45 protein-coding genes and 1 pseudogene (1 of these 46 running past the window's edge) are annotated in these 57,671 nt (G+C 44.4%); 21 read left to right on the top strand and 25 right to left on the bottom strand.

The window, feature by feature from the left end; all coding sequences use genetic code 11:
• Nucleotides 1–78 carry the final stretch of a 3'-5' exonuclease gene (locus tag BCT49_RS25135; protein ID WP_017108213.1) on the top strand. Its footprint begins 639 nt before the window's first position, so the window shows 78 of its 717 coding nt (coding positions 640–717); the start codon falls outside the window, past its left edge; its stop codon occupies nt 76–78.
• Nucleotides 79–169: 91 nt separating this feature from the next.
• On the opposite strand, the gene BCT49_RS25130 is transcribed toward BCT49_RS25135, so the two are convergent.
• Nucleotides 170–862 (bottom strand): MOSC domain-containing protein, encoded by a 693-nt coding sequence (locus tag BCT49_RS25130; RefSeq protein ID WP_102439068.1) that lies wholly within the window; start codon nt 860–862, stop codon nt 170–172.
• A gap of 55 nt (nt 863–917) precedes the next feature.
• Nucleotides 918–1,160: a hypothetical protein gene (locus tag BCT49_RS25125; protein WP_102439066.1), complete on the bottom strand. Its 243-nt coding sequence runs from the start codon at nt 1,158–1,160 to the stop codon at nt 918–920.
• 87 nt (nt 1,161–1,247) lie between these two features.
• On the opposite strand from BCT49_RS25125, the gene BCT49_RS25120 reads away from it, so the two are divergent.
• Nucleotides 1,248–2,060 carry an AraC family transcriptional regulator gene (locus BCT49_RS25120; RefSeq protein ID WP_102439064.1) on the top strand — a complete coding sequence of 271 codons (813 nt, stop codon included), beginning with the start codon at nt 1,248–1,250 and terminating at the stop codon, nt 2,058–2,060.
• 48 nt (nt 2,061–2,108) lie between these two features.
• Here the strand turns inward: BCT49_RS25120 and BCT49_RS25115 are convergent, their stop codons facing one another.
• The 4 genes from BCT49_RS25115 to BCT49_RS25095 all read right to left on the bottom strand — a co-directional run bounded on the left by BCT49_RS25115 (nt 2,109) and on the right by BCT49_RS25095 (nt 8,156).
• Nucleotides 2,109–4,100, bottom strand: a complete 1,992-nt coding sequence (locus BCT49_RS25115; protein WP_102439062.1) for a diguanylate cyclase — start codon at nt 4,098–4,100, stop codon at nt 2,109–2,111.
• 20 nt (nt 4,101–4,120) lie between these two features.
• Nucleotides 4,121–5,269 carry a sugar ABC transporter substrate-binding protein gene (locus BCT49_RS25110; RefSeq protein WP_102439060.1) on the bottom strand — a complete coding sequence of 383 codons (1,149 nt, stop codon included), beginning with the start codon at nt 5,267–5,269 and terminating at the stop codon, nt 4,121–4,123.
• 367 nt (nt 5,270–5,636) lie between these two features.
• On the bottom strand, nt 5,637–6,731 hold the full coding sequence (serC, locus tag BCT49_RS25100; RefSeq protein ID WP_102439058.1) for a 3-phosphoserine/phosphohydroxythreonine transaminase: 1,095 nt from the start codon (nt 6,729–6,731) through the stop codon (nt 5,637–5,639).
• 162 nt (nt 6,732–6,893) lie between these two features.
• On the bottom strand, nt 6,894–8,156 hold the full coding sequence (locus BCT49_RS25095) for a DUF945 family protein (protein WP_102439056.1): 1,263 nt from the start codon (nt 8,154–8,156) through the stop codon (nt 6,894–6,896).
• Between the two features lie 183 nt (nt 8,157–8,339).
• Here BCT49_RS25095 and BCT49_RS25090 point away from each other — a divergent pair, with 183 nt between their 5' ends.
• The 3 genes from BCT49_RS25090 to BCT49_RS25080 all read left to right on the top strand — a co-directional run bounded on the left by BCT49_RS25090 (nt 8,340) and on the right by BCT49_RS25080 (nt 11,524).
• Nucleotides 8,340–10,283 (top strand): ATP-binding protein, encoded by a 1,944-nt coding sequence (locus BCT49_RS25090; RefSeq protein WP_102439054.1) that lies wholly within the window; start codon nt 8,340–8,342, stop codon nt 10,281–10,283.
• Nucleotides 10,276–10,773, top strand: coding sequence for a response regulator (locus tag BCT49_RS25085; RefSeq protein ID WP_102439052.1), 498 nt, complete (start codon nt 10,276–10,278; stop codon nt 10,771–10,773). Before BCT49_RS25090 ends, BCT49_RS25085 begins: the two co-directional genes overlap by 8 nt.
• A gap of 208 nt (nt 10,774–10,981) precedes the next feature.
• Nucleotides 10,982–11,524, top strand: coding sequence for a hypothetical protein (locus BCT49_RS25080; RefSeq protein WP_017108221.1), 543 nt, complete (start codon nt 10,982–10,984; stop codon nt 11,522–11,524).
• A gap of 161 nt (nt 11,525–11,685) precedes the next feature.
• On the opposite strand, the gene BCT49_RS25075 is transcribed toward BCT49_RS25080, so the two are convergent.
• Nucleotides 11,686–12,267 (bottom strand): TfoX/Sxy family DNA transformation protein, encoded by a 582-nt coding sequence (locus tag BCT49_RS25075; RefSeq protein WP_017060401.1) that lies wholly within the window; start codon nt 12,265–12,267, stop codon nt 11,686–11,688.
• A gap of 357 nt (nt 12,268–12,624) precedes the next feature.
• On the opposite strand from BCT49_RS25075, the gene BCT49_RS25070 reads away from it, so the two are divergent.
• From BCT49_RS25070 to BCT49_RS25050, 5 genes are all read left to right on the top strand, one after another.
• Complete coding sequence (locus BCT49_RS25070; RefSeq protein WP_102439050.1) at nt 12,625–13,545, top strand: HDOD domain-containing protein; 921 nt, start codon at nt 12,625–12,627, stop codon at nt 13,543–13,545.
• Between the two features lie 55 nt (nt 13,546–13,600).
• Nucleotides 13,601–14,506 (top strand): lysine exporter LysO family protein, encoded by a 906-nt coding sequence (locus BCT49_RS25065; RefSeq protein ID WP_017111641.1) that lies wholly within the window; start codon nt 13,601–13,603, stop codon nt 14,504–14,506.
• A gap of 175 nt (nt 14,507–14,681) precedes the next feature.
• Nucleotides 14,682–15,209, top strand: a complete 528-nt coding sequence (locus tag BCT49_RS25060) for a hypothetical protein (RefSeq protein WP_102439048.1) — start codon at nt 14,682–14,684, stop codon at nt 15,207–15,209.
• Nucleotides 15,210–15,327: 118 nt separating this feature from the next.
• Nucleotides 15,328–16,971 carry a pyridoxal-dependent aspartate 1-decarboxylase PanP gene (gene panP, locus BCT49_RS25055; RefSeq protein ID WP_102439046.1) on the top strand — a complete coding sequence of 548 codons (1,644 nt, stop codon included), beginning with the start codon at nt 15,328–15,330 and terminating at the stop codon, nt 16,969–16,971.
• Nucleotides 16,972–17,329: 358 nt separating this feature from the next.
• Entirely contained in the window at nt 17,330–18,184 is an 855-nt protein-coding gene (locus BCT49_RS25050) for a MurR/RpiR family transcriptional regulator (protein ID WP_004734686.1), read from the top strand.
• Between the two features lie 129 nt (nt 18,185–18,313).
• On the opposite strand, the gene BCT49_RS25045 is transcribed toward BCT49_RS25050, so the two are convergent.
• Nucleotides 18,314–19,615, bottom strand: a complete 1,302-nt coding sequence (locus BCT49_RS25045; protein WP_102439044.1) for an iron-containing alcohol dehydrogenase — start codon at nt 19,613–19,615, stop codon at nt 18,314–18,316.
• Nucleotides 19,616–20,021: 406 nt separating this feature from the next.
• Here BCT49_RS25045 and BCT49_RS25040 point away from each other — a divergent pair, with 406 nt between their 5' ends.
• Both BCT49_RS25040 and BCT49_RS25035 read left to right on the top strand, forming a co-directional pair.
• The gene (locus BCT49_RS25040; RefSeq protein ID WP_009847069.1) at nt 20,022–20,285 is read left to right on the top strand and encodes a GrxA family glutaredoxin; all 264 of its coding nucleotides are present in this window, start codon (nt 20,022–20,024) and stop codon (nt 20,283–20,285) included.
• A gap of 249 nt (nt 20,286–20,534) precedes the next feature.
• Nucleotides 20,535–22,217, top strand: coding sequence for an aspartate:alanine antiporter (locus tag BCT49_RS25035; protein WP_017077841.1), 1,683 nt, complete (start codon nt 20,535–20,537; stop codon nt 22,215–22,217).
• Nucleotides 22,218–22,525: 308 nt separating this feature from the next.
• On the opposite strand, the gene fabV is transcribed toward BCT49_RS25035, so the two are convergent.
• From fabV to BCT49_RS25015, 4 genes are all read right to left on the bottom strand, one after another.
• Nucleotides 22,526–23,728 (bottom strand): enoyl-ACP reductase FabV, encoded by a 1,203-nt coding sequence (gene fabV, locus BCT49_RS25030; RefSeq protein WP_029223635.1) that lies wholly within the window; start codon nt 23,726–23,728, stop codon nt 22,526–22,528.
• A gap of 209 nt (nt 23,729–23,937) precedes the next feature.
• The gene (locus BCT49_RS25025; RefSeq protein WP_004734682.1) at nt 23,938–26,220 is read right to left on the bottom strand and encodes an acyl-CoA dehydrogenase; all 2,283 of its coding nucleotides are present in this window, start codon (nt 26,218–26,220) and stop codon (nt 23,938–23,940) included.
• A 55-nt stretch (nt 26,221–26,275) separates the two neighbouring features.
• Nucleotides 26,276–26,905 (bottom strand): TetR/AcrR family transcriptional regulator, encoded by a 630-nt coding sequence (locus BCT49_RS25020; protein ID WP_054546579.1) that lies wholly within the window; start codon nt 26,903–26,905, stop codon nt 26,276–26,278.
• A 443-nt stretch (nt 26,906–27,348) separates the two neighbouring features.
• Complete coding sequence (locus BCT49_RS25015) at nt 27,349–31,872, bottom strand: VCBS domain-containing protein (protein WP_102439042.1); 4,524 nt, start codon at nt 31,870–31,872, stop codon at nt 27,349–27,351.
• A gap of 308 nt (nt 31,873–32,180) precedes the next feature.
• Here BCT49_RS25015 and BCT49_RS25010 point away from each other — a divergent pair, with 308 nt between their 5' ends.
• On the top strand, nt 32,181–33,488 hold the full coding sequence (locus tag BCT49_RS25010; RefSeq protein WP_102439040.1) for a TolC family outer membrane protein: 1,308 nt from the start codon (nt 32,181–32,183) through the stop codon (nt 33,486–33,488).
• Nucleotides 33,488–34,099 carry an OmpA family protein gene (locus BCT49_RS25005; RefSeq protein WP_102439038.1) on the top strand — a complete coding sequence of 204 codons (612 nt, stop codon included), beginning with the start codon at nt 33,488–33,490 and terminating at the stop codon, nt 34,097–34,099. Before BCT49_RS25010 ends, BCT49_RS25005 begins: the two co-directional genes overlap by 1 nt.
• Before the next feature lie 257 nt (nt 34,100–34,356).
• On the opposite strand, the gene nhaA is transcribed toward BCT49_RS25005, so the two are convergent.
• The 5 genes from nhaA to BCT49_RS24980 form a co-directional block, all read right to left on the bottom strand.
• Nucleotides 34,357–35,520 carry a Na+/H+ antiporter NhaA gene (gene nhaA / locus BCT49_RS25000; RefSeq protein WP_029223633.1) on the bottom strand — a complete coding sequence of 388 codons (1,164 nt, stop codon included), beginning with the start codon at nt 35,518–35,520 and terminating at the stop codon, nt 34,357–34,359.
• A gap of 273 nt (nt 35,521–35,793) precedes the next feature.
• The gene (locus tag BCT49_RS24995) at nt 35,794–36,930 is read right to left on the bottom strand and encodes a lipocalin-like domain-containing protein (protein WP_102439036.1); all 1,137 of its coding nucleotides are present in this window, start codon (nt 36,928–36,930) and stop codon (nt 35,794–35,796) included.
• Nucleotides 36,931–36,932: 2 nt separating this feature from the next.
• The gene (locus BCT49_RS24990) at nt 36,933–39,386 is read right to left on the bottom strand and encodes an ABC transporter permease (protein WP_102439034.1); all 2,454 of its coding nucleotides are present in this window, start codon (nt 39,384–39,386) and stop codon (nt 36,933–36,935) included.
• A complete protein-coding gene (locus BCT49_RS24985; RefSeq protein WP_017108235.1) occupies nt 39,367–40,038 on the bottom strand; it encodes an ABC transporter ATP-binding protein in 672 nt (223 codons plus the stop codon). The genes BCT49_RS24990 and BCT49_RS24985 overlap by 20 nt, the downstream gene beginning before the upstream one ends.
• Before the next feature lie 122 nt (nt 40,039–40,160).
• The gene (locus tag BCT49_RS24980; protein ID WP_102439032.1) at nt 40,161–41,534 is read right to left on the bottom strand and encodes an MATE family efflux transporter; all 1,374 of its coding nucleotides are present in this window, start codon (nt 41,532–41,534) and stop codon (nt 40,161–40,163) included.
• A 98-nt stretch (nt 41,535–41,632) separates the two neighbouring features.
• Between BCT49_RS24980 and BCT49_RS24975 the strand changes: the two genes are divergently transcribed.
• Nucleotides 41,633–43,093, top strand: coding sequence for a DUF2867 domain-containing protein (locus BCT49_RS24975; protein WP_102439030.1), 1,461 nt, complete (start codon nt 41,633–41,635; stop codon nt 43,091–43,093).
• 218 nt (nt 43,094–43,311) lie between these two features.
• On the opposite strand, the gene BCT49_RS24970 is transcribed toward BCT49_RS24975, so the two are convergent.
• From BCT49_RS24970 to rsuA, 3 genes are all read right to left on the bottom strand, one after another.
• On the bottom strand, nt 43,312–43,971 hold the full coding sequence (locus tag BCT49_RS24970; RefSeq protein WP_017108238.1) for a DUF2913 family protein: 660 nt from the start codon (nt 43,969–43,971) through the stop codon (nt 43,312–43,314).
• Nucleotides 43,971–45,188: a Bcr/CflA family multidrug efflux MFS transporter gene (locus tag BCT49_RS24965; RefSeq protein WP_102439028.1), complete on the bottom strand. Its 1,218-nt coding sequence runs from the start codon at nt 45,186–45,188 to the stop codon at nt 43,971–43,973. The genes BCT49_RS24970 and BCT49_RS24965 overlap by 1 nt, the downstream gene beginning before the upstream one ends.
• Before the next feature lie 133 nt (nt 45,189–45,321).
• The gene (rsuA, locus tag BCT49_RS24960; protein ID WP_102439026.1) at nt 45,322–46,017 is read right to left on the bottom strand and encodes a 16S rRNA pseudouridine(516) synthase RsuA; all 696 of its coding nucleotides are present in this window, start codon (nt 46,015–46,017) and stop codon (nt 45,322–45,324) included.
• A gap of 97 nt (nt 46,018–46,114) precedes the next feature.
• Here rsuA and BCT49_RS24955 point away from each other — a divergent pair, with 97 nt between their 5' ends.
• From BCT49_RS24955 to BCT49_RS24940, 4 genes are all read left to right on the top strand, one after another.
• Nucleotides 46,115–47,857 (top strand): DEAD/DEAH box helicase, encoded by a 1,743-nt coding sequence (locus BCT49_RS24955; protein ID WP_102439024.1) that lies wholly within the window; start codon nt 46,115–46,117, stop codon nt 47,855–47,857.
• Nucleotides 47,858–48,037: 180 nt separating this feature from the next.
• A complete protein-coding gene (locus BCT49_RS24950; protein ID WP_102439022.1) occupies nt 48,038–48,436 on the top strand; it encodes a PepSY domain-containing protein in 399 nt (132 codons plus the stop codon).
• 61 nt (nt 48,437–48,497) lie between these two features.
• The gene (locus BCT49_RS24945; protein ID WP_017111626.1) at nt 48,498–49,157 is read left to right on the top strand and encodes a response regulator transcription factor; all 660 of its coding nucleotides are present in this window, start codon (nt 48,498–48,500) and stop codon (nt 49,155–49,157) included.
• Nucleotides 49,158–49,276: 119 nt separating this feature from the next.
• Nucleotides 49,277–50,626, top strand: a complete 1,350-nt coding sequence (locus tag BCT49_RS24940; RefSeq protein WP_102439020.1) for an ATP-binding protein — start codon at nt 49,277–49,279, stop codon at nt 50,624–50,626.
• A 205-nt stretch (nt 50,627–50,831) separates the two neighbouring features.
• Here BCT49_RS24940 and BCT49_RS24935 read toward each other — a convergent pair whose 3' ends face one another.
• The 3 genes from BCT49_RS24935 to BCT49_RS24925 form a co-directional block, all read right to left on the bottom strand.
• Complete coding sequence (locus BCT49_RS24935; RefSeq protein WP_017111624.1) at nt 50,832–51,212, bottom strand: VOC family protein; 381 nt, start codon at nt 51,210–51,212, stop codon at nt 50,832–50,834.
• Between the two features lie 226 nt (nt 51,213–51,438).
• Entirely contained in the window at nt 51,439–52,746 is a 1,308-nt protein-coding gene (locus tag BCT49_RS24930; RefSeq protein ID WP_102439018.1) for an LssY C-terminal domain-containing protein, read from the bottom strand.
• A 14-nt stretch (nt 52,747–52,760) separates the two neighbouring features.
• On the bottom strand, nt 52,761–53,489 hold the full coding sequence (locus BCT49_RS24925) for a glycosyltransferase family 2 protein (RefSeq protein WP_065103768.1): 729 nt from the start codon (nt 53,487–53,489) through the stop codon (nt 52,761–52,763).
• Between the two features lie 369 nt (nt 53,490–53,858).
• Here BCT49_RS24925 and rplY point away from each other — a divergent pair, with 369 nt between their 5' ends.
• Both rplY and zigA read left to right on the top strand, forming a co-directional pair.
• The gene (rplY, locus tag BCT49_RS24920) at nt 53,859–54,137 is read left to right on the top strand and encodes a 50S ribosomal protein L25 (protein ID WP_017079048.1); all 279 of its coding nucleotides are present in this window, start codon (nt 53,859–53,861) and stop codon (nt 54,135–54,137) included.
• 541 nt (nt 54,138–54,678) lie between these two features.
• A complete protein-coding gene (gene zigA, locus BCT49_RS24915; RefSeq protein ID WP_102439097.1) occupies nt 54,679–55,878 on the top strand; it encodes a zinc metallochaperone GTPase ZigA in 1,200 nt (399 codons plus the stop codon).
• A gap of 127 nt (nt 55,879–56,005) precedes the next feature.
• Here zigA and BCT49_RS24910 read toward each other — a convergent pair whose 3' ends face one another.
• Nucleotides 56,006–57,220, bottom strand: a complete 1,215-nt coding sequence (locus BCT49_RS24910; protein ID WP_102439016.1) for a CobW family GTP-binding protein — start codon at nt 57,218–57,220, stop codon at nt 56,006–56,008.
• Between the two features lie 234 nt (nt 57,221–57,454).
• A pseudogene (locus BCT49_RS24905) lies at nt 57,455–57,671 on the bottom strand (NTP pyrophosphohydrolase); the annotation flags it as partial.

Here is a 57,671-nt window from a genome sequence, read left to right as displayed (position 1 = left end):
GCGACCGCTGAGCTACTCCAAGCGCAGATTGCTCATCACTTTGACTCTGAGATGCCTTTGAAGAACTTCTGGCTCTAATTGTCAATCAAGGCTTACGTTAAACAGAACGTATAAACATAAAGCCCACTAACTTCCATTCGTGGGCTTTATTGCTTTTTGTCATCCGGGTTTATGCTGCTGTTGGTCCAACTAAACGCATTTCCCAATCTTCGACTTCATCGGTTTCTAGACGACGTTCAACCAGCTTGCCCCAAGATTCGACTAAAGGCAGTTCAGCCATCTGACTTAACTCTTCTCTATCAAGGCTGCCAGTAAACACCGCGCCCATGATGCGCGCTAACGACCAATCTGGATAAGGTCTTTCACACAGAATGATCTCATCGCCTGCGCCAATATCGCCTTCTTCCAATACTCGGAAGTACCACCCAGTTCGAAGTGTACCTTGCAGTCTTCTTGCCATATCGTTTTGATCAAATCGCACGTTGAGCTTCCAACAAGGCATGCGCCCCTGTGAGACTTCCAATAAAGTTGAGCCAATACGAACCTTATCTTTCAAACAAATGGATTGTTCCGTGATCCCGCTTGAGCTTAGGTTCTCGCCAAACGCGCCTGCAGATTGGAAGATGTCTTTGTCACCCAGTTCTTGCTGCCAAACTGGGTAGTGCTCGCTCGGGTAGATATGAAGAGCTTTTTGAATGCCGCCATGAAAGCGAGGGTCGCCTTGTTCATCGTTGGTAAAACCCAACTCTGTGGCGTGCTGGCGCTCCGACAAAACCTGCTTATCAATGGCACTGTTTGCACCGTGCGCAAAAGTAACGGTTTTGCCAGCCAATACACTATTTACTACGCCTAACTTCTTCATATCTCTTCCTTCTTACCTGAAACTTATTTGCTGTTTTATACGAGCTAACGCCAACTTATTGCTCACCCAGTGATTTAAATACCGGAACCGCTGCTAATACTTCAATGTGATTTGCAGTGCTCTTTAGATAACGTGTTTCGCTGTTCGAAAGCAATACATGACGTTGATAACCTTCTGTTTTCGGAAACTTAGCTAATACCGTTTCGAGCGATGTTTCACACTTGTTTTGGTTAATACCTTCAATATCGACTTTGAATAGTAGTTGGTTTTCTTTCGATACTTCAACTTGATATCGCATACGTGTGCCCTCTCTACTTCATTCACTCTGCCGGGCATGATAGCCTAGTCTCGCCACGTCAGAATAGGGACATAAAGACACTTAACCATGCCAACCCGCCAAATAGATTCTCACTCCGAAATCATCACCTCAAATGAGATGATGGTCGCTAGCCCGAATTCGCCCGCGTTGGTGAAGACCATCGACATGCCCAAGGGTTACATCGATACAATGCACCAACATACGTGGCATCAAGTGATCTTCCCGATCAAAGGCCTACTGCAAACGAAAACCGAGCACTACCAACATCTTGTGCCCCATACTTCTGCTTTGTTTGTACCTGCCGGGATCCAACATGAATCTATAGCACTCAGCCATACGACGTTTGTCGGCATTTATCTCAATCCAGCCTTTGGTATTAAGTATGAACCTCAAGTTCGAACCATTACCCTGACGCCGTTTTTGAATGCACTATTGCAGGAAATTCGCAGACAGTGCGAAGGATTAGTGAGTGATGAAGAGGTATCGCGCTTGCTCTCGGTATTGCACGATCAGATCATGAAAGACAACGTTCAGACCTATCAATTGTTGCTACCCGAAGACAGACGCTTGAAGCTTATATTTGAAGCGCTGACAGAGAAGCCAACGTTGGATTTGTCGCTAAAGGAATGGGGAGAGAAAGTCGGTGCATCAGAGCGAACCTTATCACGCTTATTCTCAAAAGAGTTCAACACATCATTTCAGTTGTGGCGACAACAAATCCGGCTGATTTATTCGTTGTCTTTACTCGATGAAGAGTTCTCAATCCAAAGTATTGCTGACCAAGTCGGCTATCAAAACGACTCGTCTTACATTAAAGCCTTCAAGGCGTCTTTTGATGTCACGCCACAGCAGTTTCGCTTTAATGGTCGCAGAAGGTAGTGAGAGCCTATCTTTGAACCCTGACTCTAACTTACAGGGTGACTCACACTACTTTGCTACTTCAGCTAGATCTTGATAGTAACGACGCTTTTGGCGATACATATCTTCATCTGCTTGAGAGAACAGCTGCTCGACTTCTGTCGATTCCGTTGACGCGACGCCAATCGAGAATCTAACCGGTATGCTAACGCCGACTTGTGTTTCGATGGCCTGGTCGATTTGATCCGCGTACAGCTGCTCAGCGAGTTGGTGAGGGTCTTGCGCGTGTTGCTCAGCAGGCTTCAAAGTAAGAATGGCAAACTCATCACCACCTAATCGATATAGATTACTGGTATGGCTTAACCTATTGCGAATCACATCCGTACAACCTTTGATCAACTCATCACCCACCGCGTGTCCATACTGATCGTTAGCAGTCTTTAGTCCATTAATATCAATGATCAGCAAAGACAAACTGTCTTTGTACTCTGTAGCGCGTTGCTTAGAGAAATCCAGATCTTCGTCGAAGGCTTTACGGTTGTAGCACCCTGTTGGCATGTTGATGCGAGTAATGTTCTCAAGCTCTATCCAACCAGCTAACTGTTTTTGGTATAGGTCGAAAATCAATAAGTCTTCCTCGCTCAGTAAACCAAAGTCCTGAGACAAGAAGTGGCCAATCGTGGTGCCTTTTGAATCTTTTAAATCTTTGTCGCAACTAGTCATGTCTCTATCAGCAATGTCACCATGAACAACGTCACCACGAGCCATGTCGCCTTCAGAAACAGAGTTAAAGCTGAATTGGATTAAGCTGTCAGGAAGTAACGATTCCAGTTGTTGATTCACCAGTTCAGGAATCAAGCGATACTCGACACTTTGTCTCATAGAAGCAAACTTAACGATCTTAAGAATACGGTTTTTCTGAGACTCTTCGCGGGCTAATGAATGCGTTAATTTACTCGTTTTCTCTTCCACCGTTAGCTCTAGCTGTGTGTTAAAACTTTCAAGCTTGTGGTTGTTCTCTTTGATTTGTTGATAGGCGGATCTCAACTGATCATTACGTACCTTCAGTTCACTCAATTGACTCTGTATTCGAGACCACATCTTTTCCAATAAACGGCTAAATACAGTGAACTCAGTAAAACGATGCTTATCTGGATTGTGCTCAGGAGGCTGATTGTTTGAGTAGGACTCCACCGAACCTGTGAGCAAATTAAGTTGTCTCGAAAAGGCGCGATTCAACATCAACGCGAAGACAATTGCGACGGCTAATGTCGCAAATAATATTCGAACAAACACTACCTGAGATTGCTGCATCTCCCGTAAACGAGCACTGTCCGATACATGGTGTTTCACCGCTAATGTTAATGCTTCTGAAAACAGCTTGTTGTCGTTAGAAATGAACTGGGTGCCTGTTTCTTCAGTTTTATCGCTAACCGAAGCCAAGTAATCAAACTCCACTGACTCATTGTCATATAGGAAAGGCGCGACTTTAGACTCTAATCGGTCGTAGCCCATCAGCACGACAAGATAACCTTGCGGCGTATAACTTGAGCCCTCTATCAACCGATACGGCAAAATTGGCGCGACAAAAACGATACCTGAATCCGCGTTATCGGCGATTTCCGGTTCGATAAACTCAGCATGAAACAACTTACCTTGCTTGTACGCAGACTGAGGACGTTTCAAATCCTCAAGTAACTGACTTTGTTCAAAATGATACAAGCTACCTTTGCTGTCATAAATGGGCTTCCAGTGACTATCCAATATATAGGTTGCGGACACGCTATCGGCTAGTGCGTTAAAGCTCTCCATCTTGTCCCACACAACACTAGAGAAAAAGATATTCCCACCCGCTTTAATCAATGAACGATCTTGCGAATACCACTGCGTGAGACTGGCTGTAAGGTTGAGCTGCTCTTGCACCGTTTGCTGAATACCTGCCGTTGAGTTGGCGAGCTTGATCTCTTTTTGTTCGAGAGAGCTTTCATTCTGCTTATTCAGTATGAGTTGACCGGCTAGATAAACTGGAAATAACGAACACGCCAAGAACACCAAACCCATGGAGTATTTCAATGAAAGTTTCAATCGCCAGACCTCATGTTCGCTGAGTAGTAGCTTACAAAGTCATCGTAAAACTTGTTCAACTCTTGCCTCGGCATTCCCGACTTATATCGCTCATACGCTCGTGCTGAAGCTTCCCATACGATCGCCATTTTGTAGTCGCTCGACATCATCTGCGATGATTGAAATTCATCGTACATGTTAGAGAAAGTGGTATTTCCTTCTGCAACACGGCGTTGGTTCACCTCTCGAAATGGCGAGATCATCGCGTTTGAATGCGCCAAATAAGTAAAGCTGTTCGATTGTAAGTACTGAACAACTTCTTTTAATGCTTCTCTTTTCTCTGGGTTGTTCATCCCTTTCTTTGTAATCGCAAAAATCTTGGCGCCACTAAATGAAGACATCGCCTTGTCGCGATAGGTAGGTAAAGAGTTCACATGTAAGTGCTCGCCATACGCCTGATCGAGTTCGCTAAAAGCCCAATCACCATCAATCAAAAACTCGACTTCACCTGCAATGAAACGTTGCCTCGCACATGTCTCATTGCAAGACGCTTCAATGGTTTTGGCTTTCTCAAGCTTATCGATGAACTCAAAAATTGAGACCAAACCTTCCCCATCAATGTTTATTGATGAAAGCATCTCTTGAGAAAACAGCTGGAAGAAAGCCAAATAGAAGTACATGTTTGGATTTGGGAACAAAACAGTGGCACGGTTCGAATCAGATGAGCGTTGAATCAACTCTTCCCAAGTAATGGAATGGTCTTGCGGCTTGTTCGAATACAGAACTAACTGGTTACCGATTCCGACTGGTAACGCCTTAAGTTCACCATTAATCACTACGGCATCAAGAGCTTTTTTCTCATAGCGTGAAGTATCGACCCAAGCGGAAGGTAACGTTGCGAGCTCAATATACTCAGTGAGCCCTAAGAAATCAGAAGGCACCCAAATGACATCAGGAAAGGTATTGTCTCGAGGGTCTGCGACAAGAAGCTCTGAGCGGATACTGTTGATATCAAATGGTCGTATTTCGACACGGTGATCAGTCATCGATTCGATGTGTTCTTTAACATAATCAGCGGTTTCGTAATTGATACCTGCCCATATTTCGAGCGTAGAGGCGCAAGTAACCACGGGGAACAACGCCGCTAATATACTCAAAAATCTCACACCTAATTCCTCATGGCGAAAAGTATCATGTCTCGAATGGCGCCAGAAATCATCAAGAATGGTGATGACATTGGCTGTTTGGGTTCATCGTTACTTTGGGGCAAGACGTTATATAGTAAAAGGTCAGTAATAAACAGAGAAACCAAGCTATCTGTTCATACTTTTTATCGATACAAGTTGCTCTCCCCCGATAACAACCAAACCTTATTGTTCAGCTTAACTCTGAACAATACATTGCAGAATATCATACCCTTTATGCTTTTTTAGGCAAAAAAAAAATGCCGCAAAAGCGGCATTCATCTCGTTTAGTACATCTGACACAATCCAAAGCAAGGATGCTATTTATTGTTCAAACTTCTGTTATTGATTAAGCGTATTTCTCTTCGAAGTCTTTCATGAAGCTGACTAATACTTGCACGCCTTCCAAAGACATCGCGTTGTAAAGTGAAGCTCTCATTCCGCCTACCGCTCTGTGACCTTTTAGCGATTTCAGACCCGCAGCATCAGCTAACTCTAAAAACTTACCGTCTAGTTCTGGTTTCGCTAATTGGAAAGGTACGTTCATTCTTGAACGGTTTGCCGTATGAACGTCATTTTTGTAGAAAGCAGAATCATCAATCGCGTTGTAAAGTAGCGCTGCTTTTTCTTGGTTAACACGCTCCATCGCTTCAACACCACCTTGAGCTTTCAACCATTTGAAAACTAAGCCAGATAAGTACCATGCGTAAGTTGGCGGCGTGTTGAACATTGAGTCTTTTTCAGCAAGCACTTTGTAGTTCAGAATGCTTGGCAACACTTCGTTCGCAAGCTCCAGAAGGTCATCACGTACGATAGCGATGCAAATACCTGCGGGACCAATGTTCTTTTGAGCGCCCGCGTAGATAACACCGTACTGAGACACATCGATTTTGCGAGATAAGATGTTAGATGACATGTCAGCAACGATAGGCTTATCCGTTTGAGGAAGCTCACTGATTTCGATGCCATCGATGGTTTCATTTGGACAAAAGTGCACGTATGCCGCTTCTGGGTCGATTTTCCAATCTTTAGCCGGAACAACAGCCGCTTTGCCATCAATCGATGTCTTAGCATTGAATACGTCGATTTCGCAGTACTTACTTGCTTCAGTCACCGCACTTTCAGCCCAGTAACCCGCATCAATGTAAGTCGCTTTCGTCGCGTCACCTAGAAGGTTTAGAGGAACAGCAGCGAATTGAGCACGAGCGCCCCCCTGACAGAAAAGAACTTTATAGTTGTCTGGGATGTTCAGAAGATCACGTAGGTCTTGCTCAGACTCATCGGCAACTTGAATAAACTCTTTGCTGCGATGGCTGATTTCCATAACGGAAGTGCCTAAACCATTCCAATCAATGAAGTCCGCTTGTGCTTGTTTCATTACCGGTTTAGGCAGTGCCGCTGGGCCAGCACTAAAGTTGAATACGTTATCTAATGTAAGTTCCATGGGGATGATTGCTCCTGCTAAATAATAACTATGCAAGTAATACCATGTTTTACCCAACATAAAAACAACAAAAGAGGTCTTAAGACCTCTTTTGTTTCGTACCGTATAAAATGTTTAACTTAACCCGCTAGATCGCCCTATCAGTATTAAGCCCGACTCTTTTTATTGAACAAAAGCCGGCATAAGCAGTGCAATTAATGGAATTTCTTGTCCATTTTCAAACACTAGATTTCCATTCTCTAGGTCAGCCGTGATTTCATAACCACTTTCTGTTTGCTTGATCATTTCCATCACGATCAATTCGTCGATCCCTTCACGGATGAATGGGTATTCTTCGACAAGTTCATTTGAGAAGCTAGATTGAACATTACCGGTTAATGCAGGAACAATCATTGAAGGGTTACTGCTGATGTTCTCTGTGCCTTCAGGTACGCTCACTAACCATTTAGATTCAAACTGACCCTTGCCTAATTCTAACGACATGTTGTTCATTGAAAGGTCGAAGCCTTTAGCAAACAGTACATCGATGAACGGAATGATCTCAGCCACATCTTCTTGCGTCAGAACAGGATTCGCCTGGTAAATTTCAAAGATTTTCTCAAACGACTGGCTATCTAGTTTCGACATTTCAAAATCGACGTTTAGATTGTTCAACTGGCCTTCGTTGGTTTCAATGTTGGCGATATCCAACTTAAGACTGCTGCTCAAGCGCTTAGTCGCTTCATCTAGATGCGATTCAAAATCGTACTTAGAGTTTTCGATGGTCATGAATGGCTGCATTGCAGAATCTGAAATCAAGAAGCTATCAATAGTAAAGTTCTGCGTGCCTAACCAGTAACCTTTCGCTTGTTGGCCTGAACCAATACCTTTTAGGTTAGATAGTGTCACCTCTTCACCCGTTTCAAAATCAATTTGAACCGATGGGATAGAAAGCTCGTAATCGACCTGCCCTAATACAGTGGCATGCCCAGACAGATTCGACTTCGTGATAGATACCGAGGTACCATTTTCTTCTGAGCCTTGGTGATTGAACTGGCTTAACTCGAAGTTGAAATCCGTGTTGCCGTTTAGCTCTGTGCTGGTAGTCAGAGTAAGAGGCAGAATGTCAGTATTCTCAAACGTCGACAGCGCGTTTAAGCTCACTAAACCATGGCTAACCGCACTATTAATGACAAACTCACTTGGTAAACCATCGAGCGCAAGTTGCTCTTTCAAGCTCTCATCCGTCACAGTTACGCGAGTGGTTACATTAGAAGAAAGATAACCTCTATCGTATTCCACGATCTCAGCTTGAATGCTTGAATTGTTAAGCTTTGCAACGCCATCTGTAATTGCGTTTTGTCCAATTTGCCCAACCGCGAGTGGCCAACAAAGTGCCAATGCGATTGCTCCGCCAATTGCGCCAATTTTTCTTAACTGTTCCATGAGTTCTCTTTCTACACTAGTCTGTTTTTTTTAGTCTAACCCATCAGTAGCAAACAAGAAACATTGAGTTAAATCAGTCTATTGCTCGATACTTCAATTCCCTCAACAAATTAACGGCTAGCTCTCATCCTTATTAAGCGCTTCTTGATAGGCTAGAAGCGTCGCTACTACTAAGGTTGAACCGTGAATCAATACGCTGTTATTTGTTTGGACAATAATCCGGTGAGCATTGAAAGAATACGCTCGGAGCTGGCTCCGTTGTCTTATGTATTTGACATTTATACTGCTGAGAACCTAGAAGATGCGCATCACGCATTAGAAGATATCCACGACAATCACCAAACCGTCGCCTTGGTGATCTCTCACCATCATTCTGAATTCAATGGTGTGCAATTCCTGATTGAACTTGAACAGCTGCCCCATAGTAATACCGCGAGAACGATATTGGTGAGCGCCTCGTCAGACATTCAATCGATTCTAACCGCAGTAAACGAAGGTAGACTCAACCACTGCCTAACCAAACCGGTTCAAGACCAGGTTCTCTTCAAATCAGCACAAAAAGAGCTAACTTCTTTTGTCATCGAGTACGACCCAGAAAACCTGTTGTCTTACAGTAATGCGTTGGATCAACAACGCTTACTCAGAGCACACATCGAACAAAAGATTCATTCGTTCCAATCTGGGTTCATTCACGATTACCACCAGCTTTCTGACAACGCCCTTGCTGAGCGTGTCGTCAATGCTTTGCAGGATGTCTTTTCGAAAGACGACAAAACCAAAGCCATTCGTGATTACTCGCCAGAACATCTACTGACTGTAGAAGGTGAAGACAATCGCTTTCTTTGGTTAATCATTGAAGGTGAAGCCGCTCTCTATAAAAAAGATGAGCTGGGGCAACAACGCGAAGTTGTGCGTCACTCTAAGGGCAACATTGTCGGTGGGATGTCATTCGTGACGGGTGAACCTTCGTTCTCTACTGCGATCACCCTAACCCAGACACGAGTGATCAAGCTTGATAAAGATAGCTTTGCTCAGGTTATGCATTCAAACAATACCCTGCTCCCGCTCTTTACTAATCTGCTGCTCCGTCACTTTAATCGACGTTTGCAACGAAGCATCACCAATAAGATCAAGCTGCAACAAACACTGGAATCATTGGAATCAGCCCATCAACAATTGATCGAGAAAGAGAAGATGGCGATGCTGGGTCAACTGGTAGCAGGCGTTGCTCACGAACTGAATAATCCGATTGCAGCTATATTGCGTAGCATTGAAACCCTATCAGAACACCTAGACCAAATACTGGAAAACTCGTCACTCCCAGAATCGAATAAAGGGACGGAAGTATTGGCACATTCAAAACTAGCCAAGCCTCTATCCACGGCGCAAGAGAGGCAACTCGTTAAGCACCTCTTATCGACTATCAATGATCGTACGCTAGCTAAAAAAGCCGTGAGACTGAACTTGAGCCAAGACTCTGTGGTTTTAGATACTTTAAAAGACTCCCCTATTGCGGGCAAAGAACTGCTTAACGACTTAGAGCATTACCATTATGTAGGAAACTCTATTCGGTCGATTCAAGTGTGCAGCAAGCGCATTGCCGATATGGTGAAAAGCCTAAAAAGCTACGCCCGAGAAGATGAAGAAGTGCGTCACTACGCGGATATTCACGAAGGACTTGAAGATACCTTAGTTATATTTGAAAACAGACTTAAACATCATCAACTCGAAAAGCATTACGACACCGTTCTGCCGCCTTTATTGTGCCAGTCGCTCGCGTTACAACAAGTTTGGACAAACCTTATCTCCAATGCACTGGATGCGCTTTCAGAACGAGGAACCGTCTCTATTACCACCTCTCAACAAACAGAGGGAGACGACACTTTTTTAGTGGTGCAAATATCAGACACTGGCCACGGCATCGCCAAGGAAGACATCAACACTATTTTCAACCCAAACTTCACCACCAAAAAAGAAGGCAACTTTGGCTTAGGGATTGGGTTATCCATTTCTCAACAAATCGTTTCGGCTCATCAAGGTTTTATTTTGGTCGAGTCTGAGGTTGGCAGCCATACTCACATGCAAGTGTGGCTTCCGTTCAAACAAGAAGGAGCACCTCATGAATAAGTACCTAATTTTATGTGTCGATGATGAACCTGAAGTTCTCAACAGTGTCCTTCAAGACTTAGCGCCATTTGAAGAAAACTTTATTGTTGAAGGAGCCGAATCGGTCGATGAAGCCAAGCAAGTGATTAAAGAAATGGGACAAGATGGTATTAAGCTCGCCTTAATCTTGTGTGACCACATCATGCCTGACAAAACAGGCATCGATTTTCTCATCGAGCTCAACCAGCATGACTCGACGCAACCAACGCGCAAGCTGCTGCTCACAGGCCAAGCCGGGCTTGAAGACACAGTAACGGCCATCAATAATGCTGCACTTGATTTCTATATCTCTAAGCCTTGGCGAGGCGACCAGCTCAGAGACACGATCACACAACAGTTAACCGACTTCGTGATTGCTAATGACAAGCAGTTATTAAACTGGACTTCTATCCTAGATACCGAACGCATCCTTACCGCGATGGCGAATAAACGGACAAGTTTTGGCGAGTAACGCTTAATTTTTTGTGAATCGCCCAAAAACATGAGATCTCAGTTACAGACTGATACATAATTTGCTCATTTTTTGGCTAATTGACAAATGATTCGCATTTTTATGGATTACTTTTCCGTGAGTTAGATTAAACTGTCTCAATGTTTATGGTTTGCCTGATTTTTCTCAAACCAAAGGAATTAACACTAATTAAAGGTTTACGGTCGTTATGCGCAAAATTCTACTTACTACCGCTATGCTATTGGCTTCTAGCCCAGCACTAGCTGTTGATGAACAACCACAAGTAATGAGTAACTTTAACTACGATTACTTTGAAGCACGTATCGGTGCTAGCCCAGTAACATTTGGTGGTGCGTTCAGTAAGTCAATTCACCCGAATGCTCACGCTATAGCACGTATCGATTCAGAATTTGAAGGCGATTACGACTCAGCTGTAGGTCTTGGTTTCCACGCTCCATTAAACAACTGGGCTGACCTAACTGGTGAAATGCTAGCGCGTATCGTTCAGCCTGAAAACTCAAGCTCTACTGATATCGGCATGGAAATCAACGTTGGTGTTCGCCAATGGCTTGGTCCACAACTAGAAGTGGGCGGTAAAGGTGGTTACGTTTCAATCGATGACAACGATGATTGGACAGGTTCTGTTTACGCTCGTTTCCACTCTACAGAGCTATTCTCTCTAGGTGCTGAAGCTCGTATCAACGACTTCTACGGTGATCAACTTATGTTCACTGCTCGTTTCAAGTACTAATACTTAGCGAGACAGCCCTAACAAATAAGCTCTCCATGAGCACTTAGCCTTTTGATACTTAGTCTATTAAGAAATCCGGCTAAGACAGAAACAAAAAAACCGAGGACATTCCTCGGTTTTTATTTATTAACAGTAATCTTAAGCATAGAGGGATGACTTCTTTAGTGGCAGCTCTTCAATAATTGCTGCTTGCGTGGTTCTTGCAATAGTTTCCAGTGGATACCATCAATTGCGCCCGCAAATTTCCAAAGTAGTTTTAGGTCAACATCATTGCCGTACGCTTCGCGAACCTTATTAAACACTTCAGGCGCGCCTAACTGCATAAACATTGAAACATCATCAACACCTGCTTTTTTCACCATGCGCTCTAATGTGAGTTGCATGTTTGGAAGATCTCTCAATCTACGGCTAGCGGATGATTTTTTGAAGCTACGTTGTTGAATTGAATTATCGATTGAAGTACGAATAATGCTATCCAATTCAGGATGTTCACATGTAAACAGATCCGTAATATCGTAGTAATTTACGGTTGCTGTTGTCTGTTTTTTCACATGACGATACTTTTCACAATCAAGATCCGTCAGTTTTTTATCTAATGACTTGCCACCTCTAATGAATAAACAACCTTCACTCAACAAAGCGAACATAGCGTCATTTTGAAAGAGGCCAATACCTCCGAACATAGAACGTTTTTGATGCTCACCAAATTGATTCACGTAATTAATAAATGCTGTCTCGGTCATATCCGTTGATCCTTAATCAAATTACCCCGATTAGGTTGATCACCAGACAAGCAGCTTTTTTATGCGAAAAATGTTAAATCTATTTTTTATTGTTTAGGTGAATATTATAATTTCGTTTTTCACCTTTAAATAAATGATACTTTGAAAAGAAAAATAAGTCTGGACTTAGTTCACATCAATCAATTGAGTATTCTAGTTTTTCATGATTGACATCACAGTAAAACATCAAAATATGAATGGTTTTTGATGTTTGGTGATACATCGGTTCAAGTTTTCTAGGTTTATGAGGCCCGATGAGTATTGCCTCGCAGCATCGCGGCTTGTAAAATAGGTCCACATACATTTTTTACTTTTTATATGAATCATTTATCGTTTTTCTGGCTACCACAAAATAAGGCTCTTCTCTTAAAGGGTCTAGAATCAGAGTTTGCCCAACTTGTTGGCCATTCTATCTCAGCGGGAAAAATAACCCTTCCTCCTATCCCTGAAGTCGTCTTAAAAATTCAAAAATTATGCACCCAAGATTCAACGGGCATTGCCGAGGTTGCTGAGTGCTTACTTGAAGACCCTGGCCTCACAGCTATCGTGATTCGCGTTGCTAACTCTGTGGTATTTAACAGACGGAATATCACCTGTGTCGACATTATGACGGCAGTATCACGCTTAGGCATATTGAGAGTAAGAGACATCGTTACCGCCCAAGCTATCGAACAGCTTAAGCATTCTGTGAATCTAAACCACGAATGTAATCAGGTTTTGATGCAAAGCGCTTCTATTTCAAAAGAACTTGGCGCGACGATGGTACTGGTTACCAATAGCTTCAAAGAACTGTCCCCTATCGAATATCGCTACCTCGAGCATGAGAAATCTCTACTCGTCGGGCTATTAGCCGATATTGATTTGTTCTGCCTAGTAAGTGAGTATCACCTCTATCTCGAAAATGGGAACTACCTAGACCACGATATCGCTCTGCAAATATTCCAAGGCCAATGCTCTGCAACCAGTAAGCTGGTTCTTAGACGTTGGGGATTCGACAGTGACTTCATTGATGTGTGTAGTAACACCATCAATCAGCAAGAAGAGCGCGAAGTGTCTTATCTTGATATTGCACGAATTGCCAATCACCTTTTGATGTTTAGAAACAAGGATGAAAACATCGATGAACATGAAGTGGAGCTTAATGTCACGGGTGCCGAAGTTCTTTATAAATTAAGCAACTTGAGTAAAAATGATTTTAATGCAAAGCTAAGCGACGTTATCAACGCTAGCGGCTTCTAAGTCACCGTAGAATTGCTAAGTAGTTGTAATAGTAAGTAAATGCAAAAGGGAAAGCATGTTTACAGGGATGATCTTTATATTTGCGCCACTCGTCGTGGGGTATCTTTTTTCTATATCAAACACCCAGACGTTAGAGTTCATTAATCGCTCGACGTCTAGGCTGATCTACGTAATCCTATCGCTTATGGGGCTGAGCTTAGCCGCACTCGATAACCTAGGCAGTAATCTACAGACAATCCTTCTTTATACTGTCACTTTCTTTGTCTGTTTAAGCGTATGCAACCTAATGGCGCTGCCAGCAATCGATAAATTACTGCCGCTTAAAACTGACAGCAGCCAGAAAAAGCTCCCGCTATCATCAATGGCGATGGAATCCGCTAAGTTGATTCTGGTGGTCGGCTCTGGCCTCATCGCGGGCTTGGTTCTCCCGATCGGGCTTGATTGGGTCGATACGGCAAGTGAATGGATTCTATTCGTTCTTCTGTTCTTTATTGGCATTCAACTGCGCAATAGTGGATTGACCCTTAGACAAATCTTACTGAACAAACACGGCATGGTGATCGCTCTTACGATTATCGTGACCTCAATGATCGGTGGCGTGATTGCCGCTTACTTACTTGATATACCCCTCTTTAAAGCTTTAGCTATGTCATCCGGATTCGGTTGGTATTCCCTGGCAGGCATTCTAATGGGTGACGCTTTTGGCCCTGTCTATGGTGGTGCATCGTTCATGCTTGAGCTGCTGAGAGAGTTGGTTGCCCTAGTGCTGATCCCAGTGCTGATTCGCAGTTATCCGTGTACTTCTATTGGCTATGCTGGTGCGACCGCAATGGACTTCACTTTGCCTGTCATTCAAACAACAGGCGGCGTTCGATGTGTCCCAATCGCCATCGTCAGCGGGTTTATATTGAGTCTTCTCGTCCCGATTATGATGTTGTTCTTTGTATCTCTTGCTAACTAGATCGCAGGAATAGCGATTGTTTTAGATTAGAATGCATTTCTTAGTACCAAAGCCCAAGATACCGATACAGTTACCGAAATAAAAAGACACTAAGTGTCATTGCTCAACAAATAATGATCACGGTACTCTGTAACGACAAAGTTCTAAAAAGAATAAACTTACAAAAGGAACCACTATGAAACGCCTTTGCGTCGCATTACTGCTAGCTTCAACTTCTACTTTCTCTTTTGCAGCAGATTCAATGTCTGAAACAAACCAATGCCAATCAACAAAGTATGATGCGTACATCGACGCTTCTTTGAACTGGTATGCTGATCTTGCTGCATTAACATCTGAGCAATACCCAGAGCTCAAAGAAGTCAGTGAGTGGTTCCTAGAAGGTCGTAAACACCACTTTGAACTCAACCGCGCTGCGGTAAACTACTACTTAGTGAATGATTCAAGCAAAGTTGCGACAGCACAGTCGGTTGAAGGTTGGTTACAACTAGAACAGCACGATATTAAGACGCTATCAACACGTGATGATGAGCTTGGAAAAATTGCGAAGCAGACGTTCGATGACCGTCAATCAACCCCTCACGCTCAAAACTACGAGCTACGTTCAGCTTTTGCTGAGCTACTGAGCCACCCTAAGCAAATCGATACTGCACTGCAGCGTTACAATCAGTCGATTGCTAAACTTGAAGCGATCAAGTGTAAATAACCCTTGATTTACTATGCTTTTGTGGGAAGTTGGATTTCATAATTAAGACGGGACATTGTTCCCGTTTTCGTTTAAATTGTCCCGCTCGCGTCAATATAAGAAAAATAACTCGCTTGCTATGGTTACGGAACAAAAAACAGCAGATGTTAGCTTCGACAGTCTTCTACGTATCTTTACAGTACCTGAAGGCCCAGATTCAACACTCACTCAAATCGAAGACAAACTTTCACGAAACCTGAATCAATTCTTACGTGAACACATTGTGGCTGAAGAAAAGCCATTGCGTGAGATTGAGAAAGATTTTTCGAATGCTCATATCCCTGAGCAGCCTGAGTTTGTTTCAGAACATACCGAGCATCTCCTCGATTCTCTTGTATCTCATTCTGTACATACGTCGTCGCCAAGTTTTATTGGCCACATGACGTCTGCACTACCCTATTTCCTGATGCCGCTGTCTAAAATAATGATTGCGTTGAATCAGAATCTAGTAAAAATCGAAACGTCAAAAGCTTTCACTCCTCTTGAACGCCAAGTTTTGGGGATGTTGCACCGTTTGATCTATCAAGACAGCGACCAGTTTTATTCTCGTTGGATGCACAGCGCCAACCACTCTTTAGGTGCGTTTTGTTCTGGCGGTACCATCGCGAACATCACTGCGCTTTGGGTTGCTCGTAATAATGCGTTGAAAGCGCAAGGCTCGTTTAAAGGTGTAGAGAAAGAAGGCTTGTTCAAAGCCATGAAGCACTACGACTACGAAGGTCTCGCTATTTTGGTTTCTGAACGTGGTCACTATTCTCTGAAAAAAGCAGCCGATGTACTCGGTATTGGCCAAGAAGGCCTTGTTTCAGTAAAAACGGATAACAATAATCGTATTTGCACTGACGACCTGAGACTCAAGATCGAACAGCTTAAGCAGAACAAGATTAAGCCTTTCGCCGTCATTGGCGTCGCAGGTACGACCGAAACTGGCAATATCGATCCTCTAAGAGAAATTGCAGAGGTGTGTGCCGAGTCTGACTGCCACTTCCACGTGGATGCTGCTTGGGGCGGCGCAACGCTGATGTCGAACAATCACCGTCATTTACTTGATGGTATTGAGTTAGCGGACTCTGTGACAATAGATGCACATAAACAGCTCTACATCCCTATGGGTGCAGGTATGGTTTTGTTTAAGAAGCCAGACGCGATGACAGCAATTGAACATCATGCTCAATACATATTGCGTAAGGGTTCGAAAGACCTAGGTAGCCACACTCTAGAAGGCTCTCGTTCCGGTATGGCGATGCTCGTTTATGCGTCAATGCACATCATCAGCCGCCCTGGCTATGAGCTGCTGATCGACCAAAGCATCAACAAAGCACGTTACTTCGCTGACCTGATTAAAGAACAAAGTGATTTTGAGTTAGTGTCTGAGCCAGAGCTGTGTCTACTGACGTATCGCTACCTCCCTGAATCAGTAAAAGCTGCATTGCTAAAAGCTGGTGCTCAACAACGTGTTGAATTGAATGAGTTACTCAATGAGCTCACTAAATTTATTCAGAAGAAACAGCGTGAAACTGGCAAATCTTTTGTCTCCAGAACCCGCTTGAATCCAGAAGCTTGGTCACATCAACCGATTATTGTTTTCCGTGTTGTATTGGCAAACCCGCTTACAGGCAATGAGATACTCACCTCTGTGCTTGAAGAACAGCGTGAAATCTCTAAACTTGCACCAAACCTGATGGGCAAAATCAACAAACTGGTTACGCAAATCAACGCATAGTCATTCAATTTTAGTTGCATCAATTTGAAAATTTCTTTCTTTTTGATGTAACTAAGCTGTCAGTTCATACTCAATTTGCATTCTTTTTGCTCAAACTCTCTTCCAATTCTGTAGTTTTCTAAAATTTTGTTGAGGTTTGTCATATTCTTAAGCATTCATGCCGTGTTTTTGTATTAGTTAATAGTATGTTGGGTTTATACTGACTCTATGGTGCTAGTTAGCTTGATATCCATTTGACGCAGCAGTAATTGCAAACCTCTCATTGTTTTAGGTTCTGTTTTACTGATATTTGCTTCAGCCATACCCCCTGGTAAACGATATTAACTAGCAAGTTGTTCTCTATACCCTCGTGAACACTATGAATACATTAGAAAAAATACAAAAAAACCTGGAAAATTTCAGCAAGTCTGAGCGTAAAGTAGCCGAAGTAATTATGGCTTCCCCTCAAACTGCAATTCATTCTAGCATTGCTACCTTAGCTAAAATGGCTGACGTAAGTGAGCCTACAGTTAACCGTTTCTGTCGTCGTTTAGACACTAAAGGCTTTCCTGACTTTAAACTTCACCTAGCTCAAAGCTTGGCGAACGGTACACCTTACGTGAACCGTAATGTTGAAGAAGACGATGGCCCTGATGCTTACACGCATAAGATTTTCGAATCGACTATGGCTTGTCTGGATGTTGCTAAAAACAGTCTAGACGCGATGCAAGTAAACCGAGCGGTTGACTTGCTGACTCAAGCAAAACGCATTTCGTTTTTTGGCTTGGGTGCATCTTCTGCTGTAGCGAAAGACGCTCAAAACAAGTTTATTCGTTTTAATATCCCTATCACGTGTTTTGAAGACATTGTGATGCAACGAATGAGCTGCATTAACTGCAGTGATAACGATGTTATTGTTCTTATCTCTCACACTGGCCGTACTAAAAGCCAAGTTGAGATTGCGAACCTGGCTCGTGAAAACGGTGCGACCGTTATTGCTATCACAGCAAAAGATTCTCCTCTAGATAAAGCGAGCTCGTTATCTATTTCTCTGGATGTTCCGGAAGACACTGACGTTTATATGCCAATGGCAAGCCGCGTTGTTCAGATGACGGTTATCGACGTGTTAGCGACAGGCTTTACGCTTCGTCGTGGTTCTGGCTTCAGAGAGAACCTAAAGCGTGTGAAAGAGTCACTTCGTGATTCACGTTACGAGAAATACTCTCAGTTCTAATCTGCGAAGACAGAACTGATAACAAGTTGAATTAAAAAACGGAGCCTAGTGCTCCGTTTTTATTTGTCCTGAGTTAGCTTAGCTTTCTCGTTATATGTGTTTTATGTTTCTGCTTTCTGCTTTCTGCTATTAGATCGTCCAGCTATTACCTTTCTCTACAACATTATTCTCAGACGCATAAGAGTTAATGATGGTAAAACTCGACTCCGTAGCCTGCTCTGGGGCAAGTTGAGCTGTTTGATTCATCGAGGCTGCCTCATGGTATTCCCCTCCACAACCGCATTCCGCACAAACCTGCTGAAGAATATGTACAAGCCTCTCTTGATTCAACGGTAAAGGATTTCCTTTTATCGCAACAGACTTAAGCGCATCGGACGACACCTCATCAAACTGAGCTTCGCAGACACCAAACTCCAGTAAGCTTGGAAGCTTTAGCGTGTCCAACACTTCAGATAACCAAGCAATCGCGTCTTCCTCTTTCGCCTCGGAACTTCCAGTAACAATCTGAGCAATTCGTTGATAGCGCCCTAAGATGTCATTTCTTTGTTGCTCTCTCGCGACCGCGATATTCTCCATCATCACAAATGGCGCTAAGCGCGCTGTTATAACACTGTGTGGCGCAGATATCTTGCCACCTAACGCGGAGGCCAATCCGTGCGCGGCACCAAGCTTGGCATTGGTTATCGCCATTCCACCCAGCATAGAAGCGAAGGCAAGATCAGAGCGAGCTTGAGGTTCATCATAAACGCACGCTTTAACCACAGAGCCACTTAACTTACGTAACCCTTCCTCACAGATCATATCGGTGAGCGAATTAGGCTCACCACACACATATGCTTCCATGAGATGCGTAAAGGCATCCATGGCTCCACGTCCTGATAAATACAAGTTGGTGCCGTACGTTAAGGTCGGGTCGACAATCGCCACGTCGGCTAACATATCGGGGCTTCGAAGGCTGATTTTGACTTGATCTTGTCCAGACTTAAGCACGGCGTTTTTAGTGACTTCAGCGCCTGTACTCGCTGTCGTAGGAATCGCGATAAACGGCAGTGGTTTTGCTTTGAGTGGTACATTCCGACCAACAACTTCTACATAGTCGTATAAATTACCTTGGTTCGGTAAAACAGCAGCTAACGCTTTCCCCATATCAATTGCACTGCCTCCACCCATTGCAACCACCATATCAGGCTTAAATCGGCGTGCCGAAATAGCGGCCTCTTCGACCATTTTGATATTGGGTTCACCGGAAACGGCAATGTGTTGATAGCGCATGTTTTGCGCATCGAGATAATCGGTGACCAGTGAAGTGCGTTCTAACGTGTTGCCAGTAACCAATAACACGCTGTAGCCGTATTGATTAAAGAGGGACAATGAAGCCTGAAGTGCTCCATCACCAAAGATGATCTTTGTAGGTGTCATAAATTGAAACATGGTGCCTCCTGCGCCTATGACCAAACAAAACTGCGAACTCTTGGTTATTGGAATTTAGCCTTTGTATCGTGCATCACTATTAAGATGCCTCGTTCTGTAGGAGCTTTTTTTGACGAAGTGCAACTTGTGGCATTAAAGATGGATTAAAGTCGTATTTTTAGGGGTAATTCACACTCTCAATTTGTGGGTACTCAACGATGGTGACGGGCAGTTTGCGAGCCCCTTTCTATTTATGGTGAATATTTGCGCTGATAGGTAAAAGCTATCGTATTAAGAGGCAATTCCATCTTTATTTCCCCATAGCATTGAGGCATAGTTGGTTTTAAGAAATTTTGAGTGGCATTCACTAAAGAATAGTTAACATAATAGAGTTAACGAGCCTCATCCCGTATTTAGGAGAAATTAAATGTTTGTAGTTATTTTTGGTCGCCCTGCTTGCCCATTCTGTGTTCGTGCAAAAGAGCATGCTGAAACTCTTAAAGCTAAACGCGATGACTTCAACTACCGTTACGTTGACATCCACGCTGAAGGCATCAGCAAAGCTGACCTAGAGAAGACTGTTGGTAAACCAGTAGACACAGTGCCACAAATCTTCATAGATCAAGACCACATCGGCGGCTGCACAGAATTTGAAGCATACGCAAAAGAAAACCTAGGTCTTTTCGACTAAGCTAGGATTTCTCATACGAGAATCGAGGCTAAAGCCTTAAACAGCTAACCAATTTTAGAGTTAGACTGTACGATTTATTGAAAGCCCGCTCACTGTTGCGGGCTTTTTTACAACAAGTTTTCGTACGGAATAAGAATCAGGTCAAAATCAAGTAAAATAGCAAAATATCGCTTATAATTTATTTATATTTAGATACAATTCACCTCTCAAACTTACCCTGTGTTTCACGCCAATTATTGAGCGACCACTGTGAATATCGACGTTGTTTTTCTGTTAGAACAAAACCCCATTCTCCTCATCTTTGTTGTTTTATCGATTGGATTAGCCATTGGTAAAATTCGTTTCGGTAGCCTCCAACTCGGCAATTCAATCGGTGTTCTGATTACTTCCCTTATCATGGGACATCTTGGTTTTTCGTTTAACGCTGATGCGCTCACCATTGGCTTCATGCTTTTCATCTACTGTGTGGGTATTGAAGCTGGACCAAACTTCTTCGGTATCTTCTTTAGAGACGGTAAACATTATCTCATTCTGAGCCTTGTGGTGCTCTCTACCGCAATTGCTTTAACGTATTTCAGCAGTCATTACCTCGGGCTGGGCTTTGGTTTATCCGCAGGTATGATGGCGGGCGCCTTAACAGCAACGCCGATATTAGTAGGTGCTCAAGATGCGCTGAATTCTGGACTTGCTGAATTACCAAGAAATATGGATATAGGCCTGATCATCGAAAACCTATCAGTGGGTTATGCGATGGCTTACTTAGTTGGCTTAATCAGTATGATTATGTTTGCTCGCCTTATTCCAAAGCTTCAGAAAGTTAACCTACACGATTCAGCTGAGCAAATCGCTCAAGAGCGTGGCTTAGGTGCTTCAGGGCAACGTAAGGTTTACCTTCCAATCATACGAGCTTACCGCGTAGGACAAGAGCTTATCTCTTGGACTGACGGTAAGAACTTGCGTGAACTGGGTATTTATCGTCAAACGGGCTGTTACATCGAGCGTATTCGTCGTAACGGTATTCTTGCCCACCCTGATGGTGATGCGATCCTGCAAGAGGGTGATGAAATTGCATTGGTTGGTTTCCCTGATAGCCACGCGCGTCTTGACCCGAGCTTCCGTAACGGTAAAGAGGTTTTCGACCGTAACCTTCTCGATCTACGAATCGTGGAAGAAGAGATCGTCGTTAAGAGTGACAGCATCGCAGGTAAGCGCCTGTCAGATTTAAACCTGTCTGAATATGGTTGTTTCCTTAACCGCGTAGTACGTGCTCAAATTGAAATGCCGATGGACTTAAACATCGTGCTTTCTAAAGGTGATGTACTGCAGGTTAGTGGTGAAAAGAGTCGTGTTCACGGTCTAGCTGAGAAAATTGGTTTCATCTCGATCCACAGCCAAATGGCGGATTTGATGGCCTTCTGTAGCTTCTTCATTCTCGGTATTTTGTTTGGTTTGATCACCATGACATTCGGTCAGGTTTCATTTGGCTTAGGTAATGCGGTTGGCCTACTTCTATCGGGCATCATGCTTGGCTTCTTACGAGCGAACCACCCTACTTTCGGTTATGTGCCTCAGGGGGCATTGAACATGGTCAAAGACCTCGGTTTGATGTTCTTCATGGTCGGTATCGGCTTAAGTGCCGGCGGTAAGATGTTTGAACACTTAACGCAAGTAGGCCCTCAGGTCATCGGTATAGCCCTAGTCGTGAGTGTACTGCCAGTATTCTTTGCTTACTTAGTTGGCGCTTACGTGTTGAAGATGAACCGCGCTCTTTTATTTGGTGCCATCATTGGCGCACGAACTTGTGCTCCGGCGATGGACATAGTAAATGACCACGCTCGCTCAACCATTCCAGCACTGGGTTACGCCGGTACGTACGCGATAGCCAATATATTGATGACCTTAGCTGGTACTTTCATCATCATCATTAGCTAGCATCTGCTGCTTTAAAAGCAGCCCAGCTTAGATATTTCGAATGCACTAATTCATCTTTGGGTTAGTGCATTTTTTTATAGCCTGTTTTTATGCAGCTCAAGCCTCCGTCCCCACTCCTGCACTTAACTCTCTTCGCATCTCGTGACTCGTATCCCGCATCTGCTCTTTAAATTTCTTCGCATCTCGCCACCCGTATCCCGCATCTGCTTTTATTTTTCCATATCTGCTTTTAATCTCTTGCCTCAAACGACAGACAAAAAAATAGGCGCTCCGTGAGCGCCTATTTCATTTTGATTCGATTGTTTGAATTAGATGTCAGCTACATCAAATTCAACAGCTGGGTTAACGTCAGCTTCGTAATCAACACCTTCAACACCGAAACCGAACAGCTTCAAGAACTCTTCTTTGTACTCAACGTAGTCAGTCAGTTCTTTCAGGTTTTCAGTTGTGATTTGAGGCCATAGGTTACGACAATGCTCTTGAATGTCGTCACGAAGTTCTAGGTCGTCTAGACGTAGACGGTTCACTTCGTCAACTTCTGCTGCGCTACCATCTTCTTTGTATAAACGTTGGCTGAACATACGGAAGATCTGTTCCATACAACCTTCGTGAATACCTTCTTCACGCATCTTCTTGAACACCATAGCGATGTAAAGAGGCATAACAGGAATCGCAGAACTTGCTTGAGTCACAACAGACTTAAGAACAGCAACGTTTGCAGTACCGCCAGTTTGGCCTAGTTTTTCGTTTAGCGCTGATGCTGCACGATCTAGATCCATCTTAGCTTTACCTAGCGCGCCATCCCAGTAGATTGGCCACGTTAGTTCAGTACCGATGTAGCTGTAAGCAACAGTCTTACAACCGTCAGCTAGAACACCCGCTTCAGAAAGTGCGTTGATCCAAAGTTCCCAATCTTCACCGCCCATTACAGTAACAGTGTCTTTGATCTCTTCTTCAGTAGCAGGCTCAACGCTTGCTTCGATGATCGCATCTTTGTTTGTATCTACAGCTGTAGATGTGTACGTTTCGCCGATAGGCTTAAGAGCTGAACGAATTACTTCGCCAGTCTCTGGCATTTTACGCACTGGAGACGCCAGTGAGTACACAACCATATCGATCTGACCTAGGTCTTCTTTAATCAGGTCAATTGTTTTCTGTTTTGCTTCGTTAGAGAAAGCATCGCCGTTAAGGCTTTTTGAATACAGGCCTTCTTCTTTAGCTAGCTTGTCGAACGCTGCTGAGTTGTAGAAACCAGCTGTGCCAGTTTTTTTCTCAGTACCGGCTTTCTCGAAGAAAACACCGATAGTAGAAGCGCCGCCACCAAATGCTGCCGCAATACGTGAAGACAAGCCGTAGCCACTTGAAGAGCCAACAACTAGTACACGTTTAGGTGCGTTTGCGATTGGGCCTTGAGCTTTTGTGTAAGCAATTTGTTCTTTTACATTAGCTTCACAACCGACTGGATGTGTTGTAGTACAGATGAATCCGCGAATTCGAGGTTTGATGATCATATTCAACTTCCTTAAAAAATCAGGTTAAGGATAAGAGTTTCGTGCGCAAATGGCATCTAATTTCTGTAAAAATGTGGTGAAAATGCAAGTGGTTGGAGCACTCAACTGATAATTGCTGACTAAGTCACCATTTGTTAACGCTTCTATTGAGACTTCTACAACAAAAACAAAAAAGGCACCTGATTAGGTGCCTTTTAGCATTTCGTTATCTAAGCAACGCTATTTAGCTTAGGTTTTAACTCTTTTCGCGTCAAAGTTTCACTAAAGTCATGACTGAAGTGGTCAACTTGAATCGCTGTGTAACGCAGTTTATCAGCAGCAACAATTTGGTCGACTTCTTCTTGCGTTAGAACATCGGCAGCAAGTGCCTGAGCTAGTTTGTCTGCCAGCAAGCCTTTACGAGCCACTTTGCCTTCTTTCACTGCTTTGAAGATCTTACGCTCTAGAGGCTTGATGCTGTACATCGCATTGAAAGCGTTCTCCATAAGGCCAACACTATCATCCTCTTCCTTGCCGATGTAGCAAAGGTGAGTCAGACGTTCACGGTGCGCACCCGGAGTCATCAAGCTTTCTGCTAGTTGAACTGTTAGGTTATCACTTGGTTTTTCGAAGTGGTTACCTACAGGGAAAACTAGACCTTTAAGTACTTTACCAACCATCTTGTTCGGGAAGTTACGGTACGCTTCTTGTAGTGATTTAGCCGCATTGTGGAAACAGTGCTGAACCGCGTAGTGTACGTAGTCTAGGTCAGCTTGTTGGCGACCTTCGTCTTCATACTTCTTAAGCGCAGCAGAAGCCATGTATAGGTAACTTAGACCATCACCTAAACGTGCAGAGATAAGCTCTTTACGTTTCAATTCGCCACCTAGCGTCAGCATTGCGAAATCCGCACTGACTGCAAGCGCACGGCTCAAACGAGTCAGATCTTGGTAGTACGGCTTAGTTGGGCCGCTCATGTCGGCTTTAATAAACTTAGAACCCGTTAGTGCCGCACCAAAAGCGCCGAAGGTGTTTTTAGTTGCGTGTGAGATGTGCTTGAACAACAAGCTATCAAAGTCTTTTGCACCTTGCTTCTCATCTGGGTTCGCTGCCGCTTCCATTTCGCTCAATACGTATGGGTGACAACGTGTCGCACCTTGACCGAAGATCATCAGGTTACGAGTTAGGATGTTCGCGCCTTCTACTGTGATAGCCACTGGAATACCTAGGTAAGGTGCAGCCAAGTAGTTCATTGGACCATCTTGGATTGCACGACCCGAGTGGATGTCCATTGAGTCATTCAGAATAGTACGAGCCATCTCTGTCATGTGATACTTCGCGATTGCCGTTACGATACCCGGCTTCTCTTTCATATCAAGTGAAGTGGTTGTCAGTGTACGAGTCGCTTCTAATAGATACGTTAAACCACCAATACGGCCTAAGCTCTCTGCAACACCTTCAAATTTACCAATCGACATACCGAACTGCTTACGAACATAAGCGTATGCGCCGGTCGTTTTCGCTGTTAGGTGGCCCATCGCCGTGCCCAGTGCTGGTAATGAGATACCACGACCTGCAGACAGACATTCCACCAGCATACGCCAGCCTTTACCTGCGTAATCTGCGCCACCGATTAGCCATTCCATAGGAATAAATACATCGTGACCGCGCGTTGGACCATTCATAAACGCAAGACCAAGTGGATCATGACGCTCACCAATCACAACACCTTCGTGGTCAGCTGGGATAAGCGCACAAGTGATACCAATGTCTTCTTTGTCACCAAGCAGCTTCTCTGGATCATGCAGTTTGAAAGCCAGACCAAGTACCGTTGCCACTGGTGCTAGCGTAATGTAACGCTTGTTCCAGTTAAGTTTGATACCTAGTGTCTCTTTACCTTCGTGCATGCCCATACACACAGTGCCGACATCAGGGATACCACCCGCATCAGAACCCGCTTCAGGGCCTGTTAGTGCGAAACAAGGGATATCTGTGCCGTCAGCAAGACGTGGTAGCCAGTAGTCTTTTTGATCTTGAGTACCGTAGTGAGACAGTAGCTCACCCGGGCCAAGAGAGTTTGGAACCATTACCGAAACCGCAGTACTAATACTACGAGTTGCAATCTTGGTTACGATTGTAGAGTTGGCGTGCGCCGAAAACTCACGACCGCCGTACCCTTTCGCGATAATTAGCGAGAAGAAACGCTCTTTGCGTAAGAAGTTCCAAACTTCCTCTGGAAGGTCTCGGTCTTCTTTCACAATTTTGTGGTCGTCAAGCATAGCGAGCAAAGTTTCAAGCTCATTATCCATGAACGATTGCTCTTCTGCTGTCAGCTGAGGTTTTGGGTACTGGTGAAGCTTAGTGAAATCTGGTTTACCAGAAAACAGCTCTCCGTCCCACCACACGCTACCCGCTTCCATCGCTTCTTTCTCGGTGCTAGATAGTGGTGGTAGTACTTTTTTAAAGAGTTTAAAAGCTGGGTCACTTACCCATTTTTGTCTTAGAGAGCTCATAGTTCAGATCCTTTTGTTCACTATATTGTTTGTGAATATTTTGCTTTTTATTGTTTTATTCTTTTGCTGACATGCCAGCGGCCAAATATGGAATGAGAATATCGACCACTGCCTTAGCATCTATCTTTCTGTCATAGTCATTCTCTGCAATTTCTATCAGAGCCTGGCTAGATGCCATGGTGAATACACAAGTCCCTAGGGTGAAGTGCAATCGCCAAAATAACTGTTCTTGAGTGAGGTTCGGGTTGGCTTTCATTACTGAGCTGGTAAACAGGGTCAGTACTTCGCTGTAGCGAGTGGTAATGAACCAACGCAAGTGACCTTGCACATCCGTATAACCTCGACCGATGAGTAACATAAATCGACTCGTACCATTTGGCCTTACATCATTCAGTGCTCTTAGCGGCTGTCTTAAAGACTCAAACACGTCACTCATAGAATACGTTTCGTTCAAGTTTAAGTTCACTAAAGCGTCTTGCAGTGCAGGCATAAATGCTTCTAAGTATCGATTTAATACGGCACGAACCAGAGTCTTCTTATCGCCAAAGTGGTAGTTCACTGAAGCAAGATTGACATTGGCTTTACCCGTAATGGTGCGTAAAGAGGTGTCATTAAAACCGTGCTCAGCAAATAAGCCTTCAGCCACATCTAAGATTTTGTCTTTGGTTGTACTTCTTGGTGCCATTTCAATCACTCGTATTAAACAACTGTTTGAAATATACGCTTAGTACATTTATTTAACAAGCAAGCAACATCACATTTTCACAAATTGGTCGTACCAGTTAATCGCTTTATTCACTAACCGATTGAATCGATGCATGTTTACAAAAAAAGGAAAAATTAATGAATTTTCTGGGAACTGAAATAGAAATGGAGGGTCATAAATTAAGTAGAAAACAGAGTATTTAGAAGTTTAACAGGCCGTCAAACTTGTCTCTCCCCTGCTTTCTTAATTACTGCATTTTTCCTTATTAACTCCTATACTTGTATCCGCCCAAACCGTGTTGGTTTGGGCTTTTTTTTTGCCTATGATTCAGGCAACTTTTCTTCGGTTACTACTGGGCACAAAAAGCCCCCGAAACCGAGGGCTTTCATTACGTTAAGCCATAGAACACTTCACGATACCGACTAAGCGGCATCGTTTTTGATAAGTTCTCCCAATATCGCAAGATCACTACCAAGATCAACCGAAGCGCCCATCTCCGTAGCAATCCCTTCTACTACGATCGTTTGAACGTCGACTCCACCATTGATTGGAATAGACAAAGCAATGTCTTCACCATCGACCGAGACTTCAATCATATCAAGCAATTCTGCCATTTGAGTTTCGTCTTGTGGGTCTTCAATGAGATCATTGAGGTCAATTAAATCACCAGAGCCGTTAGTATAAAGCTCAAAGTCTTTAATGATGTCTGTACCGTTGTCGAGCGCGGAGTCTAACCAAGTAAAGATATTGTCCTCACTATCACCAATCAATAAATCATTGCCAGCAGCAGCAAACAGCGGTTCGTTACTCGCAGCACTGATCACGTTGTATAGCTGTGGTTCTTCAGTATCAACTGTCACCGTTTCGACTGTACTTTCAGCGCCACTTGAATCTACTGCGACATAGTCAAACTGAGGATCATCGGTTACTGCCTCGTTTCCTTGGACATAACGCAGCTCCCAATTACCACCAGAAGATGAAAGCTCCATACCAACAATTGGATTACTAGGTGACGAGTAGCTGAACTCGTACAGAATCTGCTGGTTGCCTGTATCGCCTTCGTCTTTTTGGTATTGCTCGCTAGCTGTAGTCCCGTCAGCAAAGGTGTAAGTAACTTCAATATGTACACTGCTATTGGTATTGAACTCTCCTCCCATACCATCTAACCCAAAATGAACAACTTCAAGTGGGTTGTTGGTAAAGTCGATGATCAAGGTCTCCTGCATGTTCATACCTTTACCATCAGTATCACCAATCCCATAACCAACATGAGGCTGCTCGCCTTGATACTGTTTAAGTGGCTTATCATTATTATCTTCGATAGATAATGTAATAGTATTGCCGTTAGCTAAGGTAATCAGCCTTTCTGTTGGAGATACCGCCACTCCCCAGTTATAGAACCCATCAACAAGGTCAGGCATGTCCTCAGGATCGCCACTGAAGCCCATTTCAAACAGCTCTCCAGGCCCGGCAACAAAACTAATATTGTTTGGAACAAACAGCACACCACTATCCACATCGGACTGCACTATTCCCCTGGTGTCTCCATTTTCATCGGTATAAAGAAGGGTGCCACTGGTTGGCAAGGTGTTAATACGAACATTTAGAGGTATCTCATTGTGATCATCTTCTATATCTGAGATGTAATCAGGCATGCCACCATCTTCAGAGTCGAACAAAATAGGAATCACGGCATCGTCATCATTGACCACCACAAAGCTTGTTGCTTCAGGGGCATCGTTGACACCATTAATCGTTATTTCGATGACATGTTCAACACCATCAATTGCAGTGACCACATAGTTCTCAATAACGGTGTCGTCGTCACCGAGATATTGAACGGCATCATTATCAACAACATAACTCCATGCGCCCTCAGGGGTGATAGTTAACATACCTAATGCTAGTGCATAGGTTGAACCTACAGGTGTGAATACACCATTAGGTTTAAAGGCCGGCATATCACTGGTGTCAACATCGGTAATCGTGAGCGTACCCGACGTCATGAGTTCGTTGGTCTCTAAGTCGACATTCAAGTCTTCGGTCACTTCTCCCTTATCCGAATCGCCTTCACCAACGGTGATTTTAGATGGGTCATCCGCACCATTGATGGTGATCGTGACTTCGCTTGTGGTGCCGTCTGTTGCACTCACCGTGTAGATCTCAGTAACGGTTTCGTTTTCATCAAGATACTGCACAGCGTCATTGTCGACGGTGTAGGTCCACTCACCGCCAGACGTAATGGTCAGTGCCCCGAGAGGCATCGCATTAGTTGAACCGGAAGGTTTGAACGCACCAGATTGATTAAAGGCAGGTGTATCGTTTGTATCTGGATCGCTAATAGTTAATGAACCTGTTGTTTCAAGATTATTGGTGTCTTCATCGACATCCACATCTTCGGTCACATTACCCATATCACTATCACCTTCCCCAACAGTGATCTCAGACGGATCTTCCGCACCGTTAATGATGATGGTCACTTCGCTAGTGGTGCCGTCTGTTGCACTCACCGTGTAGATCTCAGTAACCGTTTCATTCTCATCAAGATATTGCACCGCATCATTGTCGACAGTGTAGGTCCACTCACCGTCAGACGTAATGGTCAGTGCCCCGAGAGGTATCGCATTAGTTGAACCGGAAGGTTTAAACGCACCAGATGGATTAAAGGCAGGATTATCACTGGTATCTGGGTCACTGATAGTCAGCGAGCCTGTTGTTTCAAGCGTGTTCGACTCATCATCGACATCCACGTCTTCCGTAACGCTACCCGTATCACTGTCACCTCCACCAACCGTAATTTCCGATGGATCTTCCGCACCGTTGATAATAATCGTTACTTCACTGGTGGTGCCGTCTGTTGCACTCACCGTATAGACCTCAGTAACCATTTCATTCTCATCAAGATATTGCACCGCATCATTGTCGACAGTGTAGGTCCACTCACCATCGGACGTAATCGTCAGCGTCCCGAGAGGTATAGTATTCGTTGAACCGGAAGGTTTAAACGCACCAGATGGATTAAAGGCGGGATTATCACTGGTATCTGGATCACTGATAGTCAGCGAGCCTGTTGTTTCAAGCGTGTTCGACTCGTCATCGACATCCACGTCTTCCGTAACGCTACCCGAATCACTGTCACCTTCACCAACAGTGATCTCAGATGGATCTTCCGCACCGTTAATGGTGATGGTCACTTCGCTAGTGGTGCCGTCTGTGGCACTCACCGTATAGATCTCCGTGACCGTTTCATTCTCATCAAGATATTGCACCGCATCATTATCGACGGTGTAAGTCCACTCACCGTCAAACGTAATGGTCAGTGTTCCGAGAGGTATCGCATTAGTTGAACCGGAAGGTTTAAACGCACCAGATAGATTAAAGACGGGATTATCACTGGTATCTGGGTCACTGATAGTCAGTGACCCTGTTGTTTCAAGCGTGTTCGACTCGTCATCGACATCCACATCTTCCGTCACCTCACCCATGTCAGAGTCACCTTCACCAACAGTGATCTCAGACGGATCTTCAGCGCCATTAATGGTGATGGTCACTTCGCTAGTGGTGCCATCTGTGGCACTCACTGTATAGATCTCAGTAACGGTTTCGTTTTCATCAAGATACTGCACAGCGTCATTGTCTACGGTGTAGGTCCACTCACCGTCAGACGTAATGGTCAGTCTCCCGAGAGGTATCGCATTAGTTGAACCCGTGGTGTCAAAAATGCCGTTTGGGTTGAAGGCAGGTGTATCATTGTCATCAACATCGGTAATGGTTAAAGTACCGGACGTCATTAAGTTGTTGCTCTCTTGGTTAACCTCGACATCTTCAGTTACTTCACCTGTATCCGAATCACCCTCTCCTGCGGTTATGTCAGATGGATCATCCGCACCGTTAATGGTAACGATCACTTCGCTTGTTGTGCCGTCATCTGCCGTCACGGTATAAATCTCTGTAACGAACTCATCGTCGTCTAAGTACTGAACGTCATCGTTGTTAACGACGTAAGTCCAAGCACCATCAGGGGCTATAGTTAACACGCCTAGTTGTGATTCATTCGTCGAACCTTCAAGGTTAAACTCACCGTCAGGTAAGAAAGTAGGAGTATCACCGTCTACGTCGGTGATCGTAACTTGTCCAGAGGTGACTAGTTGGTTGGTTAGTTCATCGACATCTACATCCTCAGTCACACTGCCTGCATCATCTGCAGCAACTGCCACATCATCAGTACCAATAATGGTGACTGTAATAACTTGCTCACCTCCATCAGAAGTTTGTACTGTGGTTGTATCTTGAATTTGCTCACCGTCGGCAAGTTCGTCAAATGGACTGTTGGCTACAAAGGTCCATGTTCCATCTTCGTTGACGACAAAGCTCCCTAACCCATTATCCCCTTCCACACTTTTAGCGATAAAGGTTATACCCGGCTCCTCAATGGTTAAGGTCCCCCCAGTTTCAATAGGCTCGTCACTTTCAAACTCAACAACATTAGCTTCTCCTGACACAAGCGCAAAAGCTATGATGTCAAAAAGAGTAATACTTTGAGTTTCTGACAACCCTTGAGACTCAAGCCCGTCAGTTTCAAAGTTTGTCGCAGCTTGAGTTTCAGCCCCGGTACGTTCAATCCTACCGCTGTTGGTTAAACTTGAGCCTTGTTCACCCGCAGCTGTATCAAACTCATCTCCTAATTCCGTTGGATCAAATCCTTCTTCGATAGCACGTTGTACTTGAGCGATTGCATCATCAGTATCTAGCACATTTTGTTGGCCCTGGTTATCTACAAATCGTGCAGAAACACTTGGCACACTTGCTTCACTAGAATCGAAACTGATGACTACATCACTGGCAGCTGGCTGTTCGCCCGGAGACAAACGTCTAACTTGGCCTTGAGCGTCGAGCACAACACTGCCGCTAGCAAGGCCTAGTATGTTTAGGTTGAAGTTTCCCATAGCTAAGTTCCCACTTCCTCTACCCAGAACAAACCACACGCTAGCTCACTCCCAGCTCTGCGTTATGGCTGTCGCATACAGTAAATTTAGTATCGACACTATTGACAATCAACTCACTAAGATGGGCGCGCATATGACTATTTTTAAATTAGTCAATAGCAATAGCGACTTACCATCAAAAAAAACAAACAAACTTCGCATTTTTTTACAGATGTCCTAAGCTTCTTTAATACAGTCTGTGTCTCAACAAAGCAGAAAATACTGCTACGATATTGATCGAAACATATAAAAGTAGAAGGAGAGCTACTTTGAAATTGTTTAAGTTATCCATGGTATGCTGCTTCATTGCAGCGGCCCCAGTCGCCTCTCAAACTTTGGAACAATCTGTTGCTATCACTTTGGCGACCAATCCTGAGATCAAAAGCATCTTTAACGAGTATGTGAGCGTCAAAAAACGAAATGACGCTGCTGGTGGTGCTTACCGACCTAGTATCGACCTTGATGCAGGTATTGGTTACGAAGGCATAAACCCTGCACCGAACAACGGCCCAGATACAGACCTTACAAGAAAGGAAGCTACGATCTCCCTGACTCAACTGTTATGGGATGGTTCATCAACTCTAAACGACATTGATCGTACTGCCGCAGAAGCAGAATCTGTTCGCTTACAACTGTTAGCGGATGCCGAAGACAAAGCGCTAGAGGTCACCCAGATCTATTTAGACGCAGTAAAAGCCACTGAAGTTTTAGCCCTTTCGGAAAGTAACCTTGCTATCCACAAGAAAATTTATAAAGACATCAAAAAGCGCGCTGTGTCAGGCATAGGTTCAACTGCTGATGTATCGCAGGTAGAAGCTAGGATCGCAAAAGCTCACGGCAACTTGTTAGCCGCACAGAACAATCTAATCGATACCCATACCCAATTTCGAAGAGTGGTCGGTCAGGAACCACTAGGCTTGGTTTACCCAAGAGCCGATATTTCTATGATTCCACTGTCATTATCAGACGCCTTAGTTGATGCTTTGGACCAACATCCAGTCATCAAAGTCGCTTCTGCAGATGTCGATTCAGCGCATTTCCAGTACAAACAATCGAAAGGTGTTAACTACCCTACTTTCTCTATCGAAGCGTCTCAATCATGGCGTGATGATGCGGGTGGCGATGAAGGTTCGAGCCAAGAAACGTTGGCAATGCTGAGAATGCGATACAACTTGTACAACGGTGGAACAGACAGTGCTAATTCTGAAGCCGCTGCTTATCAACTAAACAAAGCGAAAGATCTTAGAGACCGAGCTTATCGACAAGTAGAGGAAGGCCTTCGCCTTTCATGGAGTGCCTTAGATCTAACACTGCAACAAAAGAACTTCTTATCTGATCATGTTGATTCAGCTTCGGAGACCGTTATCGCTTATGAAAAACAATATCGAATAGGTAAACGTACTTTGCTCGATCTACTCAACACCGAGAACGAACTATTTGAAGCCCGTAAAGATTATCTCGATGCGCATTACTCTGAGCAGTACGCTAAGTACCGTGTAATGAACGCAACAGGTTCTTTATTGAATGCTCTACTGGTCGACATTCCAGAAGAGTGGACAACGGCCGTGGAGTATTAATGATGAAAATAACTTACTTACTACTTCCCGTATTATCGATGACTTTATTTGCCTGTTCTAATCAGCAGGAAGAAGACTACATCGAGACACCTGAAGCGGAGCAAATTTCTGACCTGCAAGACGATGACAAAGATGGTGTGGTAAACGCACGAGATACCTGCCCTGGTACACCCGAAGGTTCTCAAGTGGATAATGTGGGCTGCGGGGAAACTATTCGCTCGCAAGAAGTCAGACAGTTGAAAATCCTTTTTGCAAACGACTCTTACGAAGTTAACCCGATCTTCTCTGACCAAATCACAACCATGGCGGAATTTTTAGAAACTTATAAAAGTGCATCGATTGAGATCCAAGGCTACGCCAGTAAAGTAGGCTCCAATGAGTACAACTTAGAGTTATCAAAGAAAAGAGCTCACCACGTGGAAGACGAATTGCTGTCGAATGGGGTCGACTCAAGCCGCGTTAGGATTGTCGGCTATGGGGAAGAACGTCTGGAAAGTGATGGCGATGATGCCACTGCACACGCTCTAAACCGTAAAGTAACCGCGACAGTAGTCGGACTCGATGAACAAATCGTAGAAGAATGGACTATCTTTACCACGCTAGAGAAATAGAATAACACTGTCACAATAGTTCTTATACGCAAATGTTGGACGGAGATAGGAAGACAGGACAGCGCTGACTACCAGAAGGATTATCAAAGAATACTGACAAGGTTTGTTGTAAGGACACAAGATCAATAAAGCCGTGATAGGGTTACCCATCACGGCTTTTTTGTTCTTTGTCATCACATGAGACTCGTAGTAACTCATGTGATCAATTCTTGTTGTTCATTAAGTGGGCTGGCTTGTTTAAGCGAGCCCGTTACTGATTACAGTTTTACTTCTTGCTGCTTAGTCTTCGGTAAAGAAATACTTAGTAGGAAGTAACCCAGTATTGCTGCTGTCGTAGAGCCCATCAAGATACCTAGTCGAGCGAACGTATCGAATTCTGCGTTCGTTGGACCAAATGCCAGTGAAGAGATAAAGATAGACATTGTAAAGCCGATACCACACAACACAGAGACTGCGAAGATGTTCATGAAGTTCACGCCTTCAGGAAGCTTAGCTATGCCCATTTTCACTGCGCCCCAGCTGAATAAGAATATACCCAGTGGCTTACCAACCAGTAGACCCATCGCGATACCCAAAGGTAGCATTCCGGTTAGGCTTGATAGAGAAATGCCTTCCAATGAAATACCTGCGTTTGCAAATGCAAAGATTGGCAGGATGGCAAAAGCAACGTACGGGTGCAATGCATGCTCTAGGTGTTTGAGAGGAGAACGTTCCCCTTTGTTACCCTTGAGTGGAATAGCAAAACCAATCACTACACCAGCCAATGTTGCGTGAACACCAGATTTCAATACTGCGAACCACAGAATTGCACCGACAATCAAATAAACACTCAGCTTCGTCATATGTTTAGCATTCATCATAAACAGGACACCTGTTGCGATAAAGCCAACCGTTAGAGCAAGCGTTGAAAGATCACCTGAGTAGAACAATGCAATGATAACAACAACACCAAGGTCATCGATAATTGCTAGAGCCAGTAGGAACACTTTCAAACTAACTGGTACACGATTACCAAGTAGTGCCATGATACCCAATGCGAATGCGATATCTGTTGCTGCTGGGATAGCCCAGCCTTGTAATGCTTCTGGGTTACCAGAGTTGAATAGCACGTAAATAAGTGCAGGAGCTAGCATACCGCCCACAGCTGCGATAGCTGGGAAGATTGCTGTCTCTTTAGACTTTAATGCGCCTTCTAAAAGTTCACGCTTAACTTCTAAGCCGATTAGAAGGAAGAAGACAGCCATGAAGCCATCATTAATCCAATGAGATACAGACATACCAAGAACGTAGCTGTGTAGAACGCCTTGATACATTTCGTTCAGTGGTGAGTTTGCTACAAACATTGCGATCGCCGCAGCGATGACTAGTATGATGCCGCCAGCAGATTCCATTTTAAAGAAGTCACGGATGACGTCGGTCATGATTTCGCCCTTATATTTATTATTTAAATAAACGAATAACAAAGAATAACCACGAGTGTATAGACAAGCCCAATCGATAGATAATCACTTCTTTGGATGTTTAACTTCGGTTTTTCCTACAAATACTAAACAATACGTCGTATATTCCATAATGTTTTTACGTATTATGAATTAAGTATAGATGAGAACCCTAAAGCTGTATGCAGATTTAATTCAAGTATGGAGGGTGCTACAAATATAAAAAAGGCTATCAAATGATAGCCTTAGGTGTATTTAGTAACCGGTGAGTTGCATGAAGCCTGTTGCTTCATGACTGCCACTTGCCATGATTGGCCCTTCCCAATACGGAATCAAAAAAGGAAGCCACATATCTCGGCGCTTGATACGGGTAGTGAGGTTGATATTGTGCCCAGGGACGTTAATTATCCACTGAAGAGGCATTCTTCGCCCATTAAGCAGCGTTGTATTCTGCAAAGGCTTAATAGATATGTCGGATTCAGTCAGCTGAAAAACCTTGCCTGAGCGAGTGGCGAGAGTTCCAAATACATAAGGCATCTGTTGGTTGTGGCGGTAACGATTAACGCTCAATGCTGTGCCGTCATCTAAGTTAAAGACAAACCAATCCCACCCTTGTTGACCGACGCCAACTAAGCCGCTTCCCCACTCTTTATGAACCCATGCCGTTCCTTCAACTTCCTTGGCAACGCCATCGAGTTGCAATGTACCGGTCAAAGATAAGAAAGGAGCACTGAAATTGTAAGAAGCAACAGGCAACAAATCGTGTTTTTTCTGATAGCCATTGTCGCCATTGAGCACATAAGGCCCTTTCGCAACCGTATCTAACTCGAGACCAAACGTATCCGTATTCACTTGAAGTCGCCCCGGAAACGGCGTGTTACCTAGCGCTCGCCAATTCCAGTTATCAATCCAGATTCTAAAGGGACTGTTCGTCATTCCCGCCTGACCAATACCACCACGTGCTAAACGCTGCTCTTTCCACACTTTAGAGTCAGAAGAGATGACGACATTTGAAATATAGATTTGTGGACTTTGCCATCCGGGAGTTTCACGTTCATCCGTTGCGATGCGGAAAAAACTCCACTGCACCGAATACTTCTTTCCATCACTCCCTTTTAAAGAAGCGAAGTAATGCCACCACTCATGTTGAAATTCAGGGTGGAACTGGAAATCACGGGGTAGAGAAACGCTTCTGTCAGGCAATACAGGCTCGAACACGTTAAAGTGCTCACTCACTAATACAGAATTAACCTCGTTAATGCCCTTATCACCTACGTCAACAAAATAGGAATAATAAGCCCACACGCCTAGGAGTGCGCCGAAGAAGCTGATCAGTAGAATAGAAGAGACAAAACGATGTCTTAGTTTTTTTGAGCCATTGCGTTGAAACATAATTAAAGCGCATCCCTCAATGACTTCATCGGTGTATTTCGGATCATTCTCATCACTGGTAAAGCACCAGCGAGCATTAATGCTGCCATCGCCCACGCAAAAGTCACTAAGTAATCCCATGGGATCACTTGTAACTCGAGTGACCACCCAAAAGACTGCTTAATGACAATATCAACGATCAAACTTGCTAACGCTAAACCTAATGGCACCGCAATCAAAGACGAAATAAGCCCAAACACAAACAACTGTAGGCTGCCGGTAAATATCAGCTCTTTGGCTGAGACCCCTAAACAGCGTTGAAGTGAAATATGTCTTTGACGAGAGACTTCACCCGCGACGGTCGCGAAGAAAATACCAAATACCGCAATCACTAAGGTAATGTTACCCAGAGTATCAGCAATCGCAAAGGTTCTATCGAAGACCCGCATCGCTTGGCTGTGAATATTGTTGTTATCAAAGATACGTTCGGACCCTAACCTAAACACACTTTCTAAACGACTGCGTAAACCAATGGCATTCACATCGTCTTTTAATATCACGCCTAACCCAACATTGCCTCGACCTGCAAACCCATATAGCCAATTGCGATGCGACATCATGACCTGATGATATGGATTCCCATAATCATAATAAACACCGACAACCTGCCAACCCGAGCCAAGACTGTCATGCAGATCGATATAATCGCCGGGACGAATACCCAACTTGAGAGACATTGATTCGCTGATCAACACCCCTTTAGAATGATGTAAATGATACCAATAGTTTGGAATGCCGAGCTTGATGGTCAGCGCTTCTAGCTCGCCTTCTGAAGGCCCAGTACTGACCACTTGAATACTCCCCTTGGCAGAAGAGACATCTTTTTCCCAACGCCACCACACTGAATCAACTTCAGGCTGTTCTGACAACCAGTTACTCATGCGAGCCGCTGCATTGTTGGTCGGGTAGATATAAAGGTCTGCGGCCAAACGTTGAGTTAACCATTTATCTGTGGTGTCTCTAAAGCTACCGACCATGGTTTCAACGCCAATATTCGCCGATAACGCCAGCATAAAGGCCATGGTAGCAACACCACGGTAGCTCATACTTGATGCTGCGTCAGCGAAGAACCAACGAGCACGAACCCAGCGTAATGAATAAGACAAGCTATTGAACAGCTTCCACATCAGGAACGGCGTAAACAGAGCCACACTCACGAGCATAAGCGCGATAATGGCAAAGCCAGACTCTTGTGTTTGTGGCGCTTGATAAACGGCTACAGCAGCGACCAAGAAGCCACAACCAATCAATGCTTGCCAAGTAAATTCAGTACCCGCAAAGCGCATCAAAGATAAGCGTGATGACAAACGAATAGGTTGAGATTTAAGTAAGCGAACCAACGGCCAAGCGCAAGCTAGGAAAGCACCTAGTAAGGCCATCATTAAGCTATAACCGCTCCAGCGCCAATTCCAATTGATGGTTAAACCCACATTGGCATCGTAAAGGTCGCCTAAGCTTGAAGAAACTGCCGGTAACAGTTGGTTAGCCAGCATCACACCGAAGATGTTGCCGCACACCCAACTCACTAGCACTAAGATCAGAAGTTCTAAACATAGCGCTTTAGCCAGTTGCCAACCAGAAACGCCTGTCTGCCTTAATATTCCGACCAATGGCTGACGTTGAATAAATGACAATGACATCGCTTGATAGAAGATAAACAAGCCCACGACAAACGACAGCATACCCATCGCCGTTAGATTTAAGTGGAAAGCACTAGTTAGAGATTCCAATTCAGCTTTTGAACTGCGAGAAATCGTCAGTCCATTAGGCAACATATTCTTAAGGCGTTCTAACTTCTCAGGAGGCATATCTGAACAAGCAATAACAGACAGTCCAGCGCTACGTTTCAACATTCTTAACAACGAGATATCTGCGATCAATCGTGTGCCGTTAATGAGGTTGTTTTGATCAACAACAACAGGCCCAAGTTCAGAGCCGTCCAGAAGAGGAATATAGTCACCATTCTTCCATTCCATATGCTCAGCAAGATCATCGCTGACAAGAATTGGGTAAGGTGGCTTCATGAGGTTTAATGTTGTGAGATCTTTTAGCGCAACGCCCGGATGCAACTGAAGCATAGACACAGGGTCCAAGCCAATAAGCATGAAGTTTGCGCCATTTTCATCAGTGATACGGTGGTGATCAAAAGGAGAACACTGTTGAAAGCCTTCGCGGCGTAGCTGGATATAAAAACCTTGAGGGATCTTATTGGCGTTGTGCTTAGGGCGAATACGATATGGAAGAGGATTCGAAAACAGTTTTTCGCCGTGAGCATAACTCTGCTTAGCGTGCTGATTGATTGCGGTAACACCAACCAGTAATGATACGCCGAGGGTTAAACCAAGCCATACCAAAATAATTTGAAGTGGGTAACGTCGATAATGACCGAGTAGCGCTTTAACTACGGGCCATAACATGCAGTTGCCCTCCCTGTAGACGAATACGTCCGTCCATATGCTGCGCCACTTTTTCACTGTGAGTAACAAGCAACAGAGTACATTCCAACTCACGAGCTAAAGACGTCAGCAAGCGCATTACCGCTTCAGCATTACGTTCATCTAAACTGCCTGTAGGCTCATCGGCTAATAGGATTTTAGGTTCCATGTACAAAGCACGAGCAATGGCCGCACGCTGTTGTTGGCCACCAGAAGCTTCTTCAGGATAACGTCCAAGCAAAGGCATAAGGTCTAAAGCAGAAAGGATTTGTCGCCAAAGCCCCTTGTCTTCAGGTAAGCCTTTTAATTGACGGCAAAAACGAATGTTGTCGGCAATATTAAGCGTTGGTAGCAAGTTGAATTGCTGGAAGATATGACCAATGTTGTTTCGACGATAAGCAGTACGATTACGTTCTGTCGAATCGTGCATATTGAAGTTTGGGAAAGCAATTTCGCCTGAGTCTGCTAAGTCTAGACCTGCAATAAGATTCAGTAATGTACTTTTACCAGAACCGCTTTCTCCCATTAATGCCAGCTGGTCACCTTGGTTTAATGTTAATTCAGCACCTTGCAAAACAGGGTGAAATTCCCCCCCGTCGACATAGCCTTTACATAGGTCTGACAGCTTTAACATTAAACAGCTCGCATTAGTTAGAATTTGGAAGGAGAATCTACACTAATTCCCTGTTAGGAGGAAGTATTTTGAAAGATAGATCACATGCCAACGATAAAGTGATGCGATTGGTGCGCCCTACTTCAACTTCCTATTAAGTTTTTGATCCATTTTCTTGTTTTCATACGATAAAGCGACCCACCCCACTTAAGCACTTCTTCAGTGAGGAAAAGCAGATATACCCACTCAGGTGGAAACTTTAGGTAGATAGCGGCAATCGCAGCCAGCGGAATACCGATCACCCACTGAGCAATCACATCTTGATAGAGGCAGAACTTCACATCACCGCCCGCTCTTAATACACCAACAATGACCGTCAGCGGTACCGAGCGAATAACAATACCCACGCTGAGAATCAAAATGAACTTCTCTGAAAGCGCTCGGGTTTCTTCTGTCAAAGCGCTAAAGGCGTTCAGTATTGGCGTTTGTACGAAATAGAGAAAAATCGCGACCACGATACTGGTCAAGAAACACAAAATCGTTAAACCTAGTGCTTGATAGTAAACCGCTTCATTGTTCTTCGCGCCAAGCTGATTACCCACCAGAACCGCTGCCGCATTCGAAAGGCCAATCAGTAAACTCAATGAGATAGACTCAACCGGCGTCATCACAGAAAGTGCAGCTAAACCTTGAACGCCCGATTGCCCCATGATTGCGTGGTAAGCAAACAAGCCACCAGCCCATGCTAAGAAGTTAAACGTCGTCGGAAGCGACAGCTTTAAGAAGCGAACCACTTTTTCTATCGAAGCTGCCGCTTTTATATCGCAGAACTTGAATGCCAATAAATGCTTTGAACAATAAAGGTAGCCAAATAAGGTCGCCACTTCGATTGCACCACTCAACACTGTCGCAATCGCCGCACCTTTGATTCCAAGAGCAGGAAAGCCCAAGTTACCAAAAATCAAAACCCAGTTTAGAAACACATTCGATAGAATTCCGATACCACTAAAGAACGTGCTCAAACCCGGCTTGTGCATCGCTCTTAAGCCAACAGACATACTGCTGACACAAGACACGGCTAACATGCTAAATGAAGTAATCACGATGTAGTCAACACCAAGGCTGATGACTTCTTGTGAGTCGGTCGTCACACCCATGATTTGGCTTGGGAATGATATAAAGAACACAATAGTCAGCAACGCAAACAACGTAGACACTAACCAAGTTAACGCCGTACTTTCTCTGACACCCTGCTTGTTGCCGGCTCCCCAATATTGCGCAGTCAATAACGCACCACCCGTGGTTACGCCCACCAGCATAATGGTCGTGACAAACATGGCTCTACTCGCCACACCCACCGCAGCAATATCAGCTTCACCCAGTTGCCCTAACATCAGCACATCCACAAGTCCTCGACTTGAGAACATAATGCTCTGCAAGGTGATAGGCAAAGCAATCGCAATAAGCCTACGAACAAAATCACCTCGAGTGTGATGGATAATTGAAGAGAGCAACATATAGAGAGACCTAAACGGAACGTATTGATGAATAAAGATAAATATCGCGCTATTATATCAATGTTCGGTTTTTAACCACAGATATAAATGGAGTAACAATGAAGAAAGTACTGGTTTTAGGCGCTTCTGGATATGTTGGTTCTCAGCTCCTCCCTCTCCTGCTTGAACAAGGCCATCAAGTCACTGCAGCTGCAAGGCATATCGACTATTTAAAAGCACGAACCGAGCCTCACGATAACCTATCGCTCGTGTATCTTGATCTTGCCGATCAAGCTGCGACTCAAGCGCTCGTCCCTGACTTTGACCTTATTTTCTTTCTCGTACACGGGATGGCTGAAGGCCACGATTTCATCGACTATGAATTGAATTTGGCGCGCAATTTTATCTCTGCGTTAACTCCGAATAATAAACACGTGATCTATCTAAGTTCGCTTCAACCACAAACGGCGGATTCGGAACATTTACAAGCCCGCAAGCAAACCGGTGACTTATTGCGAAAAGGCTCAGTGCCAGTAACCGAATTACAAGCTGGCGTGATAATCGGCCCAGGCTCAGCGGCATTCGAGATCATGCGAGACTTTGTTTACAACCTGCCCATCATGATTGCGCCAAAATGGGTGGATTCCAAAGCGAATCCAATAGCATTGCAGAACCTCAACCATTACCTACTCAAACTGGCGCAAGACACTCCGTCAGAGCACCAAACCTTCGAAGTCGGTGGGCCTGATATTGTCTCTTATCGAAACCAGTTTGCTCATATCGCTAAAACCGCAGATCGCCCTCTTCGACTCTGGGCTACATCTTTACTGACACCACAAATTGCGTCTTATTGGTTAGGCGTCGTTACGTCGGTACCTTCCAACATTGGCAGAGCACTTCTCGCGGGTCTTAAGCATGACTTCATTGCTAACTCGACCACCATTAGTGAAAAGTACCCACAAAAGCTGATGTCGTTCGAACGTATGGTCGAGCAAACCATTCACTCTGAAGGCAACTTCGTGAAAAGTAATGTGTGGGGCTTCGATAAAACCGCGTTTAAACGCTGGCAGGCTGGCTATGGTTATTACCCAAAGAAAACCGGAGCCAGTATTACCTCAACGGCATCGCTCGAGTCGTTGTGGCAGATTGCTCAGCAAATAGGAAGTCCAAAGCAGGGTTACTTCTTTGCTAATGCATTGTGGCGTACACGAGAATGGCTCGACCTTCTGTTTGGTGGCGGCATTCCGGTTCGACAAATGCCAGAAGGGGCGAATCTAAAAGTCGGTGACAAAATCGATTCATGGAAAGTCATTCGCTGCGAAGAGAACCAGTTTTTGTCTCTGCTTTTTGGAATGAAAGGACCCGGTTTAGGACGCTTAGAAATCACCGTGTCAGATAATGGAGAGTCGCGAGAACTCAATATATCCGCTTGGTGGCATCCGAAAGGCTTTCTAGGTCTACTCTATTGGTTTGCAATGATGCCAGCCCATCTGTTTATCTTTAAAGGCATGGTGAAGGCGATTGAGAAGCAGGCACAAGAGCAGATGCGAGATACGAGTGTCGAGATGCGAAAAGATTAAAAGCAGATTCGGGATTCGAGTGGCGGGATGCGAAAAGACTAAAAGCAGATTCAGGATTCGAGTAACGAGATGAGAAGAGATTAAAAGCAGATACGGGATTCGAGTGTCGAGATGCGAACAGACTTAACAGAAAATTTGCAACACGCGCTATGAGAGGCAAAAAAAAGAGCGGATAATTCCGCTCTTCGTATCTCTCATCTCGTATCCCGAATCCGCTACTAGCCAACAACGCTAATTGGGATCTCAGCAAGCTGGTTGCCTTGGTTAGCAGGGTACACGATGTATTCACCGTGGTACTTCACCGCTGACTTGTAGTCAGTGACTTTATGAAGCATGAAACCCGCTTCCATCGCTGCTTGAATAAACTCAGCGTGGTTACCACGAACAAACCAGTTCATTGGTTTTACCATCAATTCACCGTCGAACGAGTCGTCACACTGTTTGCCACAAAGTGCAAAAGAGTGCTCGCCATCAGTGAAGAACTGAATTTTGCCGCCAGTCGTCAGCTCATCTTCACTCGATACGCTCCAACCCATCTCGTACATCTTGTCCATAAACGCTTCAACGTCGCTATCTTTCAACGCTTTTGGTTCTTCGCCTTCAGGGAAGAATTTACCGTAAAACGCAGAGATACGTTTGAAGGTAAAAGTTAAATCAGAGTTGTTGCCTTTTGAACGCCCCTGCTTCTGCCAACGCACCAAATCAGGAACAATCACACGATCATAAGACTGAGCCTTAATCGCCTTCGTTACCCAACGAACTAAATAAAGGTTGTTCGCAATAGGCGCATCAATCGCTTTGCCTGCTTTGTGCAGAGCGTAAAGCTCGCCCAATGCGTCATTCACTAACTTCTGAATTTCAATATAGTATTTTGACATTATGCCTTCTTTCCTAATGTCCAATATAGTAATGCTGACATTACTGCACACGCAGCCATTACCATAGCCATAGACCCAGCACTGTCACTTGGCAGCATCGCTACGATAGCCCCAACGACAGAACCAGTACCAAATCTTAATGTTCCCGCAAGCGATGAAGCCGTGCCTGCCATGTTTGGATAACCACTTAGCAGTAGACCCATAGAGTTACTGCCGATAGTAGAAATGGTGCCAATAAATAGCATCACAAACGGCACAATACCCCAAAGTCCTAGATCCAGCGCCCACCCAACGAGTAAGCCTAAACCAGCCAGTAATTGAATAACCAACGCCGCTCTCAACATCGTATGAGAACCGACCTTCTTAACGATTCGACCATTGATGGTTGTCATCAGGATCATCGCTACGATGTTTAGGCCAAACAGATAACCGAACAAGTCAGGACGTACACCATAGATATCAATGTAGACAAAAGAGCCTGCGGTTAAGAATGCAAACATCCCAGAGAATGAGAATGCACCCGAGAAAATCAAACCCATAACCGTCGGGTTTTTACACAAACGAGCGTAATTGCGAATCGTCGTTTTAAAGCGCAAGGGCTGACGATTTTCGACGGGCAGTGTCTCAGGGATCTTGATGATAACCGCAAGAATCACGATAACGGCAAAAATAGCCAACACCCAAAAGATTGAACGCCAACCAAACCACAATGCTAAATAGCCACCAATCATAGGGGCGATTAATGGCGCAACCGTCATCACTAAGGTAACGAACGACATGGTTCTTGCGAAATCTTCACGGTCGAACATATCGCGCACAACCGCTTGGATAATGACCGCTGCCGCAGCACCTGCAAAACCTTGAGCCGTACGAACTAACGTTAACGCTTCAATACCATGAGTGGTTGCACTCACGACAGACGCTATCGCAAAGAAGAATACACCAATCAGTAGCACTGGCTTGCGACCATAACTGTCGGCTAACGGGCCATGTAACAACTGACCCAAAGCGAAGCCTGCGGTGTACGCTGTGAGTGTGATTTGCACTTCACCCGCTGTCACGCCGAGATCTTTGGCGATCGTTGGCATTGCGGGTAGGTACATATCGATTGCGAGTGGTGTCAAAGCACCAATAGCGCCCAGAACCAAAAATAGCATCCAACCTAACTGAGGAGTTTGAGGTTGTGAGCTTGGGGTCTGCGGGGTAGACGTTTGCATAACTCTCCAACTAAGTACTAGGTTTATGTGAGCACGAACATGCACACAGCAATAATGGCTGAAACTGTCCTAGTACCAGTCAAAATAATCAGCCGACGCTATCCTTGGTCGGCCACATCTACGGTAGAAAAGATTACTTCCAGATAGAGTCGACTTCTTCTTGTGTTAGGTAACGGTATTCACCCAACTCTAAAGATTCGTCCATCTCGATTTCACCAATACGTTCACGGTGCAGTGCTTCTACCTTGTTACCAAGAGCTGCAAACATGCGTTTTACTTGGTGGTATTTGCCTTCGTGAATCGTTAGTAACACTTCACGCTCTGCACGTACTTCTAGAAGTGCTGGAAGTGTTAGGCCATCTTCGCTCTTAAGCTGGATGCCCTCTTTGAATTTTTCAACATAATCCGCTTCTACTGGTTCAACCAACCATACACGGTATGTTTTTTCGCACTTGTGCTTTGGCGACGTAATACGGTGAGACCACTTACCGTCGTCAGTCATTAAGACAAGGCCAGTCGTATCAACATCTAGACGACCTGCAAAGTGCAGCTTGTCCATTTTGATTTCATCAAGTAATTCAAACGCAGTGCGATTTGAGCCATCTTCATGCGAACAAACAAAGCCTTCTGGCTTGTAAAGCATGATGTAACGAGGGCCGTGAACATTCAGTTCATTACCTTGCCATTCCACAACGCACTCTTCAGTTACCTTAAGTGAGCCGCTTTTTTGAATGACATCATTTACTGTCACTGCTTTTGATTTTAATAAGTGTGTTGCTTCTCTTCGAGTGACGCCTAACGCATCGCACAGAAATTTATCTAAACGCATGAATACCTCAACTAATCTAAGTCGGGTATTATAGTCACCTTTGCTCAATTAGTTGAGCTATTTCACACTATTTGTTTTTCATCTTACAAGACACGATATGTATACACTCCGCCCGTACCAAGCTGACTCAGTAAAATCAGTGATTCATTACTTCAGAAAACACCAAACACCGGCTGTTCTTGTGTTACCGACAGGCGCAGGAAAAAGTCTGGTGATTGCAGAGCTAGCAAGGCTTGCTAAAGGTCGTGTTCTAGTGCTTGCTCACGTAAAAGAGCTCGTTGAGCAAAACCATGAAAAGTATGAAGGTTATGGGCTAAAAGGTTCGATTTTCTCCGCGGGTTTAGGGCGTAAAGAGACCGACCAGCAAGTGGTATTTGCTTCGGTTCAATCTGTGGTTCGAAACCTCGACTCATTCTCCAATCAGTTCTCGCTATTGGTTATCGACGAATGCCACCGCGTTCCGGATGAAAAGACCAGCAGCTATCAAAAAGTGATCACTCACTTACGTGAAAATAATTCGGGCATAAAGGTGCTTGGATTGACCGCGACGCCTTATCGTCTTGGTATGGGGTGGCTTTACCAATATCACACACGTGGACAAGTGCGTTCTGAAGAGCCTCGTTTTTTCAGAGACTGTATTTTTGAACTCCCGATTCGCTACTTGTTGGACGAAGGCTTTCTCACACCAGCTCGAATGATTGACGCTCCCGTTTTAAGCTATGACTTTTCCCAACTGAAGCCAGCAAGTACCGGTCGCTATAAAGAAGCCGAACTCGATATGGTGATCGAGCAATCTAAACGCGCTACTCCACAAATTGTCGACCAGATCATTGAACTGGCCAAAGACAAACTCGGCATCATGGTATTCGCTGCGACGGTTCGACACGCACAAGAGATCCTTGGCTTATTGCCAGAAGGCGAATCATCAATTGTAATTGGTGACACACCAACACTTGAACGTGACCAAATCATCGGTGATTTCAAAGAACGTAAAATCAAGTTCTTGGTCAACGTATCGGTATTAACCACAGGTTTTGATGCTCCACATGTCGATTTGATCGCCATTTTGCGCCCGACAGAGTCCATCAGTTTGTATCAACAAATCGTTGGCCGTGGCTTACGTTTGTCTTCAGGTAAAAAAGAATGTTTAGTGCTCGACTATGCAGGCAACAGTTACGACCTTTATCAACCTGAAGTGGGCGACCCAAAACCTGATTCTGACAGTGAAATCATCACCATTCCCTGCCCTGCTTGCGGTTTCAATAATAACTTTTGGGGCAAGCTAGACAGCAATGGATTCTTACTTGAGCACTTTGGCCGCAAATGCCAAGGCTACTTTACCGATGAAGACACGGGTGAACGCGAACACTGTAACTATCGTTTTCGCGCTAAGTATTGCGGTGAATGCGGCGCTGACAACGACATTGCCGCACGCATTTGTCATGAGTGTGATGCCACCTTAGTCGACCCAGACAAAAAGCTGAAAGAAGCGTTAAACCTGAAAGATGCGTTAGTATTTGAGTGTTTAGAGATGGACCTTAACGTTCTCAAGGACGACAAAGGCAAATCGCAACTTAAGGTCACCTACCGCGGTGAGAACCAAGCACAAGTGCATGAGTTCTGGTCATTAACCACCAAGAAACAGAAGCAGAACTTTAAGGATCAGTTTGTTCGCCCTCACCTTGCCGACCGACACCGACCATTTGAAGAAGCTTCACCAAGTAAAGTGGTTGCTCACCAACATCGATTCCGCCCACCTCAATTCGTGATTGCGCGTAAAGTGGGACGCTTTTGGAAAATGAGAGACAAGATATTCGAAGACGAGCTTCAGCAGCATTAAGGTTAAGAATATAGATAAGTATTACGTTCTTAACACTCGGCAGTTAGTCTTCATTTATCAGGCCTTCCGCTGTTAAACGTTAAGTTTTTAGGTATCAAATTCTCATTATTAATCAGGTTCACTTTCTGTTCAGAATTACTTTTTTATACTGAACGCTATCAACCTTCTCTAGGATTCGCTATGTTTAGTAAAGCTATGATTTCTTTGTTTTCTATAAGCTTAGGCTTATTTGCTTCTGCTGGTGCATGGGCCGACTCACATCATAATGGTCATGACTTAGTGCAAGATGTCCATAAAGCAGGAACTCGTATCGAATTTGAAGAAGATCAAGACGAAGTCTACGAAGCCGTACGCGAAGGCTATATTCGCCCTTTCTCAGAAATGTATGCGGCCGTTGAGAACGATCTTCATGGTCGAATCATTAAAGTAGAACTAGAAGAAGACGATGATATTTGGGTTTATGAACTAAAAATTAATTACCAAAACAACATCATCAAAGTCGAATACAACGCCGAGACGTTAGAGATGCTCATGATTAAAGGCCGAAACTTTAAAGACGCCATTAAACACGGCGACTAGTTACGTACGACGAAGAGCTAAGCACCGCGAACAGTCATTACAAGAATTAAGAAGAACAATTATGAAAATTTTAGTCGTTGAAGACGAACCTCGCTTGGGCCAACAAATTCTAGAAACCCTTGAGGGAGCCGACTGGGTTCCAGAGCTTTCTCAAGACGGTATCGACGCACTCTACCGTGCAACATCGGAAGAGTGGGATGCCATCGTTCTCGACCTAGGCTTACCGAAGCTGGATGGCCTAACCGTGTTGAAAGGCATTCGAGACGAAAATATCAATACACCAGTCGTTATCTTAAGTGCGCGTGACACTCTTACTCAGCGTGTAGAAGGCTTGAACGCAGGCGCGGATGACTACCTAACAAAGCCATTTGAAATGGTTGAGTTGATTGCTCGTATTCGTGCGCAATTACGTCGCGCGTCTGGTAGCGCTGCTCCTGTTCTTCAAATTGGTGATTTAAGCCTAGACACTCGCAGCTCTAAAGTACTTTGGCAAGGCCAAGCGGTAAGCCTAACGGCATTGGAATACAAAGTTGTTGCTTACTTCATGCATAACCAGAACAAGGTTATCTCGCGTACAGAATTAGTGGAACATATCTACAAGCAAGATTTCGACCGTGACTCTAATACTGTGGAAGTTTTCATCGGCCGTATCCGTAAAAAGATCGCACCAAAGATCATCAAAACCGTTCGTGGCCTTGGCTACCAACTCAATGCTGAATAGTGCTGTCGTCAATTTAGCGCCATCACCAATAATAAGTGCAATCATCAATTAAGTGGACAGCCTGTTCTGATCATCGTAATGCTGATAAATCGCGACGAGCAAAGACAGGCTGGTAACGTATGAATCTTAAAAAAAGAACGCTTAAAAACATCAGTCTAAAAAGCCGCTTGCTCCTCGCTGCGGCTTTTTGGTTAGGTGCCATGATTTTAGCGGCGGGTATCGGTATACCAAAGCTGGTTAATGATTATCTCGTCGACGATATGAAGCAACAACTCAGCCTCACCATGGACGAGCTAACCGCCAATATCGAAACCAACTCAAACGGCAACCTAATCATGGCAGAGCGCCTGTCTGACCAGAGATTTAACCAACCTTACAGTGGTCTTTATTGGCGAGCCGCGACTCAAGAACAGATCATTCGTTCTCGCTCTCTGTGGGACAAAGACCTCACCATCAAGCGTTCGCCGATTCACACATCCATCAAAGGGCCCGAGAAAGAGAGGCTGATTTATATTGAGCAAGATATCTACCTGCCTGAGCTCACTGACCCTATCACGATCACCATAGGTATTGACGAAGATCCATTAGAATCGACCCTTACCGAACTGACCAGCCAAGTATGGTTAATCCTGATGCTGTTGTTTGTTGGCGTACTGATGTTGATTGGTATTCAAGTGAGCTGGTCGCTATTGCCACTGAGCAAAATGCAGCGTGAACTAGTGATGCTCAGAAAAGGCGAACAACAAGGGTTAAGCGACAACTACCCAAAAGAGGTTTCTCCCTTAGTCTCTGACCTCAATGCCCTACTCTTCCATTACCAAGAGTTACTGGAACGAGCGCGTAACCACGCGGGTAACTTATCTCATGCCTTAAAAACACCGTTATCGGTTCTGAAAAACGAAATCGAAATGCTGCCAGACAACGAGAAGAAACTGTTACAACAACCGATTCATCAAATTCAAAGTCAAATCGATTACCACCTTGGCCGTGCACGCATGGCGGGGGCGATGAACATCCTTTCAGTAAAATCATCGCCTTGTGAGCGCGTTGAAGCTATCGCGATGGCATTTGATAAGGTTTACGCGGCTAACGATGTCACCATGATCAACGAGTTGGATTCCGAACTTGAGGTCGCGGTAGAAAAAACCGACCTTGATGAGATGGTTGGAAACCTGCTTGAAAACAGCTACAAGTGGGCAGGCAGCATTATTCGCGTACACGCCAATGAACTTGCCGACGGTAATGTCGAATTGATTATTGAAGATGACGGTAAAGGCATCCCAGAAGAGAAGCTCGAACAGGTAACCAAGCGAGGCGTACGTCTTGATGAAACCACACCAGGTACCGGCTTAGGGCTTAATATCGTGAATGAGATGGCACACAGCTATCGCGGCAGCTTAACTCTAGGCAAAAGTTCAATGGGCGGATTAAAAGCCTCTCTTGTTCTGAAGGTGTCTAAAGTCGTATAAAGCTCTTAATAGGAACATAAAAGCTAAGCGGCACATAAAAACTAAACCTCACATGAAATCAGGAGTTTGCACAATTTAGCAAACTCCTGATTTTTCTAGCAATACACCATTGTATTGAACGGCTACATCTTCAACATAACCAACGCGTCCATGGTCAGTCAGACCTTATTCAATCCGATCATAGTCAATAACAGACCATCGCCAGTTATTGCATGGAGTGAAGCCCTATCATGTTGCCTTCACTATCACTCACAATACTGATAAAACCATGCTGACCAATCGCCATTTTCGGCACTTGTAAAGCACCGCCGTTTTCAGCGGCTCGGCTTGCTTCAGTCGCACAATCTTCACAAGAGAAATAGACCATTGTACTGTTGCCGCCAGCTTTGACATGAGACATATAACACAGCGCACCTGTAGCGCCGTAGCTATCCATATCACAAGGGAACACCCACATTTCAACGTCCATTCCAGCTTCAACATCGAGCTTATCGAGAGTGACATTAAACACAGCCTCGTAAAAAGCCTTCGCTCGCATCATATCGTCGACGTAAATTTCAAACCAACCAATCGGATTCATTTGCATAACTTTGTCCTTAGCTTGTGCTTCTTAATAGCACCTTATTAGCATAGACAAAGGCAGAGATATTATTGCGGAATGAGGACTTTGATTTGGAACTCAACAGTGGTGAATTTCCCACTAAGCATGATGTTAAGAAGGGTTTAAACAAGGCTCAATGGGAACATTCTAAGAATCAATGGGATAACCGGAGAAGAGGAAGAAATTGAATGTTATGTGTTAGTTCGGCGGTCTATATGTCATTGGCTGCAACATCCAGTTTCTGTTCGTCAAAACCATAGGAACTCGCACCAATCATGAGTATGTTGCCGTCAGTATAATAGTCGTTGTGATCATTCATCACCTCAGCCTTGGCAAGTGGCAAATTCGCGATGCCTAGACTCGGATTAATAGATTTAATCTGTTCTGCCAGTCTATCGCGCTCTTCATCCACATTGGGATCAACCCTGTGAAGAATGGTGACAATACCAGAGTACGGGGTCACTTTAAGACCGTCATCGTAGCTGATTGCGCCTAACCACTTAGGTCGATTGCTATTATGATCAAGCCCTGCATTCCACCAACGAATATGGCTTCTTTTCATCAGATTCCCTGGCAGTTGAAAAGCCATATCCTGCGGCTTGTTTCGCCAGTACAAATCAGACACTGGCGGCGTTTTCTCTTTCAACAACGCGAGATAACCCGTCCATTCAATCTCGTTACGAGAGAAGGTCTGATTCTCTATCCAACCAAGCTGATTCATCAATTCACGTGGCGACTCCCCAACGTAAACAACATTAATCGCTTGCGCGTCATAAATCGGAGACAGGCCGGGAAACGCCTTATATGTCACTTGCTCAAGGTCTATAGAAGTGACCTCTTCTGATGTTTGCTGAGTCAAAAAGTCATCAGCTTTCCAGAAAAAATGGGCGTAATTAGCGTATACAACCGATGCTAACAACAAGGCACTCGATTTCAGCATCAGGTGTCGCCATTTCATTCTATAACCAATGATCGTGACGACTAAAACGGCAAATGCGCCAAGTATTAAGCTTTGGTGTTCAGCGAGGAATATCTTAACGCTGTTAAGCAAAGGAAAGCTCTCGACGCCATGCGCCAATAACATACCCCAAGCGATAAATTGTCCGCCGCCAAGAATGAGTCCAAACAAAGCTAATACGCTAAAACTACGCCACGGTACACGGTGAGAACCGGCAATGAATGGCACAACCCATGCAATAGGCCCTAACAGACGGGCGAATAATATGAGATAGGTTCCCTTACGAGCAATTAAGCATCGACAACGCGCAATCAGCCTTCTGGTTTTAGGGCGGAACTTGGTCAGTTTACGCTGTGCTTTTGCGCCGTATCTATAACCAATCAAATAACTCAACTGATCACCCAATAGGCCGCCAAGCATCACAAACACCAGCGCAGACCAAGCCCCTGAATACGCTTGGTAGCCCGCTGCGATAAAGAAGGGCTCACCGGGCACAAATAAGTTGGGGCCAATCAACGCATCACCCAAAGCCCCTAAGAAAAGTCCTATTCCTTCAAACATTTCAACCCCAACGCTTATTGCTCGTTATAGTGTCCGAACTTATATTTCATTTCATTGTTACGCATCTCACCAGAGAAAAAGCGTCGTACATTGGCTTTCAAATACGTCATGCCTGTTTTCATAATCCCATCTTGATCAAGCCTTCTAGGGTCAAATCCAAAAGTCATGTTAAGGAAGCGAAAACGCCAAGTCTTGCTGGCTCTTTTCACGTAATCACAATCTTCACAAAGGACGATAGCCTCATCAAAGCCACCTATCTCTTGATGCACTCGTTTCGTCGAGAAAATACAAGCGCCAACCGCTGTAGGGAAAAAGTATTGGGTTGTAAGCAAACCTGCGTTGAACAGCCCGTAACCTAATTTATGCACCAAAGGTAACCCCTTAGAGCTCATGTACACGCCAGCCACTTCCAGCTTTCTTTCATCAAGTTCATAGAGCGCTTTTGCTAAGAAGTTACGAGGCAAACTGACATCGGCATCTAGGAATAGGATTCTCGAATGCTTAGCCAAAGAAGCGCCAGTGTTTCGGCCTAAACTCACACCACGCTCTTCCATATGATGCACAGTCAGCTCTGGCAAGGCGCTTTCATAAGCCTGAGCGACTTCTCTGGTGTTATCTTCACTGTTGGAGTCGACGACAATCACTTCGAACTCTTGGTGGGTTTGCACGCTCAACTCTTCCATCAAGCGACCAATTCGTTTCTCTTCGTTTAATGTAATAACGACAATGCTTACTGGTTCCATAACTTCACCTATTCATTCTGCTGTTTGATTAGCATTAAGAATAACTAACCAAGCCTTAACCAAGTCTTAGGCGAACATTCATTTTCCGTTCATTAACTTGATGATTTAGCAGCACTATAAATAGATAAGATTGGCAATGTTAAAGGCGATAAAATGGGGTAAATATGAGTTAGTGAACGTTTTATCTCCAAACGAATCATTTATCGAAGGAAATTCACTTTGAGGTGGGCTTCTGACTTGCTCAGATTTGAATGTGATGTTAGTATCCGCGCTCGCTTAAGCATGAACTCGTTTGTGCCTAAGCTTTACCACATACTCAAGGTCGCATTGAGGTGTGAAGTTAATTTTTACTAATTTGAGAGTAAAACTATGAAATTTGAAGCAGTAGTACGTACTGAACTAGGTAAAGGTGCGAGCCGCCGCCTACGTCACGCTGGTAAATTCCCAGCTGTAATCTACGGTGGCGAAGCAGCAGCTGTAGCTATCGAACTTGTTCACGCTGAAGTGATCAACCAAATGGATAAGCCTGAATTCTACGAAGCAATCACTCTACTGATTGACGGCGCAGAAGTTAAGGTTAAGCCGCAAGACGTTCAACGTCACGCGTTCAAGCCTAAAGTTGAGCACATGGACTTCATCCGTATCTAATTCCCTACCAAGGAATAAGATTGGATTAATCCAAGCCTTCTGCATAGAAAAGATAATCGATCTTACCAGTCGAGAAATCTAGAAATTCGAAACCCCGATGCTACCAACATCGGGGTTTCACCGTTTTTGGGGTTTAGAAAATCGAGGAATATTATGACTTTCATAACCTTAGACGATAAATGGGTAAATAGTTAAAGCACGAAAGATCACTATCGTGACAATATACAGTGCTCACATGGCTTGTTATTCACTCTTATAAGCCCTCACGACACCTCTCCCCCATGCCACCATCCGATATTATAAGATTCTTGTTGAGTGTGATTTAAGAAGATCTGCACATGTCGATTCATAAAGCTCAAACAATCGGTGAGTCAGATGCCCTTTATTGCGTGCATCTGAGCCTCTACCACTTAAAAACGAATAAAGGCACCGATAAGGTGCATTGACCGACATAGAAATATACTGCTTGATGCCAGAGTTAAGATCACCGATTATGCTCAATGTTATATTATAACATTACACTAATTAGAAGAGCATGAGCATGAACACCCAAAAACTCCCTGTTACGGTTTTATCCGGCTTTCTCGGCGCAGGAAAAACAACCGTTTTAAGTCATATTCTTAACAACAGACAAGGCAGAAAAGTTGCGGTCATCGTCAACGACATGAGTGAAATCAACATCGATGCAGCGACCGTTCAGAATGAAGTTTCTCTCAACCACAGTGAAGAAAAACTGGTTGAAATGAGTAACGGCTGTATCTGTTGTACCCTGCGTGAGGATCTACTTGAAGAAGTCACCAAACTCGCTCAAGAAGGAAGATTCGATTACTTAGTGATCGAGTCCACAGGCATCGCTGAGCCACTTCCCGTTGCAGAGACTTTTACTTTCGCTGATGAGAATGGGCTTTCGCTTTCAGACGTTGCCCGTTTAGACACAATGGTAACAGTGGTTGATGCCATCAACTTCCTGCGAGATTACGATGAAGCTAAGTTCTTAACAGAGACGCCCGAGTCATTAGGTGAAGACGATGAGCGCAGTGTCGCTGATTTACTTGTCGATCAAGTAGAGTTCGCGGATGTGATCTTGATAAGCAAAACCGATCTCGCTGAGAAGTCAGAAGTCGAGAGACTTTTGGCGATTCTTAAAACACTCAATACCTCAGCTACTATTCTTCCTATCTCGAATGGCGAAGTGAAACTTGATGCGATACTCGACACACAGAGCTTCAGTTTTGAAAAGGCACAACAAGCGCCTGGTTGGTTGAAAGAAATGCGAGGCGAGCACATACCTGAAACTGAAGAATACGGTATTTCCAGCTTTGCATATCATGCGAGGCGTCCTTTCCATCCAGAAAAGTTTTATCATTTCCTCCATAACGCAGAAGACTACGGCAAACTGATTCGTTCTAAAGGTTACTTTTGGTTAGCAACAAGACCGGACTTCGTCGGCCAGTGGAGCCAAGCAGGCGGCATCGCACGTTATGGTGCCGCAGGTATGTTTTGGAAAGCAATTCCGAAAGAGGAATGGCCGACGGGTCAAGAATCCCTCGATGCCATCAACAATATTTGGCAAGAACCTTATGGCGATATGCGACAAGAATTGGTGTTTATTGGCCAAGGGTTAGAGCAAGAAAAATTAATTTCCCGTCTCAACGAATGTTTGTTAACGGAAGATGAAATGGAGCAAGGGCGCGACTATTGGTTGTCTTTGGAAGACCCATTCCCTGATTGGGAAGAGTAAACAGCTTAGATAAAAAAGCCTCCCGCTATTCGGGAGGCTTTCATGTTTTATGAGGCCAATTCAGTAAATCCGTTATTGGAACAAACCAAGATTTAACAACGCGGCGACGCAGTATTCACCAGTGTACTTAAAGTGTCTTCTTCTGGCTTAACTTGGCAATTTTCTTTGGCCAAGGATCTTCAAATGTCTCCCCTTGCTGCCACAAATCCAATTCCGCATCAGTCAAAAAGCATTTTTCCAGTGCATCTATAAAGGCATCGACTTCGTTTTCTTGCCCAATCACTGTTAATCGACAACGACGATCACCAAAGCTGCTTTCAACACTGTCTATCTTATCTTGTAGGATTTGACGGTGCTCCTCAGTAAAATTTTGTGATTCATCATTGATCACCGAAGCACGCCAAAAGCCTGTAATTTCAAGCCCAACATTGCCGTTCGCTTGGCTCCAAAGCAGTGAAACATCATCTCGAGTTGGGAACCAAAAGAACCCCTTGCTGCGAAATACGCCTTTCGTTAAATATTGTTGGCAGGTATTCCATAAACGCGCAGGATGAAATGGGCGATCATCTTTGATCACTTTCGCGACAAGGTTTTGTTTATCTTTATCTGAGAGATTCAAAGGTTCATTCACTGTCTCACGAAGTTCAGCGGTTAACTGTTCCACTAAGGCAAAGTTGTAGTCTTGCTTACCTTTTAACGTGCGGATATCCAAGTTTCCCCATGAAGTTTTGATTATCTCGGAGTACACATTGAGCGGGTGAATCGCCTGCGCAATGTTGCGAACGGCATTGTCATCCACTTTGTCTGTTTTGGTTAGCATGATACGGTTTGAGAACATAATTTGCTCAACCAACAAGTTTTCTACACCACGAACACCTTGCTGCACATTCTCCTGCCACTTCGGAATTAAAGCGGAGCCTTGTCGATAGTCATCTCGCAGCCAAGTAGCATCCACTAACGTAATCACGTCTTTAAGTGCAAATTGCGCGTTGTTTTTGAAATACTCAACCAAAGGCAAAGGATGGCTACTACCCGACGTTTCAATCACAATACATTCTGGCGACTTTTCCGCACAGAGCTTTTTAAGCGCTTTATCGAGCTGCTTTACACCACTCGGGCTGCTGATGCTATCTCCACTGATCGTGACGAAGTTCCCCTGCTCTTCACTCACCGCATCTGTATTTAAGATGAGCACACCATCGACATCCAACTCACTCATGTCATTCACAATAACGGACAGATCATCGCCGGAATAATCGGTTTGTTGAAGAATGTTGCGTAAGAACGTGGTTTTCCCTGACCCGAGAAACCCATGCAAAATGGTGACTGGAATTGACGACATACCTTTGACCTAAAAGCTTGAACAATGCGAACGCTATAACATAACAATTAACCATGTGAAAGTAATCCCATGCTGTCTTAGTTAAATAGCTGACAAAACGGTAAAGAGCATAGAGGCAAGGGTTACGTGAGCCAAAGTACACGGAGTATCGAAAGACAAACCAATGTAAATTCAACTCCAACCAAGTATTTAGGTTGTTGTGTTTATTGCTGTCGGTGCTTATCTGACGAAGCTTTAGAGAAACATCCCTACCCGCTCCACTTCTTTCAAAGCAACGCCATCGGCAGCAATACCAACAAGCTCTGTATTTAACGAATACCACGCGACACTGTCAGCCTCTTGAGCTGTGACATCTCCTTTCCAGTCACTCACAATAAAGTAATGGATCAACTGAAGCTCTTTCGTAGGATGGTAAAGCGAGCACAAGTACTTGGGCTCTTCTCCGCTTAGA

Source organism: Vibrio lentus, assembly GCF_002875945.1.
GTDB lineage: Bacteria > Pseudomonadota > Gammaproteobacteria > Enterobacterales > Vibrionaceae > Vibrio > Vibrio apostichopi.
The sequence above is the reverse complement of the archived record's forward strand: the minus strand, read 5'-3'. Positions and strand labels throughout refer to the sequence as shown.

What these genes read in the sequence shown, in the direction of transcription:
- BCT49_RS24925 (WP_065103768.1), bottom strand. Translation starts at nt 53,489, where the DNA reads ATGGAACCAGTAAGCATTGTCGTTATTACATTAAACGAAGAGAAACGA.
- BCT49_RS25130 (WP_102439068.1), bottom strand. Translation starts at nt 862, where the DNA reads ATGAAGAAGTTAGGCGTAGTAAATAGTGTATTGGCTGGCAAAACCGTT.
- BCT49_RS24980 (WP_102439032.1), bottom strand. Translation starts at nt 41,534, where the DNA reads ATGTTGCTCTCTTCAATTATCCATCACACTCGAGGTGATTTTGTTCGT.
- BCT49_RS24935 (WP_017111624.1), bottom strand. Translation starts at nt 51,212, where the DNA reads ATGCAAATGAATCCGATTGGTTGGTTTGAAATTTACGTCGACGATATG.
- BCT49_RS25060 (WP_102439048.1), top strand. Translation starts at nt 14,682, where the DNA reads ATGAAACGCCTTTGCGTCGCATTACTGCTAGCTTCAACTTCTACTTTC.
- BCT49_RS24965 (WP_102439028.1), bottom strand. Translation starts at nt 45,188, where the DNA reads ATGCAAACGTCTACCCCGCAGACCCCAAGCTCACAACCTCAAACTCCT.
- BCT49_RS24910 (WP_102439016.1), bottom strand. Translation starts at nt 57,220, where the DNA reads ATGTCGTCAATTCCAGTCACCATTTTGCATGGGTTTCTCGGGTCAGGG.
- fabV (WP_029223635.1), bottom strand. Translation starts at nt 23,728, where the DNA reads ATGATCATCAAACCTCGAATTCGCGGATTCATCTGTACTACAACACAT.
- BCT49_RS25120 (WP_102439064.1), top strand. Translation starts at nt 1,248, where the DNA reads ATGCCAACCCGCCAAATAGATTCTCACTCCGAAATCATCACCTCAAAT.
- BCT49_RS24945 (WP_017111626.1), top strand. Translation starts at nt 48,498, where the DNA reads ATGAAAATTTTAGTCGTTGAAGACGAACCTCGCTTGGGCCAACAAATT.
- BCT49_RS25005 (WP_102439038.1), top strand. Translation starts at nt 33,488, where the DNA reads ATGATGAAAATAACTTACTTACTACTTCCCGTATTATCGATGACTTTA.
- rplY (WP_017079048.1), top strand. Translation starts at nt 53,859, where the DNA reads ATGAAATTTGAAGCAGTAGTACGTACTGAACTAGGTAAAGGTGCGAGC.
- BCT49_RS25040 (WP_009847069.1), top strand. Translation starts at nt 20,022, where the DNA reads ATGTTTGTAGTTATTTTTGGTCGCCCTGCTTGCCCATTCTGTGTTCGT.
- BCT49_RS25070 (WP_102439050.1), top strand. Translation starts at nt 12,625, where the DNA reads ATGAATCATTTATCGTTTTTCTGGCTACCACAAAATAAGGCTCTTCTC.
- panP (WP_102439046.1), top strand. Translation starts at nt 15,328, where the DNA reads ATGGTTACGGAACAAAAAACAGCAGATGTTAGCTTCGACAGTCTTCTA.
- BCT49_RS25075 (WP_017060401.1), bottom strand. Translation starts at nt 12,267, where the DNA reads ATGACCGAGACAGCATTTATTAATTACGTGAATCAATTTGGTGAGCAT.
- BCT49_RS24990 (WP_102439034.1), bottom strand. Translation starts at nt 39,386, where the DNA reads ATGTTATGGCCCGTAGTTAAAGCGCTACTCGGTCATTATCGACGTTAC.
- BCT49_RS24985 (WP_017108235.1), bottom strand. Translation starts at nt 40,038, where the DNA reads ATGTTAAAGCTGTCAGACCTATGTAAAGGCTATGTCGACGGGGGGGAA.
- BCT49_RS25025 (WP_004734682.1), bottom strand. Translation starts at nt 26,220, where the DNA reads ATGAGCTCTCTAAGACAAAAATGGGTAAGTGACCCAGCTTTTAAACTC.
- BCT49_RS25065 (WP_017111641.1), top strand. Translation starts at nt 13,601, where the DNA reads ATGTTTACAGGGATGATCTTTATATTTGCGCCACTCGTCGTGGGGTAT.
- BCT49_RS25125 (WP_102439066.1), bottom strand. Translation starts at nt 1,160, where the DNA reads ATGCGATATCAAGTTGAAGTATCGAAAGAAAACCAACTACTATTCAAA.
- BCT49_RS25045 (WP_102439044.1), bottom strand. Translation starts at nt 19,615, where the DNA reads ATGTTTCAATTTATGACACCTACAAAGATCATCTTTGGTGATGGAGCA.
- BCT49_RS24955 (WP_102439024.1), top strand. Translation starts at nt 46,115, where the DNA reads ATGTATACACTCCGCCCGTACCAAGCTGACTCAGTAAAATCAGTGATT.
- BCT49_RS24995 (WP_102439036.1), bottom strand. Translation starts at nt 36,930, where the DNA reads ATGTTTCAACGCAATGGCTCAAAAAAACTAAGACATCGTTTTGTCTCT.
- BCT49_RS25015 (WP_102439042.1), bottom strand. Translation starts at nt 31,872, where the DNA reads ATGGGAAACTTCAACCTAAACATACTAGGCCTTGCTAGCGGCAGTGTT.
- BCT49_RS24940 (WP_102439020.1), top strand. Translation starts at nt 49,277, where the DNA reads ATGAATCTTAAAAAAAGAACGCTTAAAAACATCAGTCTAAAAAGCCGC.
- BCT49_RS25020 (WP_054546579.1), bottom strand. Translation starts at nt 26,905, where the DNA reads ATGGCACCAAGAAGTACAACCAAAGACAAAATCTTAGATGTGGCTGAA.
- BCT49_RS25095 (WP_102439056.1), bottom strand. Translation starts at nt 8,156, where the DNA reads ATGGAACAGTTAAGAAAAATTGGCGCAATTGGCGGAGCAATCGCATTG.
- zigA (WP_102439097.1), top strand. Translation starts at nt 54,679, where the DNA reads ATGAACACCCAAAAACTCCCTGTTACGGTTTTATCCGGCTTTCTCGGC.
- rsuA (WP_102439026.1), bottom strand. Translation starts at nt 46,017, where the DNA reads ATGCGTTTAGATAAATTTCTGTGCGATGCGTTAGGCGTCACTCGAAGA.
- BCT49_RS24930 (WP_102439018.1), bottom strand. Translation starts at nt 52,746, where the DNA reads ATGTTTGAAGGAATAGGACTTTTCTTAGGGGCTTTGGGTGATGCGTTG.
- BCT49_RS25050 (WP_004734686.1), top strand. Translation starts at nt 17,330, where the DNA reads ATGAATACATTAGAAAAAATACAAAAAAACCTGGAAAATTTCAGCAAG.
- BCT49_RS25115 (WP_102439062.1), bottom strand. Translation starts at nt 4,100, where the DNA reads ATGGGTTTGGTGTTCTTGGCGTGTTCGTTATTTCCAGTTTATCTAGCC.
- BCT49_RS24975 (WP_102439030.1), top strand. Translation starts at nt 41,633, where the DNA reads ATGAAGAAAGTACTGGTTTTAGGCGCTTCTGGATATGTTGGTTCTCAG.
- BCT49_RS25085 (WP_102439052.1), top strand. Translation starts at nt 10,276, where the DNA reads ATGAATAAGTACCTAATTTTATGTGTCGATGATGAACCTGAAGTTCTC.
- BCT49_RS25080 (WP_017108221.1), top strand. Translation starts at nt 10,982, where the DNA reads ATGCGCAAAATTCTACTTACTACCGCTATGCTATTGGCTTCTAGCCCA.
- nhaA (WP_029223633.1), bottom strand. Translation starts at nt 35,520, where the DNA reads ATGACCGACGTCATCCGTGACTTCTTTAAAATGGAATCTGCTGGCGGC.
- serC (WP_102439058.1), bottom strand. Translation starts at nt 6,731, where the DNA reads ATGGAACTTACATTAGATAACGTATTCAACTTTAGTGCTGGCCCAGCG.
- BCT49_RS24950 (WP_102439022.1), top strand. Translation starts at nt 48,038, where the DNA reads ATGTTTAGTAAAGCTATGATTTCTTTGTTTTCTATAAGCTTAGGCTTA.
- BCT49_RS24970 (WP_017108238.1), bottom strand. Translation starts at nt 43,971, where the DNA reads ATGTCAAAATACTATATTGAAATTCAGAAGTTAGTGAATGACGCATTG.